Genomic DNA, 41,405 nt, shown 5'->3' on the forward strand with positions numbered 1-41,405 from the left:
TCTGGGGCATCAAATATCATTAAGCTTGAGGCTTGGGACTCAGGGTTATGCTCTTTGATAGCCGTTGTCATATCAACATATTGGGTTATATAATCTAAATCATTAAATGATTTGATAGATAATAGCAAAGCCCCAGACTGTTTCCATTCCACTTCTGGAACTCCCCAACGCGCCTCTTCTCTTAATACCCCTCGAAACAGATCATCTCCCCAATCATCACCTTCAGCCTCTCGAATTAATTGTTTATTCCACACGCTACTAAGGACAGACAAACTAATTTCAATCAATACCTGGTTATCAATGTCATCGCCATCAAATGATAAGCGAATAGTCTCAAAAGCAGTGTTTTGGTCGATAAGATCAAAGTCTGTCTGTAAAGCCTCATCAGGAAGAAAATCGTATTTATTGACATCATCTTGTGTAACTGGTTCCAAAGCATAAGCTAGAAAACCCGTTCCCCATACACCTTGGTGTGTTCCTCTTGTTGAGATCAGTAACCCTACATATGCCATCGCGATGGGAATAGCCATTACCATAATAGTTGAGCCTATATCTTTAAGTAGCTGTTTTGCGCCTAACAATTTAAGCTTTTGTGCTTGTAAGTTCGCAAGTTTATTCTGTGCGAGTTGCAGATCATTTACTTTGTTTGTTAAAGCTTTTTCTACCTTTGCATTCCATTTAGCGTCTAATTTCGAAGCTTGTTTTATACTGCTATTTAGATTATCTATTTTTTTACTGTATGTGCTTGCTTCTATCATTGCCTGTTGTTGTTTGATTGCCACTTTACTTACTTCATTATATGCTGCCGTACGTGCTCTTGATAATTTGTGTATTTCCTCTAGGTTATTTGTATTGACAACTTTAGATAGCTTTGCTTTTATCTCATTTAGTTGTGTCACCTTCGCATGCCTCTCAATACCTAGTTTCATTTGCTTAGACAAAGCACTTACATATTTTTTATCCACTATTTGTAACTCTTTTATCAAACTTCTTGCACCAGAATCAAATTGATTAGATAACTTACTGATTTGTTGATTCGCCGCGCTGATTTTTTTTTGTGTATTTTCAATCATTTTACTAATATTGGCACTTTTTCTGAGATGCCTAATTAAGTAATATGAACTAATCACACCTGCAACGCCTCCTGCTCCAGTAACGGCTATCCCCCATATAGAGTTTCCTGTCAAGCTATCACGGTAGTTTTCTAAGTCTTTTTCATGCTCACCAGCTGCTTTATTTCCTGTATAGCCATAAAAACCATAACTTCGATGGTGCGACGCAAGCTTAAAGTATAAACACTTATGATAGTCACTTGGACAGATACGGAAAAAAGCCTGTGCTTCTGGCACATCACGATCTTTAGAATAAAATCTATTCTTAAAAATATCTTCTGGATTCTCCAACATAGGTGTGTTTGGCGCAATATCACCTTCAAATGTTACAATTTCATCAGATGAAGTCCCTAAATATTCAACCGTATAGGGACTATTATTACTCACTGCAAATCCAGCAACTGAAGGTTGGCTGGTTTTGCCGAAATCATTAATCATATTAATATTCCCCCAAACCCCTTTGATCTCTGCAAAGCTCACACTTAAATACATGCTTAAAAACAAATAGCATAGTGCTTTTTTGATATTCATCTGGTTGTCCTCCGATCGAGCAATTTGGATAAGTTCCATACAAATATATTTAATTTAAAGATAGATTAACTTTCTGCGCTGTCAAAATTTCATCCTTTAGCACTTTGATGATAAGGCTTTTGTTGTGCGCTATTGATCTTTTTAACTTGCGAGAATATACATCTCATTTGCGTGATTGGTCATTCCAGTTAAGAGATTGACCATAAGTGCTTTTACATCTTAACCTGCTTCAACCTGTTTATACGGCTTTATCAAAAAATTGAATCCATATCTTTTTAGCATTTATCAGCTAAAGAAAAAATTAAAAATTCATTTTGCTGCACTGCAGAATAAAGAAATGTCTATATTTAACCTAGTTTACCTACACTAAACTATTAAGCGCACCTTAAGCAATAATGCTAAATTCCATGGTGTTTGCATTTAAAATAAACAGCTTCTATTTTTTAATATACTGCAATTGGAAATCCAGGATCAAATGGAGCAATTATCAAATGAGTGTGCTCAGACATAGCCAAACACCCCAGAAAAAGCAACGATACCATTGGCGTAAGGCATTATTTTATAGCTTTTTGTGCATTTTAACAGGATTTATCGAAACCGCCTTAGCTAAACAAAAACCACTAACCGTAGAAGTAATACCAACCACAGGACTGCTGCAAACTAGAATCCCTATCCAACCCTATCCAGTATTTTCTCTGATATCAAATGGTGCTGAGTTTTCATTTCTTGCCGGTAGTTATATCTATATGCCCAGTAATGATCCAGGCGGTTATAACTTTATTTCATTAGGTGGTACTAAAACACCTTTCCAAATTGATGATAAATACAATGTTACTTTTACCAACCTGCCGCAGGATGATGAAAGCCAATCACTTTCATTTTATCTAGATGATCCTCAGTTTTTAGAGCAGCATACCGCATTACAGATTGATAAAGACAAGCTTACCCTTTTTAGCACGCGTTATAAAATCAAATACACAGCCGGTATCACACCACTTACCCCCAAAGGTATTTATTCTTTTTACTTTGATGATTATGCCTATCCAACAGGCCAGCCACTTGTATCTGATACAATGGACAACACAGGCAACCAATATAATTTAATTGCCATTGAACATCACCAGACACATAACATCACTTTGCTTAAACATCACTATGAAGACCAAGATGGTATGGGTATTGGTCAGATTTATGCCCTTGGCAACAATGGTTTCTTATATGCGCTAAAATATGACCCAAGCACCGGTGGCCCAATCATTATCGGTGGGGTTGATGAGGATTTGAATTTTATTGGGAAGCGCTATATTATCAGCACGCAAGGCGATCAAAAATATAAGCTGAATACCCCAGTAAGTTTTATTCGGAAAGAAAAGACAGGATTTGACCCAGACCAAGATGGTTTTAAATATCATTTCTACGACGCAGGGATTTACCCAACACAAATCGATATTGCTAATGAGAGTGAGCGATATAAAGCCTATGAAATTCAAGCGGATATCGATGGAAAATGGCGAAATATTACACAGATAAAACAGTTTACCCCTGATGGTAATGAAAAAACCGCCTATCAAATCAGTTATCAAACTGAAAGCTTTGCTGCACCTGAAGATGTAAATCGAGTACAAAACCTTCAAAAATCAATCGATAATATTGACATCGTGACACAAATAAAAAAATACACGTATGGGCAATTACAATCCGTAAAAAACTATGGGATGACCGGTCGCTTGAATCGCCTTGTTCAAAAAGATGGTCACTACGATGATGATGCACCACCAAATAATACATCAAAGCCCATTGATGCTGATCCTGTATTAAATCAAGACTTACAAAGTTTCCCTGATACGATTGACAGTATGCTAGGACAATCAACACAAGGGATAAATGCCTTAATACGTGAGAATATTCAACATGAATATGCAGTAGCTTATTATCCAGGATTATTCCCTGATGATGCCTTTGATATTACAGGTAATATGGGGGCACAGCAGGCAGTGACTTTGTACTGCACTGGACCCCAACAGATTACTATGATAAAGATTATCAGATGCCAGGCCAAGTTACTGACTTTGAGTCTAAGCATCGTTATTTAGCCTTTAGTATGGTTGAATATCTGGATCAGGATAATAGTCTATCAGATGACACATCACATAAACCACGCAAAGTCACTCGATATAATCATTATGGTTTGCCTGTATTTATTTACCAATATAGCCCAACCACTGGGAAACTTATTTCTAAAAAAATTATTCAATATGGTAATGGCAGTGATATTACTGATGAAGCATTTCAAGAAAACCCTTTTGCCTATGACCTATCTATTAAAGATGTCAGTAAACTCTATAATAAGCCACGTAATATCTATACGGTCAGTATTCACTACCAAGGTGATCAAATGCAAACGAAAGCCACTTGGCGCCATTTAGAATATACAAGTTCAGGTTTGCCACTGTTAGAGCAGCGATATCAGCAAATATCCACAAACGACCATCCTGGCCAATATGAATATGAAGATCTGTCTCATGGTTTGGATGCGCTTGATACAAAAAAATATTTCCTTTTCTATGAAAAAGCTTATCAGTATCCAGATAAAACGGCAGATGTTCCTCTGCCTGGTGCGCTCTTTAAGCAGGAGACTGATCAAAAAGCGAAAATGAAAGCAAGAATTGTTGAAATTACCACATTAAAAGACCCGACGATACCGACTTTACAAGACAATCAAATTAAAAAGCAACAGGTTCTTTTGTATGATAACCAATATAACAAGGTATACTATCAACTAAAGCGGTTTGACGATCAACCCTATTTACTCATTGCCAAAGATTATTATAACCTGAATGACAGCTCTCCAACCCTTCCTGTAACCCACAAGCATTTTGGCATCACCCAGTTTCCAATACTGCCTTATCAAAAGTATGTTATCACACAATCCAGTGATATCGTCCAAAATCAAGGCCAAGGTGTTATGGGGAATCTTACACAATATGATTATGCCTTTTATTTCCATGATGACATTCAAGCGAATATAGAAAACCATCCAGAGGCATTTGAATATGCAAAAGATTTCTACAGTGGGGAGATGGCAACAACTCAAAAACACCAAGGCACACGTTATGTTAAAGAAGTGGATATGCCATGGGATAAGCTTGGTGTAGATATTATCAATCTTAGCCCCATGTACTTTTTTGATCAAACCCAAATTGACCCCATCTTTTCAGCTCAGCAAAAAATTCATGATTTAATTTATCATTTACCGCTACAGCAACGCAGTGTCAATGCCGATGGTAATGATTTAGGAAAGGTATATCGCTATCAAATTCCACTTATCAATGCTTCAGTGAGTTCGCCTTTAAAAGTATCAAAAGAACGACGATTGTTCCCCAAAGCAGATACCATGGAGAACAGTCAGAAAGTTGGCCGCAGTAAAGTGAAAAACGATGCCAATACTGCGACCACTTACCAAACAGTTCCTAATAGTGATCAAGGGGGATTAGGACCAGGAAATATTGACCTAGGTAGTGGTATGTCACTTAGCCAGTATATTCATGACAAACAATGCACATATCATGGAGCTGGACAATTAAGCGCGCCAGGCAATGTCAGCCGTGATATCTATCGTTGCCAGGTAAATATTTATGACAGACAAGGCCGTTTACTGGCTAAAGCAGATAATCATCACAATGTTAACCATGGTGGTTATTACATAACAGAGTCAAATGAATACTTTGATACCATGGTGGCCACACAACAAGATGATGTTGATACCCTGCCTGAAGTAATAAAAGGTCATACTTTCTATCAGATCCCCAACAAGGTAAAAATAAAGCACTATTATACCATTGACCCAAAAACACACAAACAAACGGAAAAAGGATTTATCCGTTACTATTATGATCAAACAGGAAAAGCTGTCTATCAACAATACTATTTGTTTATCGATGGTTCAGCACAGCAGGTTGCAGAAAAAGGATTTTTCCACCAGATTCCTCGCCAACAAGCGAACTTATTGCAAGGTAATATGCAAACGCAAGACTGGTCAGGTGTAATGTATTTTAATTTCTTAGGCCATAAGCAAGATCTGTTCCACCAGAATGTTGAATCTGACCAGGGCGACTTACCACAGCGCTTTCGTATCCACCAACAATGGTTGAGTAATGGGCTGACAAAATCCGTTAAGCTTTCAAGAAAACGCAAGCCCAATGATCCATTTACACCACACCAGGATGTTGTTATTGATCACGACCCATTAGGCTATGTAAAACAGATTCAGAAAAACTTATATGATGCTTCAAGTACCCTGTCAGCAACGAAAACAACAAGACAAGATTATGATCTTCATGGGCATGTACTGCACAGCACTAAAACCGTTTCACGAGATAAAGAAAAAACTGGATCTCAAGCAAATGGTTTATATTACTATTTTGATGGACTTGCAAGGCCTATTAAGGTGTGTAAATCTGCAGAAAAACAGGCAAAATGCCAGATAACTCAATATGATGCCCATGGTAATTTCATTCAAACAACGGATTGGGCAGGAAACAAAACGACCTATCGGTATGATTATGACAATACAGACTTACCAGGTGCTTTAACCCAGATAACCGTAACGCCAAATACAAATACTGCCGAAGGTGATTCAAAACAGTCCATACAGATTATTTATCATTATGAACAAGACCCCAATAGTGTCGATTACGGCAAAATACTTGAAGAAACACAACAGCAAGGCGAGAAAATAGTACGCCAAACCTATCATAGAGAATATTATCATGAAGTTAATACCACACAGCTTTTAAGAGAAACCGTTGGACTTATTGTCCAAAATAATTTAAATACTGATAAAGCACCAGAATATCTTATTCTAACACAGTATGACCCCTACGGGCGGATACAGTCAAAACGGGTCATACCGCAAGGCTGGCGCCAAGGTGCAGACAATGTTGCTATGAAACCTGGATTTAGTGAAACATTTACTTATCGTGATGATGTGGGCCATATGAATCAATTAGTAAAAAGCAGCTTATATCGCACAGGCATAGAAGGAGAAAATTATTTTATTGCTGCGTTTAACTATCAATATATTCCATATATAACAGCTGCTGATAACCTCACAAATATAGGGAAAGTTTCAACGGTTAGCTTGCAAACTAAAAAGCAAAGTACACAAGCTGATTTACAAAAAAATATTCGTTACTACAAACAAGGCCAAATACAAACACAAGGCCAGTATGAAGGCCACTATGCGCCAGCAGGCGAAATAGCATCGATTGCTTATGAGCGTTTAGATGATGCATTTCTGCCAACAACGATAGATCAGACTATCGAGTATTATTATAATGACTCAGCCAAAATATCCGAGCAGATATTCCAACAAACCACGGCAGATCTTGATAGTGCACAAAGCAGTATCCTTGCAAAACAATCTTATACTTATGATATATTGGGTAACTTAATTAAGGCGCAAACGCAAACAGCCGATAGTGATCTGGTTGAAAAGTTTTATTACAACAATCAAGACGACCCTGCCGCCGAAGTTATTGGTCTAGTGACTCGCTATGACAGAAATTCTGAGGCAACACGATATAAATATGGTGATGATCACCGTTTAACACATGTTAATAATGTGCTGATTGAATATGATCATAATGGCAACATGATCAAAGATATTCATGGTAATCAATATCAGTATAATGCGAACAACCAACTGGTTGGCTTTGATCGTAATATCCCTAATATGCCAGATTTAAAAGCAGATTATCTTTATAATCCAAAAGGCAAACGTGTGCAAAAAGCAATCCACTCAAATAATCAAAATCGTACAGTTAATTATGCATATGCGAAAGATAAATTAATTGCAGAACTTAACAATGACGATAATAAAGTCAATTACTACACTCCTAGATTACATATTCTACAAGATGATAGCGACAGATATACAATACACAACCGTTTTTTGTCAAAGCAAGGTGTTAGTCGATATATCATACAACAATTCACACTCTCTAAAAATAAATGGCAATATCAAAGCACACAGGATATGCTATATCGTGCTTTTGGGCAATACGGTACAACAAGCAGCGCCAATGAGCATAACCAGGCAACTGATGCAATAATACAACAAACAGCAAAAAAACCCACAGGCTATATGCTTTATCGAAATACTTATCAAGATCCAGAAACACAAGATTTGGTCATGGGTAATGGTTAGCGTTACTTTAAAAACAGCTATGGTATTGGGGTGTTTAACCAACCTGATCAAAATCTAAAGCAAGGATTTAACCTTTATACCTGGGGTGGTACAAAGCCAACCGATCCGATTAATTATACTGATCCATCAGGTAATGTATCTCTTTCACATTTAATGCTTAGTGGATTATTTTTCCTCAGTGGCTTACTGGAATTTGCAGCAGGCAATCTCCCTGGCGGTATCGCCGATGAAGTAGCTGCCGGGTTTGAACTGGATCAAGGTTTAACACAAAAAGGAGATAGTAAAAATGATTGGGCAAATTTTGGCTTGACTACATCTTTCATGATCTTTAGCGCAGTTCTTGACTATATGTTGATACAATCTATCGATGAGTCTTTTGTTAAGTTTCAACAAAATGAGTTCTTTGATGGTTATAAAGTAGGTAACCATGGTGGGCCAACAACCCACCCAATTAACTTTGATCAATTACCAGAAGATTTTCATAATGAAGGATGTCCAGTTTGTTTTGAAGAACTTAATAATGAGCAAAAACTAATCAAAGGAAATTCCAACCATTATTACCATAATAACTGTTATGGAAATGCCATCCGGTATACAGGAAAGGATCCACAGACAAATATGCAAATTCGACCAATTTTTCGTTTAAACAAAGGCTCCTACTTATCAAAGCTTAAACAGGTAATCATTGGTAAAGTTGAACCGGATTACGCTTTGTACGATAATAGCCTGCTTCAAAATTATTTTCGTCGCTATAAAAGAATACTGCTATTGCGTGCAATATCAGCAAGTATTATGGATGTGCCACATATGTTGATTAAACCACTACCTGACAACGATCAAGGCGATGAAAACTTTACAAACATTGCTGTAATAAACTCAATGGATGCATCCATTGTGTTGATCAAAATGTTTGTGTGGATGCTGCCATAATTTTTATGAATACCACAAAAAGCTTAAGCTGGTTCTTTTTGTGATATGAGCGCATCAATAATATGGTTTAATGTCATACTTGGACGCATCACTTTTGCTATTTCATCTGCACTTGGATGAAAATACCCGCCAACATCAACTGACTTACCCTGTACTTTATTTAGCTCTGCAACAATCTTATCTTCGTTGTCGATAAGATCTTTTGCCACTTGGCTAAATTTTTGCTTTAACTGCTGATCTTCATCTTGCTCAGCCAATGCCTTTGCCCAGTAAAGTGCCAGATAAAAGTGACTACCTCGGTTATCAAGCTCACCGACTTTGCGTGATGGTGATTTGTTATTATTTAAAAATTCACTATTGGCCTGATCGAGCGTCTTTGCCAATATAGCAATTTTTTTATCACCTGTTTTATTGGCCAGATCTTCAAGTGAAGCAGCTAATGCCAAAAACTCACCTAAAGAATCCCAGCGAAGGTGATTTTCTTTTAACAATTGCTGAACATGCTTTGGTGCAGAGCCACCGGCACCTGTTTCATATAAACCACCACCTGCTAAAAGTGGAACAATAGATAACATCTTCGCACTGGTACCCAACTCTAAAATCGGGAATAAATCAGTTAAATAATCACGTAACACGTTCCCTGTTACCGCAATCACATCTTTGCCTTCTTTAATTGCTTTTAAGCTAAAGCGTGTGGCATCAACCGGTGATAGAATCTGGATATCAAGGCCTGATGTATCATGATCCTGTAAATATGCTTTGACCTTTTGAATCAAGTTTCTATCATGCGCACGTTTGTCATCCAGCCAGAAAATTGTTGGTGATTTGGTTAATCGCGCACGTGTTACGGCAAGCTTTACCCAATCGCAAATGGCAACATCTTTTGTCTGACACATCCGCCAGATATCACCTTTTTCAACAACATGCTGTAATAACACATTACCTTCATTATCAACAACCTGTACTTGACCATTTTGTGTTATTTCAAATGTCTTATCATGTGAGCCATATTCTTCGGCCTTTTTCGCCATCAAACCGACATTGGCAACGCTACCCATTGTGGTTGGATCAAATGCACCATGTTCTTTACAAAAGTTGATGGTTTCCTGATAAACACCCGCATAGCTTCGATCTGGGATCATTGCTTTGGTATCATGTAATTTATTATCCGCACCCCACATTTTACCTGATGCGCGAATTGCCGCAGGCATTGAGGCATCAATAATCACATCATTAGGGACATGCAAGTTTGTGATGCCTTTATCTGAGTCAACCATTGCCAAAGATGCATTTGTTTGGTAAACCGCTTGAATATCATTTTCAATGGCCTTTTTCTGCGCTTCAGGTAAATCCTTAATCTTCGCATACACATCGCCAATACCGTTATTTGGATTGACACCAAGCTTTTCAAAAATATCAGCATATTTATCAAAAACCGCTTTGTAGTAAATACGCACGGCATGACCAAAAATAATAGGGTCAGAGACTTTCATCATTGTGGCCTTTAAATGTAGTGACAATAAAACACCTTGTTTTGTCGCATCGATGATTTGTGATTCAAAAAATGCATTAAGTGCTTTTGCAGACATTCTTGAGGCATCAATAACCTCATCTTTTTGCAAGGCTAAATCTTTTTTTAATACTTCTTTTTGTCCATTATCGGCAATAAATTCGATATTTACCTTACAATCACGTGAAACAATCACAGATTGTTCACTGCCATAAAAATCGCCTTCATCCATATGCGCAACATGTGACTGAGAGTCAGCTGACCATGAGCCCATTGAATGTGGGTGTTTTTTTGCATATTCTTTCACTGCTTTTGCCACACGACGGTCAGAATTACCCTCACGCAACACTGGATTTACTGCACTACCAAGCACTTTGGCATAACGTGATTGGATCTCTTTTTCTTTGTCATTTTGTGGTTTAACCGGATAATCAGGAATACGATAACCTTGTTCCTGCAACTCTTTAATCGCATTTTGTAATTGCGGAATTGATGCACTGATATTTGGCAATTTAATAATATTGGCTTTTGGTGTTTTTGCCAGCTCACCCAATAACGCTAAATCATCGCTTTGCTTTTGCACTAAATATTCTGGGAATTGTGCTAAAATCCGTGCAGCCAAAGAGATATCTTTTGTTTCTACTTCAATACCTGCAGGCTTGGTAAATGCTTCAATAATCGGTAATAAAGAATAGGTTGCCAGCATTGGGGCTTCATCTGTGTGTGTATAAATCAGCTTTGTGGTGCTCATAAACGCATGTTCCTTCTAAAAAATTTATTGAATTTTGGCAATATCATAACAAAAGATGCGCTTGTAGTATAACGAATGTTTGACTGAAAAGAATATCTTGTTATAATTTTCTGCAAATTCAAATTTCACAACCAACTTAATCTCAAAGTGTGCTACATTTTACAACAAATATATGCACAATGCTGTGATCAGCTCTGTAAAGATAAAGTAACCAAACGTGAGGAAACAATACATCATGGCACGTCCAGGTCTTTCTTATGAAGAAGTCGTCAAGGCAATTGACAAAATTATGGCGCAAGGTGAAAAGCCAACGATCAATAATGTCCGTGAGACAATTGGTCGCGGCAGCCCAACCACCATTAGTAAATTTTTAAAGCAATGGAAATCTGAAGCACAAGATAATAATACCCCTTTAGAACCTAAACAGACTGAGCTTGCTGTCGATGTGCAAATGGCGTCACCCAGCTCAGCCGCCACACAACAGACAACAAAAAATGAAAACATAAAGGACAATAACGGCATGCCAACAATCAATGATCCAATTATTCAAGCCTTGCTTGATAGCTCTGCCAATGCAAGTCATGACATCTTAAACACGATGTCTGATGAGTGGGGTGTGATCTTAAATGAGCAGAACATGGAAGTGAAAATCAAAAAATTATACGCAGCACTTGTCAAAGAACAAACACGCCGTGAGACAGCAGAAAAAGTCGCCAAAGAAGCAAAAAATTACGCGGATATCATCAAAGAGCAAACAAGCCAGCGTATTGCTGATTTACGTGATACCTTAGAAAGCCAAATCGCTTTTTTAAATGGGCAGATTCGCCAGTTAAAACGCGAATCTCAGGCCGATCTTGAGCATTACCGCAGTCAGCTTGAAAAGGCAAACTTAGCGCTAGCGGCACTTAAAAACAAATAATTTAATCTTGACTTCAATGATGCACTTTCTATTTGTGCGCATGCTTTTTAATAACGCCTCTTTAATTCTGTCATTTGTGAATCGGCAACAGAAAATAAACGCTTTTATTTCATGTGAGTTTTGTCTAACTTTATATTAGGACAAATCAGTGGAAGATTAACTTGATCAAGCTTGAGCGCTTTATCCAGCCAATTAAAGCAATGCGAAAACGCTACATCCCCTTATTAATGATTTATTTTGCCTATGGCTGTAGCATCTTCTCTGGAATTGGTGAGAGTTTCTTTGTGAAAGAACATTTAAACCTGTCAGCTGAAAGTTTATTAATGATTGGTGTCTGGTTAAGCCTACCTTGGAATATTAAAATGGTGTTTGGCCAATTTGTCGACAGCCTTCCTTTGTTTGGCTCACAGCGAAAGGCTTATGTTTACCTGGCAGCGCTTTTCATGATAACAGGTTCCTTATTAATGGCAGGCTTAGCCGGACGCTGGCCCATTGTTATAGGCCTTGGCAGTGATAACGCTTTATTTTTTGTTTCATCTTTATTCACCGTTTTAGGCGTTGTCTTACAAGATGTTGTGGCTGATGCTATGAGTGTCGAAGTGGTGAACAAAAAAGGCAAAACACAAGAACAAATCAATCAAGATCTTGGTATGGTACAATTGCTTGGGCGATTATCATTAACACTTGGTATGTTTTTGGTTGCAGGGCTAGGTGGCTGGCTTGCCGAGGTATTAAGCTATCAAAACCTTTTTCTATTAACCCTTATTATTCCAGCAATCAGTGTTACTGGCTGTTTATTTGTTCGATTAAATAAAGTCCCAATAAAACCGATCAATAAAACGATTTTCTTTGGGGGCATTATCTATGCAGGAATCGCGACAAGTATTGGCTTGATGCAAGTCCCATTCGCCCAGGAAATTATTTTTCTCATCTCACTGATTATCATTATCTATTTATTACATGTTATTATCAAAGAATTGCCACGCGATCTACTGGTGACGATGATCGCGGCCGCTTTATTAATTTTCCTTTTTCGTGCCGCACCTGCAGCAGGGCCTGCAGCACAATGGTTTATGATTGATATCCTTGGCTTTAACAAAGCTTTTTTTGGTAATCTTGCACAAATTGGTGCCTTTATGGCAATTCTTGGTATGTGGTTTTTTGCGCGTATTATTACTGAAAAGCCAATATGGGTTGTATTGTTTTGGATTACGGTAATCGGGTTTATCTTAGAGATGCCACTTATTGGTTTATACTATGGTTTACATGAGTGGACACTTGAACATTTTGGCTTTGGTGCACAGACAATTGCAATTATTGACAGTGCGGTATCTTCACCCTTTGCACAGCTTGCAATGATCCCGATGTTAGCACTTATTGCCCGTTATGCACCAAAGGGAAATGCTGCGACCTGGTTTGCTTTGATGGCAAGTTTTATGAATATTGCCCTAACCGCTGGCACCTTAATAAGCAAATATTTAAACAAAATCTTTATCGTTACCCGACAAATAAATGATATTAATGGTGATATTTTAGTACATGCTGATTACACACAACTTGGCTGGCTTTTGATTAGCGCTGCAGCTATTGGCCTTATCATGCCTTTATCGGCAATCTTTATCTATTACTATTGCCATAAGGAAAAATCAAAGCGTCTGCCGATAGCGCTTAATACAGACAACCCCAATAATCAAACCAAACAATAAAATCGGCCAGATACTTGACCATAGAATCATAAAATCATTGCCCTTTAACACAATCCCACGAATAATACGTAAATAGTGGGTTAAGGGTAAAAAATTACCGATGACCTGCGCCCAGTTTGGCATGCCATAAAATGGAAACATAAATCCTGATAATAGGATTGATGGCAAGAAAAAGAAAAATGTCATCTGCATGGCCTGAAGCTGGGTCTTGGCAATCGTTGAAAAGGTAATCCCAACCAGCAAGTTTGCAATAATAAAGGGTAAAGTCATCAGCATCAATAAAACGATACTGCCATAAATTGGCACATTGAAAAGCCAGAATGCCGCCAATAAAATCAATAATAACTGCGTATAGCCCACAAGAATATAAGGCGTGATTTTCCCTAAGATTACCTCTAAGGGTCGTAAAGGTGTTGCCAGTAATGACTCCATGGTGCCTTGCTCATATTCACGTGTAATGGCAAGCCCTGTGACCATGACAAGTGTCATTGTAAGAATAACCCCTGCTAAACCTGGGACAATATTGTATTGTGTCACTTTTTCAGGATTATATTTATTGTGAACGATCACATTAAATGCCGCGGGTTTTGTTTGCAGGTAAAAAAGGCCATGGCCTTGAAAATAACGCGTAAATACATGTAAAGAGAGATAGTTTAAAGCCTCAATTGCACCACCTGCTGCAGAGGGGTCGGTACCATCTGTCGTTAACAAAATACTTGGGTGCTGATTTTTAATCATTCTTCTTGTAAAATCAGCTGGAATCTGAATAATAAACTGCACCTTTGACTGTTTCATCAATTGATTTGCCTGCGATAAAGATATGTCTTTGTATTGAATATCAAAGTATCTGGTATTCTGCACGGCGCTGATAAGGGTTCTTATTTCTGGCGAGTTATCCTGGTTTATTAATACGGTAGGTAAGTGCTTTGGATTGGTATTAATCGCAAAGCCAAATAAAATCAACTGAATCAGTGGAATGCCTATAACCATACCAATGGTTAAACGATCGCGCATCATATGAAGAAATTCCTTGATGACAATTGAGATATAGCGAGAAATACTAAAATAGCGATTCATGCAAAATTATCCTGATTTTGTTGCATCAAATGAATAAATACATCCTCTAGTGATGGATTTATTTTCTTCCACTCATAGCCTGATTGAAAACGCGCAACAACCGCTTGTATATCATCTTTTATCAAAGCACTGACATGAAGATCCAAACCAAAAGATGAGATTTGTGTAATCTTTGGATCATCCAATAATGCTTCAGAGAGTTTTGATAATTGGCGTCCACGTACCTGCCAGGTTTGAATACCTGCCTTATCAATAATCTCTTGACAGCTTCCCTTGGCTAACAAGTTACCATAAGCAATATAAGCAAGCTTACTGCAACGCTCAGCCTCATCCATATAATGCGTACTTACCAACGTTGTCACACCTTTTGAGGCCAGATGAAATATCTCATCCCAAAAATCACGCCTTGCTTTAGGATCAACACCGGCAGTCGGCTCATCCAACAAAAGCAATTGCGGGTCATGAATGGTAGCAACCCCCAATGCCAAACGTTGCTTCCAACCACCTGATAAGGTCCCGGCTAATTGACTTTTTCGCGCCTGGCCCATTTCTAACTGATCAATCATTTCCAATGCTTTTTGTTTAGGGTTTTTGACCCCAAAAAGCCTGGCAAAAAAACGCAGATTTTCCTCCACCGATAAATCACCATAAAGGCTAAATTTCTGTGTCATATAGCCGACTTTTTGTTTAATTTTCCAGGCCTCAGTCATAATATCATATCCAAGGCAAGACCCTTGACCTGCATCAATCGGCAGTAATCCACAGATCATTCGAATCGTCGTTGTTTTCCCTGAACCATTTGGCCCTAAAAAGCCATAGATATCCCCTTTATTTACCTGAAGATCAACCCCATTGACGACTTTTTTATCATAGAAGCTTTTGGTTAATCCTTTTACATTAATTACAAATTCACTCACCATGATCTCCAGATAAATAAACGCTCACAGGTTGTCCTGGGTGCCAATTGTTTTGGCTTTGATTTGTGGGTATTGCCTCAATTTTAAAGCTTAAATCACGACGCGTGGATTTACTATAAACCACCGGAGGTGTATATTCTGCAGAAGGTGAAATATAATCGATTTTTGCTTTATATGGATGATCAACACCATCAACAGAGAAATAGATCACATCTCCTAGTTTGAATTGCGAAAGTATCGGCTGTGGAACATAAAAAACAAGCTTTATCTGGTCAGGAACCAATAAGGCGACAACGGGTTGAAATTCCTGCACTTGCTCACCTGGCCAATAAAAGGTATCAAACACCATCGCATCAACAGGAGATGTAACCGTTGTTTGCTCGAGCATCCATTTTGCATTTTCCTCGTTTTTTTGTGCGGATTTTACTCGCTCAAGGGCTGCATTAATCTGTTTATCACGCGCGGCCAACTGATACGCCTTTAAATTTGCCTCTAGGTTTAAAAGCTGCTGCTTGGATTGTTTATATTGACTGTCATATAAATCATACTCCTGTTGTGAAATATCGTTGCTTTGTAACAGTTTTGCCGCACGTTGATATTGTTTCTCTAAATAGACCAAATTGGCTTTTTCTTTTTTAATCTGCGCCTGAACCTGCTCAATATAAGGCTCGCGTTTACCTGTTAGCAAATCCTCATAATTACTCTGATTGGATTTTGTTTGAAATACAGAAGCTTCATATTGAAGCTTATAAGCAGTTGGATCAATCACAAATAAAGTTTGTCCTTTTTTGACTTTTTGCCCCTTGCTCACGACAAGATCGATTAATCTTCCTGAAACCCGTTGTGGTGAAATATAACTAAGGTTTGCTTCAATATAGCCAGGAATCTCAACTGTTTTTGTCCGGTTTTGATACCAGAAAAACACGCAAACTAGCAATAACACAATAAGTATGGCAATCCCGATAAAAACTTTTTTAAATCCCTTGGCCAACTTTATCTCCTTATTTTTACGCTATACCACCTGTAAATTACAAAGCATCTTCATGCATCATTAACAACGATTACCACTGGATATATCCATCACACCTGCTATGATAAAAAGCACACTGTGATTTATCTATAATTATGGACTATTGATTATGTATATAACAAGGACAATTATTCGATATGTTTTCCAGGTATATCTCTTTTATCAAAAGTTTCGCTGATACAAACAATATGCTACACAGATTCCCTTAAAAGCGATCATACGGCATAATAAGTTACCACATACAAGTAAGTAAAACACAACACAGCAAGGAGAATTAATAATGAAAAATAAATCACTGGTATTAGCAACTGCTTTGTCACTTGGTTTATCAGTCAGCGCAATGGCTGATCAATCGAACTTTCAAAGCCAGGATATGCAAAATGGTTATAATAATGATCACACATCCATGAAAGCTGACAGTGGCCGATGTGGTGCTAAAGATGCCAATGGCAGCTGTGGCGCTAAAGACGCAAATGGCAGCTGTGGTGCACAATCTATGGATGATCAAGACAATGACCATCAATCAAAAGACACCCATAAAAACAACCTGGACAAATCAGCATCTGATAGTCAACAAGCAAAAGATGGCAGTGGAAAGTGTGGCACCGGGGAATGCGGTGCTGGCAAGTGTGGCGCTGGTGTATGCGCAGGCAGTGACGATACATCAGATTAATGTTTAACATGTTAAATAAAACGGATAAAGGCTTAGGGCTTCGCCCTGAATTTATCCATGCGCTTCTTGAGATACAAAACTCAGGTGTTGATTTTGTTGAAATTGCGCCTGAGAACTGGATAAAAGTTGGCGGCAAAAGACAGATGCTGCTGCAACAATATACAGAAGTATTTCCTGTTGTCCTGCACGGGCTTTGCCTGTCAATTGGCGGGCCTATGCCAATCGATATTTCATTTGTGCAAGAAATTAAACAGTTTATGGATCGCTACCATATAGACGTTTATAGCGAACACTTAAGCTATTGTAATGATGCACAGGGATATTTATACGATTTACTACCTATTCCTTTTACCAAGGAGGCAGTAGACTACGTCAGCCAGCGCATAAAACAGGTACAGGACATTCTTGAGCGCCCGCTTATTCTTGAGAATGCCTCCTATTATGCTGCACCTGAACAGCAGATGTCTGAGATTGAATTTATTAATGCCATTGTTACAGAAACCAAATGTCAGATACTGCTTGATGTTAACAATGTCTATGTCAATAGCATCAACCACAATTATGATGCCAAGCATTTTCTTGATCAATTGCCAAGTAGCCATATTCATTATATTCATATCGCAGGACATAAACGCCAATCACATGATTTAATTATCGACACCCATGGTGATAAAGTGATTGATGATGTCTGGCAGCTTTTGCAATACACCTACCAGCGACATGGCTTATTTCCGACACTCTTAGAGCGTGATTTCAATATCCCGCCATTAACAGCGCTATTTGATGAATTGCAAGAAATCAGCAGAATTCAACAAACAGTAAAAATAAGCGAGTATGCCTGAATGCCTTCTTCAAAAACGCTTCTTCAAGCCCAACATAAATTCACGCAAAACATCCGCAAGCAATGTATAAAACATCCTATCCAAGGTGTAACAGAAGAAAGAATGCAACTTTATCAAAAGCTTGTTTATAACAATATTGAAGGGGTTATTCGCCGCACTTTCCCAATAACCATAAGCATTTTATCCCAACCTCAATGGCATGATTTAATAAAATCATTTTTAGCCAAATATCCCGCCAAAAGCCCATTTTTCTGTGAATTGTCAAAACAGTTTGTCGAGTATATTACTGGAGTTGAAAACTCGATGCTCGCCTACCCCTTTTTACAAGAGCTTATCCATTATGAATGGCTTGAGCTTGCCGTTGAGATCAGTCAAAATGTACAGCAAAAAACTGCATCGTTAACACTTAATGATAGATTAACGTTAGCACCAAGTGCTAAGCTTGGGGTTTATCAATACCCTGTCCATCAAATCTCCCCTGATTTTTTGCCAGAAAAACCAGGCGATCAACCTGTTTTTTTGCTTGTTTATCAAGATGCATCATTTGCTGTTCAATTTATACAGCTAAACCTTATTAGTGCTTATCTTGCAGAGATATTACAACAACCACAAACCTTGCAGCAGGCGCTTAACACCATTGCTGATAATCTACAGATTAATTATGATGCCACTTACGTAAAAAACGCACAATCCCTCTGTTTGTCATGGATTAAAAAGAATATACTGATCAAAGTTTAAAATGATTTATGGGCAATACATAAACCTTATTTCTAGCGACAGGTTTGCGTTATATTTTAATCAAATCCTTTAATTCGCACTTTGGGCACTCAATTCTCACAAGTTTTGAACGAGCAGTTTTCCCTTTTACTATGCTCACCTGCGCTTTTGTTACCCCAAACCACTTAGCCAATGCCGCAATTAACGCTTCATTGGCTTTACCATCCACAGGTGCCGCTTTTAATGCGATTTTAACCGCATCACCATGGTAACCCAATAACTGATTTGTTTTTGAATTGGGCTTAATATGCACACTAAAGGTAATTACTTCTTTCTCTGTCGCCACAAATGGTTTCACTTTTTTATGCAGTTTCACCCAGTGCTTTAATATGCTCTGGTAAGCGCGCATTCTCACCATACATAAAATGGTTTTTCATATTTTCAGAATATCGACTGGCCTCGACTGTTAAACCGACACTTTCAGCTACCTGTCTAATTAACATCGGCGAGGCACCACAACAAACGCCCAAATAATTCACCCCCAAATCATAGGCTTTTTTCGCAAAATCACTAATCTCATAGCGGTTACATAACAATGGATCAAGGGCTGTTGGAAATGTACGGCCATGTGGCGATGGGCAAGTGCAGTGCCCATCAGATAGATTAAAGAACGTTGGCTCATTTTGGGTTGTGCGATAAGGTACAGGTAATGCCGCCATATGACATGATACCGCATCACGGATTTTATAAAGCCATGGCAGCATTGTCTCAGGGCCACGAAAACAGTTCAAACCAACGACATCTGCACCTTGTTTTTCCAACTCAACACAAGTCTCAACTATCCCTAATCCATCCATCATCTTATTTTGTGCCATCGGTGCCAGTGTAATCACTACAGGTAAACCAGTTTCTTTTGCAATTTCCAGTGCAGCAAAGGCTTCCCCTGCATAATAAAAGGTCTCACCAATAATCATATCAGCACTTTCTTCTTTCGCCCAGGTTACCATCTCTTTAAACATTCGTCTGACTTCATCTTGTGCTTGCTTATTATTTGGATCCCAAATATTAGAGTTTGAAATATTGCCTGCCATCAAATTACCTGGCTTTGCCAAAGCCACTTTTTTGGCGATTTTAAGTGCTGAGCGATTCAATGGTTCAAGTAAATGTTCCTTGCCAATAACGCGCATTTTCTCACGATGACCATTGTAAGTGAACGCTTCAACGATGTCTGACCCTGCATGCTGGAACTCTTTATGCAAGTTCTCTAAAATCTCTGGATGCTCAAGTGCGACCTCTGGAACAAACTCACCGGCAGTTAAATAGCCACGGCGTTCAAGTTCGAATAAAAAGCCTTCAGCACAGATTAAAGGACCTTTATTTAAGCGATCAACTAGCAAATTCATTTTTCACCTCCTGGGTTATCCATTAGCACAATAAAAAGATGGCATGTCAATCAAGATAAATTTTTTGATTAACACTAATACAATTTACACTGATGATAAAGCTAAATGCAAGGGGATTAGTTCTTGTATGATTTCCAAAGACAAACATCCGACACTTATAGAAGAAGGAATAATAACATTTTTATGAACAAAATTGTCTATATATCCCTACTAAAAGGTCTAACTCTTGTCTTCCACGAGTACTTTTAAACTATATTCGTCTTTTGAAATAAAAGTTAAAGTATACCAAGAAATATAAAAGGCATATCGATGAAAACTTTTTGCTCTCCTTGATATTAACGCTTTCACCCATTTTTCAACTTCCCTTTTATCCATGGCACTATCAATTCTATTAGCCAGCTTGTAAACTTTTTTCCAAACTGATTTTGATTCTCCCGAAATGCTCATATTCCAAATGGCAATGCAAAAATCTAACGTTAGTTTTTCTTGTTGGGCTGTACTGCACTTGCGAAGCTCTGGCATAGCGTATTCCAAAACAATTTGAGAGTATTTTTTATTGTGAGGCGATTGTTGTGAATTTTTCTTGAACACAATGATCAAGTTTTCAACCACGCTAACAGTAAACAAATAGCTTAAAGCAAATAAAGAAGGGATCGTGTAATAGCCTATATAAAAAGCTGGGAAACACACAACAATTACCAAACTAATATTTGCTAAAAGGCTAGCTTTGGAAAAATGGCAAGAAAACTCCTGCCTAAGTGCTTTAAACATTTTAGCCAAAATAACAATTGTTAGTACGATAAAAGCCAACATGCAAGTCAATAAAATATATATCAACCAATGAAACTTCAACGAGAACCATGATAGCGCAATGATAAAAATATAAACTAACACTTTTTTAATCCCTGTTTTCTATTTTTTTGGAAAGACCGACCCCTTAAAAACCTTTGCTACATTACCTTAGTAGCATGAAAACCCAAAGCAGAACCTTTAAAACCGATAAAAATCACCGAGATTTTTAAGCTGACCATTTTGACGGATTTCAAAACCAAGTGCTGATTGACCATTAAACTTGCCTACCTGACCAATTGACTGGTGTTGATTAACATCTTGACCTTCTTTAACATCAAGTTGATTCAAATCGTTATAGGCAGATATATAGCCATTGCCATGATCGATAATCACCATCTTACCATAACCACCCATGCCCACACCGGCATAAAGAATTTTACCTTTTGCAGCAGCAAGTACCGCCTGTCCTTGTGTTGTATTAATGGCTAGTTGTTCGGCTTTATCTGGTTTATCAAACTGACCTTTATCCGCTAAAGGCCAAGCCCAGCTAATTTTATCAACTGTCATACCTGAAGGTATTGAAGCTGTAACAGTCTGTACTGATGTCGGCTGAGCTGACTTGGTTGGGCTTATTTTATGTGTATCGGATTGGACTGGTGTTTTATGCGTATTAGTTACTTTACTATCGAGATTTGCTTTTGTTGTTTCTGTTTTTTGCGTTATTTCGCTTGCCTGTACTTTATTTTGCGCTTTAATTTCTTCTGTATGTTGCTTTGTCGTGCTTTTCACACGCTGTGTTGAGGCTGTGTGTGTTGTTTTTTTCTGGTTAGCAGATGGATATAAATAAATTTTCTCACCAACATAAATCAAACTGGGTTCTTTGATATCATTCCACTGTTGCAAATCTGCCATTGAAACGTTAAATCTTTGTGCAATTGAGCCTAAAGAGTCACCTCTTTGAACGATATAAACCTGCTTACTCAGCGTCGATGAACCACCTTGCAGATCATCATATTGCGCATGCGACAACGCCTCTACCGGCTTTTGGTTTTTCGTTTCTACACTTTTATTGGCTGTTACATGAGATATTGGGGCTGCATTTTCATCAATCACAGGTATGCTATTATCTTGCTCGCCCGTCTTAGTATCAGCTGTGTTTTCAGTTGTCAATGACATATTATCTGGCTGTTTTACCTCTTGTGGTTCCACGGTTACCTTGTCACCTGCACGCCAGACTTTCTCGCCTGGTAAGGGAGCAACACGTATTTTATCACCCGGTGAGAGTAAATAAGGTGACGGTAAATGATTCCAAAGAATTAATGTCCGCTCAGTTACATTAAATTGTTGTGAAACATGATAAAGCGTATCACCTTCTTGAACAACATAATACGTCGTATTCGTTTGAATACTTTTTACAGGCGCAGGGGCTTGTTTTGCATTAAAGAAACGATTGATTGAAGCACAGCTTGATAGCAACCCCACCATGGGTACAATCCATAACAGCTTTTTTTTCATCACACTACCCTTTGTTTAAACTTTTGTTTTCAACATCGTCATTATTTTTTGAACCATCTGCTGGGTATTATAATTTGAAAGCGCTGAAATAAAAAAGTAAGGTTTGCTTTTATCCCAGCCAATGTCATCGATAATCTGCTCGCATTTCGCAGTAACATCATCTTCTTCCAGTTGATCTATTTTATTAAGCACCAACCAGCGCGGTTTATTATACAGCGCCTGACTATAAGCCTTAAGTTCAGCTTCAACCTTATGATAGTTTTCCACCGGATCTGAGCCATCTGGTGGCGCAATATCAATTAAATGTAATATACATTTTGTTCGTGTTAAATGCTTCAAGAACTTCAAACCAAGTCCTGCACCATGTGAAGCACCTTCAATAACACCAGGAATATCTGCAATAACAAAACTATCACTATATCCCACACGAACCACCCCTAAATTTGGATACATCGTCGTAAATGGGTAATCAGCCACTTTTGGCTTTGCTGCTGACACACTGCGGATAAGCGTTGATTTACCCGCATTAGGTAAACCTAAAAGCCCGACATCTGCCAAGAGTTTCAGCTCAAGCCGAACCTCATACATTTGCCCTTCCTCACCATAGGTAAACTGTCTTGGTGCCTGATTCGTGCTGCTTTTAAAATGCGTATTCCCAATGCCTCGACGACCACCTTGCGCAAGTTTTAGCACATCGCCATGGCGTAAAACCTCACCCATTTTTTGGTGTGTTACATTATCATAGGCAACCGTTCCAACAGGGACAATTAAATAAAGATCTTCACCATTTTTTCCGGCACACTTTCGCCCTTGTCCTGGCTGACCATTCTTTGCCTGGTAATTACGTTGGTAACGATAGTCAATCAATGTATTAATACTTTCATCTGCTTGAATAAACACACTGCCACCATGACCACCATCGCCACCATCTGGCCCACCTTTTGGTACATATTTTTCCCGGCGAAAACTCACACAACCATTGCCACCTTTACCGGCTTGAACCGTTATAACGGCCTCATCTACAAACTTCACAACAACCCTTTTTTATTTTTTCTGCTGAAATCATATTTTATGGTCTCTATGATCGAATAATTTTATCTAAATGTACAGAAAAAAGCGTCTATACATACGTGGATTGATAACAACCTAAATTTTTTAAAAATGATGTGCGCTTTAAAATCATCAACAGTGCTGTTTGAATGTGTTCCTCACTATCGTGTCCTTCAAAGTCAACAAAAAAAATGCACTCCCATGCACGTGATCGAGAGGGTCTTGACTCAATTTTTGTCATGTTAATTCCATTATCTGACAAACATGATAACACCTGGACAAGCGCATTTGGCTTATCAAGGGTGGCAAAAACAATGGATGTTTTATATCTTTTCTCCGGGTCAAATGCAAGTTCCAAGGCTTGCCTGCCAAGTAAAAAAAAGCGCGTATAATTAAATGATTCATCTTCAAAGTGATAACGAAGAATATCTAAGCCATAGGTTTTTGCCGCTAACTCACTGGCAATTGCACCTTCATTATTTACTTTTTTTTCAGCAATATACTTCGCCGCACCTGCGGTATCACTAAAACGTTTTGGCACAAGAGATAGCTGCTGAATAGATTTTTGGCACTGCGATAAAGCCTGCTCATGAGATCGCACCTCACAAATATCTTCAAGCTTGACTCCCTTATTAGCAAGAAGACAATGTTGTACTTTTAAAACAATTTCCTGATGGATACAAAGGTTATATTTTAATAATGCATCATAGGCACTAATAACACTACCGGCAACTGAATTTTCAACCGGCAACATGACCAAATCACTTTTATGCTCACTCACATAACTTAAAGCATGCTCAAAACTAGAACAAGGTTGTGTGTTTATTTTTTCATTTATAAAATAACGTTGAATCGCCTGTTCTGAGTAAGCACCATGCTCGCCTTGAAAGGCAATATGAAGGCTCATAAATACTCCTTAAAAAAACGCGCCAGCATTCGCTGACAATGTGCATATAAATTTGGATAACCTTGCGCATTTTGTTTTAATGGGTTTTGCCATGGGGTATAAAAAATCGAAGCAGTAAAGGCATATACCGTATGATCTAATAATGTAGGCTCATTATTAAAAAAATAATCCTGATCACCTAATGCATCAGATAAAGCCTTAAGATCCTGGTCTGCCAACTGATAAATTTGTACACTTGTATGGCGCCCTATCCCGTGGCCATCTAGTTGTTTAATGACATTTTTTGTCATCACTTTTAGAATCATCTTAAATAAAAAACCAGGCATATTGCTTTGTGATGAGAGATCTTTTTTCCAGGTATTGCCTGTATTGTTATCTACCCAGCGGCTATAAACAAGCGCCCAGTATAAATGCTCTTCACAAAGTCTGCCAAAGGCTTGTGTTTGTGCTTTTTGTATATCGCTAAGCGCTTTTTGCATGGGCGTATGGCTGTCTTTTTCAAGCATTGTGATAATAAAGCCACTATCTGAATAATAACGATTATTATAATAAACATAAGGCATCTTTGATGTCGGCGATTTACGCATATCAATCGTTCCATGCTTTTGATACGTAAGTGATTGTGCTTTTAAATAACTCTCAAGCTTCATACAAAAGGGGCTGACGTTTGGCAAGCCATACATAGCTGGAAACTGGTATAAATCAATCATCAATCATCCTTATTCTTATCATCTTTGGATTGCCTGAAATGATTTAACTCAATAACATTATTATGAGATTTGCGTCCTGTGACATGATTAGCATCTAGAGGACTAACGGCACTATCATCAGAAATCACGCGATTAAAGCACTTGCCTGTAAATTGTAAAACGGCTTTAAAACGATCAGCACCATTAATCGTGTAATCAAAACTGTACTCCCGGAAAAAGCAAACAGCACCAACGGCACCATGGCTTCTGATTAATTTTATTTTCGTCAAACAAACCGTATCATCCAGCAACAATACATCCCACTGTTTGCATATCTTAACCGCTCTGGCAATTGCAATCTCACGTGCATGCATCATATTTTTCCATGTTAAAATAATGATGATTAACACAATAATAATAACAAGCGCTATACTTAAACTCATTCTTGTACTTTGATCAATTAGCATTTTTCCATTATACTCCGAAGCCATTGCTTTAAAAGCGCTAACCTGACTATTTTGAAAATTAATACAGGATTATTGGTCAATGTTAAAACACAATCGCATTATTATTGGGATCTCAGGTGCTACAGGTATTGAATATGCCGTGCGCATGCTAAAGGTGCTAAAGGCGCAAAATATTGAAACACATCTTATTGTTTCAAAGCCTGGCGAGTTAACTCGTGCCTATGAGACACAATACAGCTCACAAGAAATAAAGGCATTAGCAAGTACATGTTACAGTAACGCCGATATCAGCGCGCCTATTGCCAGTGGCTCTTATCCAACTGATGGCATGATAATTATTCCATCATCGGTGAAAATACTTGCTGAGATCGCCAATGGCATCGGTGAAAGCCTTATTACACGTGCTGCCGATGTTGTCTTAAAAGAAAGACGTAAACTTATTTTATGTGTTCGTGAAACACCACTGAACCTTATCCACATTGAAAATATGAAAAAAGCCACCTTAGCCGGTGCGATCATTATGCCGCCAACTCCTGCCTTTTATCATCGACCACAAAGTTTGTCAGATATTATCGATGATTTTGTTTATCGCACACTTGATGTCTTTGGGCTTCAACTTTCTGAACAAAAACAATGGACAGGAAAAGAATAACCATGCAGAAAATCAAATATTTTTATAGTGCTTTCGCGGTTACACTAGTTGGTATTATCGCAGCAGTATTACTTGAACCAACACATAAAGCATATGCACTTTATCTGGTCTTAATCCTTGCACTTTTAGAAATCTCTCTAAGCTTTGATAATGCCGTTGTCAATGCCAAAGTTTTGGAAAAAATGCCTAAGAAATGGCAAAAGCTATTTATCTGGATTGGCCTGCCCATCGCCGTTTTTGGTATGCGACTCATCTTTCCTATCTTACTTGTCAGTATGACAACAAGCTTATCTTTTTCGGGTGTTTTTCATTTAGCAATCAATGACCCTAAAGCCTATCAGCACGCCCTTGAGCTTGGGTTTCCGACAATCTGCGCTTTTGGTGGCGGATTTTTAATCATGGTCTTTTTGAAATTTTTCGTTGCAGAAATCCATGAGCGTCACTGGATCAGCTGGTTGGAGGAAAATCGATTCGTCTCACTTTTACGTGGTTATCCAGGTGGTTATATTATTATTGCTTTGGTGATTGGTTATATTGTTATTGAAAATGCAACAACTAACCAAGGTGGTACGTTAGCTTTAGCGTTTTTAATGGGATTAATGATTCATGAAGCACTAGGCATTTTAAACTATGCCTTTAGCAGCAACATGACAGGCAAAGTCATGCAAAATGGATTAATGGGGTTTTTATACCTGGAAGTCTTAGATGCTTCATTTAGTTTTGATGGTGTTATCGGTGCATTTGCGATCTCGACCAATATTTTCATCATCATGATTGGCCTTGGGATTGGTGCCATGTATGTACGCTCTTTAACCATTTTTTTTGTTAAACACAAAACCCTGGCAAAATTTCGCTATCTTGAACATGGCGCCCACTATGCCATTGGCTTTTTAGCCATTGTGATGTTTATTAAGATATTTATCCATGTTCCTGAGTGGTTAACCGGCACCGTTGGTATTGGGCTCATTATTATCGCTTTTATTCATTCAATACGGGCAAATCAAAAAGACGGTATAAATCAGTAACAGATGATGCGACATGTGGTGCTAATGCGATAACCTCATCACGTTTCACATGCTCAGCATAAGCAACAAAATCGCCTACCAATCGCTTATGATATAATTGATAATCAGTCATACCATCACCAACAATAACACTTCTACCTTGAAGTTGACCACCTAGTTTTTCCATGCCTTTAACTTTTGAGTCAGCAAAACCATTTGTCTCATCAACTCCAACAAGCTTGCAATTATCATCCCATAAAAGCACAAGCGCATGGACATTCTCATCAGGAATGTTTAGATAACGGGTAAAAGGTAATATGACCTCTTTAAAACCACCACTTATCACATGTACCATACCCCCTTGCTGATGAAGTCTCTGGATAAGACCTTTCATTCCCAAAGTTAAAGCACCTGGGCAGTATTGATTGATAAAAGCATTTATCGCTTTTTTTGTTGGTTTTGCTATTTCAAGACGCTTATATAACGCTTCTTTAAACGGCATTTGCCCATTCATACCCTTGGTTGTTAAATCCGCAATCTTTTTTATTTTATCAGGATACGCTTCAAGCGCTTTGGCTAAAATCATCTCCAAAGATTCAAATTGAATCAAGGTTGAATCAAAATCAAAAATAATGTGACCGTAATGCATTTATTGAGAAACTCATCTTTTCAACGTAAAAATACACTAGCATGATTGGCTGGAAAACGCACGTATTGTTTGTGCGTATAGACTATTATATATACTCATCACAAACCATTTTACAGTATTTCTGTCATCGAACTTCTTGCATTTTTGAGCGATATGATTTTGCTAATAATCCCTGCTATTACCTGCAGTCCAATCGCTTAAAACGATTGAAAACTTCTTCAACACTGAACATCGCAAAATGATTTACGATGAATATATCACCTTCATGAACGACTAGTGTCATTTGAAAATGACATGCGTGACAAAAATAATAAAGACGTTGTGTCTATAAAGTCATCAAACTATAGCCAAAGGACAAAATTCACATAGAATAACCAAGTAAATAAATAAAAGTAAAAAAACATATGAACACCACGACCCAATATATTCTTGACTCACTACATCATTATGCTCCTTTTGTGCTTTCAATTGCTGGAATTATGTGGTGTATACAAGTTATTAACCAACTGTGTTTTTATAAGCTTAATAATTTTGGTATTGTGCCTAGAAACCTGGTTGGTCTACGTGGTATTCTATTATCACCAGTGCTTCATGCTGATTACACTCACTTATTTTCAAACTCATTTTTCTTTATTGCCTTGAGTTTACTTATGTGTACCTATGGTTTACCTTACTATCTTATTTGCTCGCTAAGCATCACCCTATTAAGCGGTATATTAACATGGTTATTTGGTCGTAAAGCTATTCACATAGGCGCTTCTAGCCTTATAATGGGTTACTGGGGTTGTTTATTGTTTAACGCTTATTTTTATCAATCCCTATTATCTATTGTAATGGCTGTAATTTGCATGATTCAACTTGGTCAACTGTTTTATAGCCTATTTCCAGGGGAGAAAAAAGTCTCATGGGAGGGACACATTTTTGGCTTTGCTAGTGGTATTTGCACCAGTTTTTTTTATCCAACTTTACTAAAAATAATTAATGAAACGTTTCGGAGAATCTATTTATGAGTAATTTATCCATATCTAAACGACAGCAGTTTTCTAAGCTATTAGATAAATTAAAAAGTAATGAAAAACTAAATGAAAAAGAAAATAAAGCCTTCCTGGACTTTATTAAAGATGCGTCAAATCCACAATACTTTCTTGATTTCAAGGCAATGTGTGAAACTGTTATGCATAACCATAGCGCACCAAACCTTGGAGCACAACACTGGCCACCAGAAATTGCTTTTGAAGCCTCAAAAGCAATGAAAAAAGATCCAGAAAACAGTTATGACAATAGCATAACCCCTACACCTAGGCCTTTTTGAACTGGTTAGAAACCTTATTATAAAACATTATCTTATACATACTATAATGTTTGTATATTACACGTGAGCTTTGCTGCACCGCGGCATTTATTGCTTATTTCATTATTATTTTAATTCCCATTTATATTATTCGCCCTATAATATAAGCCCTTACCCAATGCCTTATAATGCCCCATCGTTTTAAAACAGGCATAACTTTCAATAATGATTATCATTTTTATTGACTAGCTTAATAAAAACTATCTACACTGGTTGCTTATTAATAAGGCGAGATGCTATTTGCCGCCTTATTGTTAAGTGAAATAAATAAAGGAGCTATTGTTATGTTGAAAAAGTATTTTTGCCTTTTCATTTTATTCTGTTTTTATATTGTGCAAGCCTTTGCTGGGGCTGGAACAAATTTAGGCTTTTGTGTATATAAAGATAACATCCCAAACTCAAAGCCATTACATTATCAAATGAGAGCGATGAATAAGTGGTGTATGTACCCGCCTGATAATGGTAGTGAAAAAAAATTAACTTATAAAGATGTTATTTATCATATAATGCTTCCTGAATATGCACCAGCAGGACTTTACTGTGCAAAGGAAAAATATTATATCGAAACAAAAAGCAGCAGCTCTGGTGGCGATTTTTGTGCAACAGATGACTCTTTTGTTGATTATGTTTTAGATGAAAATGAGAGCCACACACAAGATAGTATGCGACTTGACATGTCCTATAGAAGTATTTTTTCTTCTAACCAAGCAACTATTCTGAATCAAACCAACAGCTTTTTTATCTCGCCTTTTCAAGGCCGTTCTTTTAAAACAACAACCGAATGGAAAGGGTGTGGAAACGCATATTTGATATTTGATTTGTCTCGCTACCGCAATACTTAACTTGTATTTACACTATTCATTATCAAAACAGGATATCAGAATTATAAAATCATCATGGGGACAAAAATGTTAAATTTCCTGCAATATATTAGCAAAAAGGGGCTTGTTTACTTTTTGATTTTTTTAACGGCAACACATAATTTAGCCTTTGCACAATACCTAGGTAGTCGTACTGAAAAGAAAGTGAAGATAATCAACCAATTAAAAGCGTCATCATTGGATAGTTACCCAACCAGTCAATTGTCACTTAACATACCAATAGATAACACACAGCAAATGCCATTTAGCCAAATCAACAACCGACTATCAACAGTAACACAAGAAAGCGTTGACCCAGCCTCTGGCAACTTCAACTTTTTAATTAAATTATTAGAAAACACCGCAAGCAACCACCCTATTAATTTAAATATTTATTTTGATGTCAATAGCTATGGAATTTTAGGGTTGCCAGACAAATGGAAATTTAATATCGATTATATCACGAATAACTCATTAATTTTGAATGGAAAATCATACCTTATCGATACCAACTGGGTTAATACAAATGCTTACCACTCTGGTTTAAAGTATGTAAATAATAAAGGAATAAAGTTTGAACGCATCTTCCCTGAAAAAATACTGATAACACCATTAAAATCAATTAAGACATACGCCTATAAACTACGTATGCCAAATGGTGAAACTGAGTACTTTGACCATTATGGTAAACTCATATGCAAGTCTGACCGCTTTCATAACAGTATTTTTTATGACTACACATCTACTCATCAAAATATTCTTAATAATAATATAAGAAGTATTACTGACAGTTTGGGCCAAATTTTTCACTTCACCTACTCACCCGGAAAAATCAATATTCACTATACAGACAGTTTAGAGCAAAGTCATATCCAGTCTATTTTCTTTGATCAAAATGGTGTTCGAGCATATCAAGATGAAATGGGTTACAGTACGTTTATTGATTACGGTGCAGATACACAACATGGCCTTATTCGAAATATTCGTTATCCAAGCGGTAAGATAACATACCTGCAATATACACAACTGCCAGCATCATTTACATCTACAGCAAAAAAGGTTTATGCCGTAAGCCAGTATACCGTTTACGATGAAATAAGCCGCAAGATTGCGCATAGCAGCACTTACTTTTATGGCAGAGACAGTGGACGTTTTTATACAGGTTACCCTTTATACTCAATGACCAACGATAAAGACAGCTTATATGAAAGCAAAAATAAGGCTTTTATTTATGATGTTATTATCTATAAAGACCAAAAGCATGGCAAAGGCCAAAAATCACGCATTTTGTATAATTATGCTGGAAGGCCTATAGAAGTTGATAACTATTTACCGGAAACAACAACTCAACCTATGCTAAAAACCACCTATCAATACTCAAGCTCCCCTAATAATAAACATCAATCAACGTATGATAATGGACCAACTACAGTCACACGTTATGCTTACAGTCTTGACAAACATTGCTATATAAAAATTGCTCAGGACCAATTTAAGTATGATGAGTGTGGCAATACCACTTCATACAAACACGCAATTTATAACCCGGTTAACAAAAGTTTGCGTATTGTGCTAAAAAAGAAAGCCTTTTATGACAACACATTTAACCTTAATACAATGACCAAAACCTTTAGCTGGGACCCACGTAAAAGTAGCTACAGCATTACAACAAATCAAAATACACTAGATAGTGATAAAAAGCTAATATTAACAACCACCATTTACTATGAAAATGACAAACCATGGAAAGCTTATCAATTCCGTTATAACGAACAAGGTCAAGTTATTCAGCAAAGCCTAAAATGGATTAAAAATAAATCGTTCTTTGGCATTCACTCAACTACACAGTATAAAGCTTATTATTATAACCCCTCCAAAAAATTAAAAGTTATTGAAACAACGACAGCAACTGGTAAGAAATCATCATTAATTATTGATAGCATGACAGGTCTTGTTTTAAAAAAAATCGTTGCAGGCAAGGTGGCGCGTACTTACCAATATAACTTAACAGGGCAGCTTATAAAAATAACGCTACCAAACCATGTTTCATATAAAACGTATTACCGTCTTTATCAAAGCCATGGCGAAAATGCTGTGATTAAAACGACACCAATGGGCGCTAAAGTTAAGATTAATTATGATGCTTTGGCACGCATCACTGCAAAATACCAAAACACTGATCCAGAAAATAACGAAAAACTGGTTTTTCAAAGTGGACAACACTATAACCAGCTTGGTTTAATTGATGAAAAAATTGATAAATTCGGCAACAAATTAACCTTTAACTATAATAGCTTAGGCATGCCGATTCAGTCACTTGACCATGATGGCAATCAAGGAGAAATCTTATATGACTTTGCTACATTAAGCCAAACCGTCATGGTTAATGGCATTAAAGCCAGCCAATCTTTTACTGATGCTGATGGTAAGGAAATTGCAAAGGTTTTTTATCCCAACAGCCATAACCCTCAAAAGCTTGATTATCAATTAGCTTATCATAAAGTTTATGATGGTTTAGGTAATGTACTAACCTTAACAACAGCAAAACATCTCAAACAATCAAGCAAAAAACTCAGCCAAACAAATTATATGTATAACCCTGATAACAAAGTTATTGCAGTCACATTCGCCCCGAACGTGCAAGATAAAAAAACAGTAGAGACCTACTATGATCTAAACAACAACGTTGTTTTTCAAAAGAAAATACAGACAGTAGATAGAAAAACCACACAGCGAAAAAGCAGCATATACACTTATGATGCGGATGCCAATTTAGTACAAGTCACCGACGCAAAAGGCTATCATGTAATGTATCGTTATAACCAAGTAGGTAAACTATCTAACGTTCAGCATGATGATGGTACAAAAATACAATTATTTTACGACGATAATGGTAATTTAATATGCTCCATTTTACAAAAAAAACAACAACATATCTATGAAAATACATATGACCAAGATGGAAAATTAATCTTAGCAAACTTGGATGGGCAAAAGCTTACATTTACATACACAGTTAATGGGCAACTTACCCAGGTTATCTATCCCAATGGGCGTATGCTACAAAAAACCTATAATCAATATGGACAAAGAACATCAATAACCGATGTGTATGGCAATAGCACATATTACACATTTCAAAAAGAAAAATTGGTGCGTGCACAGCTAAAAGATCAAGTAATCAAATACCAGTACAGCACAAAAGAGCACCCAGACCAAAATAAACAATTGGGTGTTATCATTGGCAAAAAGATCGGCAACGTTTATCAAGAAAGCTACCAAATTGATCCTTTTAATCAAGTTATTGGTCTTATACGAAAAGATCAGAAAAATAGAAATATACTTTCGATTAAGAAAATTTTTTCTGCAAATGGCTTATTAACAGGTATTACAAGCAGCTCTGATATCAACACCAAGAATGCAGATATTAACTACCATACAACCTATGAATATGATGACTTTAAGCGCTTAACAAAAGAAACCACGACTTCTATTGAAGGACAATTAATCACTAATAAAAGCTATAAATACGACGTCAATGACAATATTATTGAAGAACAAAATAATCATGACAAAATAGTCTATGTATATAACAATGACGACCAATTACTTAGTTATACAAAAAACGAACAAAAATATAACCTTACTTATGATCAAAGTGGCAACTTACTAAGTGATGGGCAAGGCACATACTATCAATATAATGATTTTAATCAACTTATATCACTGAGCAACCAAAATGGCGTGTTTAACTATCGTTACACGCCTGATGGCCTACTCGCATCTACAACGCACCAGGCAAGTCCATCTTATGACATTTATTATGATGAAATGCAAATACTCAGCACAAAAAGTAATAATCAAGAAAAAAGTTATTTACTAGATACTGACAAAATTTATCGTGCGGTGATGAACAGCGTAACAAACAGCAATCTAATGAATTGGGACTATTATCTTTCTGATGGTAAAAATAATAAAATTCTTTTTACAAAAAAAGATAATGATATTGAAATTAAGTCAACACAGAACTTTTCTGCCTATGGCGAAAGCAAAGGTACTCTAACCGATACAGGCTATAACTTTGCATATCAAGCACAAGGCACAGGGCTTGTATATATGCAACATCGTTTTTACAACCCAACGCTAAAACGATTTATTACAAAAGACAGCTATCCAACCTGGAACAAATATGGTTTTGCTGATGGCAACCCAGTTATGAAGGTAGACCCAACAGGCAATTTAGCTGTCACAGCAACATGTGCTATCGTTGCTACTGTATTTACAGCACTGTCAGTATCTGCAGGCATGGCAAGTATTTTAACCAAAGATCAACAGGTATCTCGTGCGCTATCTTATATCTCGGATGGTTTTGCGATTGGTGCCATCATCTCCTCTCTTGGCGAAAATGTTTTTGAAGCCATTGCTAAATCTGCCGAAAAAGCGATTAAATCCTCTATCAGGCCCGCTATACAAGGGCTTACCAACGCGCAAAAAAGCGCTTTAGTTTTTGCAGGTATGACTGCTGCAACCGACGCTGCTTTAATTGTTAGTGATCAAAGATATCAAACCTGGCGTGGTATTTCTTCATTATTGCTTTCAAACATATCATTATTTTTTCACAACTTAAGTTTAATTCATAAAGGCAGCCTATCTATACTGTTCTCTTCTGTTGATGATACAATACAAGGTATTGCTATTCCCATTCTTGAAAGTGATAAAACAGGGTATAATTTAATGCATGAAATCATTAGCGGTGCTCACTCTGGAACTATATCTGGAAGCTGGGGTGGGAAATTCTATGCAAAATATGTTAAAAGTGACAATAATCATTGGGAAAAACAGTTAACAGGTAAAGCAAAAGTATCTCAAATGGCCAAAGGCGCTGGCTATATGGCATTAAATGGGATGGTGATGGAGTTTACACGCACATCTATACTGGAAGGCAGCCTAAATTTTAATGTAAATAGTATCAGCAATCTGGCCTATAATACAGTCTTAGGCGGAAGTCTCAGCGCGCTGCAGTTTGATGTTCCTCTTCTTGTAAAAAAAGACTCACCTGTCACTGATCAAGGTAAATTACTCGCAATGGAAGAGCTTTTTCAACTCGGTATTCCTTTTTCTGTCATGTAGACATGTATTTATAAAAATATCTACAGCACTTTATACAGTTAGGTGGATGGGCTCGACTCGCTAATGCACTTTAGATCTGCTTTATATGTTTTTACAAACTGTTTGTATGTATATATTAGTGGTGGTGCCGAGGAGTTTTTTAAGTTTTGTTCTGGGTTTTTTAAAAATAATAACTCTCTGATCCTATCGATGTGTTCTTTTGTGTGAATATAACTTTTTGGCATAGAAGTCTCATTATATTTGCTTAATTTAAAATTATCTTTTAGAGCTTGTTGATAACTAAGCTTTCTAAATCGAAAACGGCTGGTATGATGACTGAGAATTCGCTCTACCTGGAGAGCTTTTTTTTGTATTTCAGTGATTAAAGTATTGTTTGGTAATGCTTGTGTCTGTTGTTTGAGAAGTAATAAAGCTTTTGACTTCATATCAAGCCTGTTATGTCTATTTTTACGGTTTTCAAGCGCTATATCTATAGCTTCAATAATGAGTCTTTTTAACCACTCCTTAATAATTGCTTCATTATTTTTTAGAGTGCTAATTTGAGAAGGAAAAAATGACTTTTCTATTATTTTAGTGCTGTATCGACTAGTTTTATGTTCTACGTCTGACCGAATTTTTTGTAATTTTTTCTTAGAATTATTCATACGTAGTGGAAACCCAAATTCTGATCGATAGCTTAGTGATAATTTTAAACTATTTAATTCATCATAAAAAAAATTATTTATCAAAGAATCATTTCCTTTTTTTGTTATTATATCAACAAACATCTTATTATCCTGAGTGAATCTGTTTAATAGTTGATTAATTAATTTTAGGTCTCCCTTGTCCTTTAGTATGTCAATAACATTTTTTTTATTTGAATTTGTTTTTGTAATTAAAGTGGTATGTTTTTTGTTTATTCTTTCTAATAATGGTGTGATAATTTCCGGGTTAAAAGCAGCTAGATCATGTAATAATGTGTTCCCATTGCTAAATGTCGTTGTGAATAAATTATTATAGGCATTATCAGGTAAAGCATACATAAGCTTCATCAAAAGCGTTGAATGCTCAGGCTTTTCTGCCATATACTGCAATAACGAATAACCTTTTGGATTAGGTGAGTATAAAAAGTCAGTCTGACTATTTTTTAGCAAATTATTTGCAATCATTTCAAACATATTAATTTGCCCTTTTTCTAGACAAAATTGTAAAAGAGAATAGTTAGCAACAGGAAGCTGGGCGATTTTACCCAAGGTTTCTATAGAAATATTGTTTACCAGACATAGCAATTTATTATTTCTTATTAAACTCCTCAATAAGTTTTTATTACGGCGCATAGCATTATATAATTTATCTTGATTACACGTCATAAATAGTTCATTCAGCAAGTCTATTTTATTGCTATGTATTAATAACGTTTCCAATAACGCATCATCATCCAGTAATCTATTGAAACGATTTGCTTTTTCGTGACCAGTTAGGTTTGTAAATAATCGCTCAATTGATTCTGCAGTAGTTTGCTCTTTTTCTAGATAAGATTGTAAAGAAGAAAATTTAGCAACAGGAAGCCGGGCTATTTTACCCAAGGTTTCTATAGAAATATTGTTTATCAGGCATGGCAGTTTATTATTTTTGATTACACTATTCAATAAGTTTTTATTACGGCGCATAGCATCATATAATTTATCTTGATTACACGTCATAAATAGCTCATTCAACAAATCGGTTTTGTCGCTATATATTAGCGCTGTCAATAACTTATCATGATCCAGTAATATATTGAAGCGATGTGCTTTTCCTTTATCAGTTAGGTTTTTAAGTGATCGCTCAATTGATTCTGCAGTGGTTTTAAAAATCTTTATTGGATGTCTCATTTTACTTCTCTTAATTCATAAATTATTTTACTTTTATAGTCAATTTTAAATATTTCCATTTCGTCATATAAGTTGATGATGTTTTGATCCACTTTACCAAATTTAATTTTGTTTTAACATGCAGCCTATATTTTAAAGACAGTTTGTCCAGGCTTGCTTTGTAGCTAAGCTTTAGACATAATGTCTTAGTTTTTCTGATCACATTAAATCCCAATAAAAAAACTGGTACTCTATTTTCAAAATAAATTTTTAGAGATTTGGAAGAATGAAATTACATTGGGATTCACCAGAAAAAAGAACTGAAGAATTTGAAAAAGCAGCTGAACTTTGCGCCCAATACCCTACAGGAGCACATCTAAAAAAGGGGTTATATTATAAATTGAATGATGGTTCTAACTATAAGTTCACGCATTCCTTTTTAAAGACTCATAATGGAATGCTTGCGTTACCAGATATGAAGCAGAATGAGCAATATGCCAAATTAGGACAAGGTGGTTTTGGTAAAGTGAAGCTATGTGAAATGAAAGACGGAACTAAGGTAGCACTTAAAGTGAATAATTTGTCATTATTAGCAGCAACTAATGAGATTGCTGCTCTGCAAAACCTGGGCTTGGCAGGAGAAAAGGTAGATCATATGAAGTTTGGGTATGAATATATACCAATGACTTATCTTGGTAAACAGAACCTAGCATCAGTTATACATAACAACACACTTACTAAAGCGCAGAAAGCGGATTTATCCTTGCTTGCTATTGATGCATTATACAAACTACACCAGGGAAAAGCTGATGTTCGTTATAGCCAAAAGTTAGCTCACATGGATATAAAACCGGAGAATATAATGGTGAGCAAAGATCTTTCAAAAGTAACTTTGATTGATTTTGGCCTTTCTACTTTGCTAGATGATGGATATCCACAAGGGGTTGGTGGGACGCCTCATTATATGCATGCTGGTCTACTATCGGTTATGCAGGGTAATCATCAAGCAGTTGATGTGCCAACGAGAGAATCTGCAGATCATTTTGCGCTTTGTAGAGTGTTGTTCATGCCAGACTTAGGTAATGCCCTTGATATTTCAAACTATCAACTTCAGTACTGTGATTTAAGTGGTTATCCCGGGATTTATAAAAAAGATGAGCTACCTCAACATTTGTATGATCTTTTAAATACTTCTTCAGGTTATTTATCTCAGAATTTTAGTATGAATTTATTATTCTCGGCCTTTATTTTACATAAACTAGATTTTGCAAACGAGCAACAAGAATACCAAGAATTATTGAGTAAACCCCATTTGCAGCAAGCGCTAATCAATATCTATCAGATAGGAGTTGTTGATCGCGAACTGTACAAAACATTAAAAAACAGCTACCAATTGCAAATGGCTATTAATCATATTGCTCAAAACGGTAAGCTTAACCAAGAGTTGCTATATGCACTTGTTGGTGTCAGTAAATCAAATGTTAAACTCTATAATGTCAGACAAGGTAGCTTAGAAGAGTATGGTGCTTATCTTCAAGATAATAGAGAATTACAACAGGCTATTAATAGTGCAGTTACCCAAAAAAACCTACAGTTGCTTCCAGCTCTGGCTCAAGCATTAAAGTATGCTTGCCAAATGGGTGTTGAAGTCTATGATAACCAAACAAATCAATTAACAGAAATAGGTGAGCGCATTTGTGGTAATTTTAAGTTACAGTTCAAAATCAATAGAGCATATAATGCAGCCTCTGACAATGAGGGAAAACGAAAGGAAATTTACAGCACCTTCTACAAAGATTTCAACAGCTTAATATTAGAAATAAACAAAGAAGTAGCCTTCATCATACAATCTAGTGATATGGATCAAATCAAAAAGGCGAGTTTACTTAAAACTTGGGAAAGCTTAACTGCATACGGTAAGTATCAACTAAAAGACACTATAGACAAAGTTAGAAGTAGTGGGGATAGCCACGAACTAATAGAAGCTTTACAGCAAAAAGCCAATGCTGCCCAATTGATGAATACAGGTGAAGGTATAGATATGGCACAAGTCCCACAAGCCGATAAAAAGCTTGTGGTTTTGATTGGTTGCTTAAATACGATGAACAAAGGTGATGCGGAGAACTATTACCACGAGTTGCTTCAGCAGGCTAATGATAAAGATACAACTGTGATTATAGCGGAGCCTAGGTTTTTTGGAAAATATGAGGTTAATCAAAAAGGCTTTAATTATCTGCAAACACTAGGTGAAAGAGAACAAGGTATTAAAAATTGCTTAGGTAATTGCCAAAATGTTGTTTTCTGTGATGATATGGAGCATACAATAGTATTAAATGCTATAGAAAATCAAGCTTTCAAAAATGTCTATGTTTATAACGATGCTATTTTTGCTAGCCAGGAAACGGAGGAACGCCTTCGACAAGTCCCAGATAACTTAATGCAGGCATTGTCTCATAAAGCCGGGCAGGAAGGCTGTCATGTTAGCTTAACACTGGCACAAGAGCAGCTAAGGACACATATAATAACAGACGAAGAAATTTTACTACCAGGTATCCATATTGATGCTTCTTCGAGCGATAGTTTTAATCAACAATTATTTGATGCAAAAAAATTAATGGAAGTGGAAAAAAATGGTGGGAACCGGGGACAAGATGAAGAACGTATAGCGACCATTAACTCGCTGAGTAAAGGTGAAATTATATTTTATCATTCACTCTTGCATAACAATGCAATGCCAAATTCCCCCCCAACGCCGAAGTTAGTGACACAACCTATTGAAAATCATCAAAAACTTAGCGATGGTGCGAGCGTTAGCCAGGCTAGTATTTCAGTGCAACAAGATAAGCAAAATCAAATAAGAAGAGAGGAAAATATGACTTTAGACGATTTTTTAACACAACATAATATACCCCAACAAGGTTTCACAGAGGCTGATAAGGAAAATTTTCAGCTGTTTACTGAAGATGATATGTCTCTGTTCAGCACTTTGGAGGCAAATGAAAAGCAAGGGCAGCTGAGGATTTTTCTTGATTCTAAGCATAAAGAACTTGAAAACATAAATGGTTTGATAGCTGCATTGCAGAAGGATGAAGGCGATGATGCACTTAATCAGCACTGTAATGCTCTGAGCGGCAGCATAAGAGCAAAAAATGGATTGCTATTGGATACCAGTGGCGATCCTCTCTATCAGCAAAGATTACTAACAAGAGGTGACGGCACCTGTGGTATACGTGCGTTATTAGCTGGGTTTTTTGCTCATGTTGTTAACTATGACAACAACGGTGAGGGCTTAGACAAGTTATTACAGGCATGTGAAGGATTAAGCAATTCAACGGATGAGAAATACCTAGAGCTACGAAATATCTTACAAGGCCAAAAAGGACAAGTTGAGCAATATATTAGTGAAATTAAACATGGGCAAAAATCGCTTAAAGATATTTTACGACAAGCAAGTATAGATGGAAATAAAAGCCTTCTTCCAGAAAGTCCATTAAATAGCGCTTTAGTTGCCGTTTCGCTTTATGCGATGGAAGAGAGCAAAACTAGCTCCGGTGTCATAAGCTTATTTAGCGAAATAGCTGTTCATGATGGATATGGTTCAAGCTTCTTAAGTCCATCTACGAGAAACGACTATAGTGCTTATGAGATAATGTTATTAGCGGAATTTTTAAATATTAATGTTAAGTTTATTGATCAGGAGGTGAATTTGGCAAACCTTCTCGGGAAAGATCAAACGCACCAAGACCTGGAGGTATCAATAGCTGGCAAGGATAGGCATTATACTTTGGAGATTAGTGATTTGATTGAACAAGATTTGGATAAAGTGTACCAGCAAAATCGTCAAGCGCACACTGAAGCTCAGGAATACCCTCCAGTAGAAAAACCAGCTATCAATCCTGTTCAAACAACGCTTGAACAAACAAGCTATGAGCGCATCAAAAAGCCAGCTGTTTCTTCTGCTATAGTAGATGAGAGATCTGAAACTACGAGTTTTGAAGCAAAAACAAAACCAATAATTGACCCTAAAGAAGTTCAAGAATCAACCGATAGCATAGAACAGCCTGAAGATAATCTCAGCAGCCATGCAAAGATCCAAAAACCACAAGAACCATTACAAATACAGAAAAATAAGGGCGCATTCGGAATTTGTGGGTAAATAGTTCTTTACCGTTGAATTAATC

At 37.0% G+C, this 41,405-nt stretch carries 30 protein-coding genes; 15 read left to right on the forward strand and 15 right to left on the reverse strand.

All coding sequences use genetic code 11. The annotated features are described in order from the left end of the window. A partial coding sequence (locus DNK84_RS06460; RefSeq protein ID WP_162902273.1) for a hypothetical protein occupies positions 1–1,643 on the reverse strand: 1,643 nt, incomplete at its 3' end. Positions 1,644–2,134: 491 nt separating this feature from the next. On the opposite strand from DNK84_RS06460, the gene DNK84_RS06465 reads away from it, so the two are divergent. From DNK84_RS06465 to DNK84_RS06475, 3 genes are read left to right on the forward strand one after another with little or no spacing between them, the layout of a single operon-like run. Then, entirely contained in the window at positions 2,135–3,736 is a 1,602-nt protein-coding gene (locus tag DNK84_RS06465; protein WP_119343732.1) for a hypothetical protein, read from the forward strand. Continuing rightward, the gene (locus DNK84_RS06470) at positions 3,691–7,851 is read left to right on the forward strand and encodes an RHS repeat domain-containing protein (RefSeq protein WP_119343733.1); all 4,161 of its coding nucleotides are present in this window, start codon (positions 3,691–3,693) and stop codon (positions 7,849–7,851) included. Before DNK84_RS06465 ends, DNK84_RS06470 begins: the two co-directional genes overlap by 46 nt. 30 nt (positions 7,852–7,881) lie before the next feature. After that, complete coding sequence (locus DNK84_RS06475) at positions 7,882–8,781, forward strand: RING finger protein (RefSeq protein ID WP_119343734.1); 900 nt, start codon at positions 7,882–7,884, stop codon at positions 8,779–8,781. Positions 8,782–8,804: 23 nt separating this feature from the next. On the opposite strand, the gene DNK84_RS06480 is transcribed toward DNK84_RS06475, so the two are convergent. Further along, positions 8,805–11,042 carry an NADP-dependent isocitrate dehydrogenase gene (locus DNK84_RS06480; protein WP_119343735.1) on the reverse strand — a complete coding sequence of 746 codons (2,238 nt, stop codon included), beginning with the start codon at positions 11,040–11,042 and terminating at the stop codon, positions 8,805–8,807. Between the two features lie 235 nt (positions 11,043–11,277). On the opposite strand from DNK84_RS06480, the gene DNK84_RS06485 reads away from it, so the two are divergent. Together DNK84_RS06485 and DNK84_RS06490 are read left to right on the forward strand one after the other, a co-directional pair. Next, a complete protein-coding gene (locus DNK84_RS06485) occupies positions 11,278–11,961 on the forward strand; it encodes a DNA-binding protein (RefSeq protein ID WP_119343736.1) in 684 nt (227 codons plus the stop codon). A 161-nt stretch (positions 11,962–12,122) separates the two neighbouring features. Continuing rightward, positions 12,123–13,667 (forward strand): MFS transporter, encoded by a 1,545-nt coding sequence (locus DNK84_RS06490; protein WP_119343737.1) that lies wholly within the window; start codon positions 12,123–12,125, stop codon positions 13,665–13,667. Here the strand turns inward: DNK84_RS06490 and DNK84_RS06495 are convergent. From DNK84_RS06495 to DNK84_RS06505, 3 genes are read right to left on the reverse strand one after another with little or no spacing between them, the layout of a single operon-like run. Then, entirely contained in the window at positions 13,608–14,744 is a 1,137-nt protein-coding gene (locus tag DNK84_RS06495; protein WP_119343738.1) for an ABC transporter permease, read from the reverse strand. The genes DNK84_RS06490 and DNK84_RS06495 overlap by 60 nt on opposite strands. After that, positions 14,741–15,661 (reverse strand): ABC transporter ATP-binding protein, encoded by a 921-nt coding sequence (locus DNK84_RS06500; protein ID WP_407920610.1) that lies wholly within the window; start codon positions 15,659–15,661, stop codon positions 14,741–14,743. Before DNK84_RS06500 ends, DNK84_RS06495 begins: the two co-directional genes overlap by 4 nt. Beyond that, positions 15,654–16,652, reverse strand: coding sequence for an HlyD family secretion protein (locus DNK84_RS06505; protein WP_119343740.1), 999 nt, complete (start codon positions 16,650–16,652; stop codon positions 15,654–15,656). The genes DNK84_RS06500 and DNK84_RS06505 overlap by 8 nt, the downstream gene beginning before the upstream one ends. Before the next feature lie 319 nt (positions 16,653–16,971). On the opposite strand from DNK84_RS06505, the gene DNK84_RS06510 reads away from it, so the two are divergent. From DNK84_RS06510 to DNK84_RS06520, 3 genes are read left to right on the forward strand one after another with little or no spacing between them, the layout of a single operon-like run. Further along, positions 16,972–17,364: a hypothetical protein gene (locus tag DNK84_RS06510; RefSeq protein WP_119343741.1), complete on the forward strand. Its 393-nt coding sequence runs from the start codon at positions 16,972–16,974 to the stop codon at positions 17,362–17,364. Between the two features lie 8 nt (positions 17,365–17,372). Further along, positions 17,373–18,206, forward strand: a complete 834-nt coding sequence (locus DNK84_RS06515) for an HvfB family MNIO-type RiPP peptide maturase (protein ID WP_235826844.1) — start codon at positions 17,373–17,375, stop codon at positions 18,204–18,206. Next, positions 18,207–18,944, forward strand: a complete 738-nt coding sequence (locus DNK84_RS06520; RefSeq protein WP_119343743.1) for an HvfC family RiPP maturation protein — start codon at positions 18,207–18,209, stop codon at positions 18,942–18,944. Between the two features lie 49 nt (positions 18,945–18,993). Here DNK84_RS06520 and DNK84_RS06525 read toward each other — a convergent pair whose 3' ends face one another. The 8 genes from DNK84_RS06525 to DNK84_RS06560 form a co-directional block, all read right to left on the reverse strand. Beyond that, positions 18,994–19,269: a DUF167 domain-containing protein gene (locus DNK84_RS06525; protein ID WP_208123268.1), complete on the reverse strand. Its 276-nt coding sequence runs from the start codon at positions 19,267–19,269 to the stop codon at positions 18,994–18,996. A 16-nt stretch (positions 19,270–19,285) separates the two neighbouring features. Further along, a complete protein-coding gene (locus tag DNK84_RS06530) occupies positions 19,286–20,326 on the reverse strand; it encodes a homocysteine S-methyltransferase family protein (protein WP_119343745.1) in 1,041 nt (346 codons plus the stop codon). 219 nt (positions 20,327–20,545) lie between these two features. Next, entirely contained in the window at positions 20,546–21,220 is a 675-nt protein-coding gene (locus DNK84_RS06535) for a hypothetical protein (RefSeq protein ID WP_162902274.1), read from the reverse strand. Between the two features lie 96 nt (positions 21,221–21,316). After that, positions 21,317–22,633: a LysM peptidoglycan-binding domain-containing protein gene (locus tag DNK84_RS06540; protein WP_119343747.1), complete on the reverse strand. Its 1,317-nt coding sequence runs from the start codon at positions 22,631–22,633 to the stop codon at positions 21,317–21,319. Between the two features lie 15 nt (positions 22,634–22,648). Further along, positions 22,649–23,665 carry an Obg family GTPase CgtA gene (gene cgtA, locus DNK84_RS06545; RefSeq protein WP_119343748.1) on the reverse strand — a complete coding sequence of 339 codons (1,017 nt, stop codon included), beginning with the start codon at positions 23,663–23,665 and terminating at the stop codon, positions 22,649–22,651. Between the two features lie 88 nt (positions 23,666–23,753). After that, positions 23,754–24,590, reverse strand: a complete 837-nt coding sequence (locus DNK84_RS06550) for a prephenate dehydratase (protein WP_119343749.1) — start codon at positions 24,588–24,590, stop codon at positions 23,754–23,756. Continuing rightward, a complete protein-coding gene (locus DNK84_RS06555; RefSeq protein WP_119343750.1) occupies positions 24,587–25,300 on the reverse strand; it encodes a glutathione S-transferase family protein in 714 nt (237 codons plus the stop codon). The genes DNK84_RS06550 and DNK84_RS06555 overlap by 4 nt, the downstream gene beginning before the upstream one ends. Continuing rightward, positions 25,300–25,722 carry a DUF3301 domain-containing protein gene (locus DNK84_RS06560; protein WP_162902275.1) on the reverse strand — a complete coding sequence of 141 codons (423 nt, stop codon included), beginning with the start codon at positions 25,720–25,722 and terminating at the stop codon, positions 25,300–25,302. Before DNK84_RS06560 ends, DNK84_RS06555 begins: the two co-directional genes overlap by 1 nt. 103 nt (positions 25,723–25,825) lie before the next feature. Here DNK84_RS06560 and DNK84_RS06565 point away from each other — a divergent pair, with 103 nt between their 5' ends. Both DNK84_RS06565 and DNK84_RS06570 read left to right on the forward strand, forming a co-directional pair. Continuing rightward, positions 25,826–26,398 (forward strand): UbiX family flavin prenyltransferase, encoded by a 573-nt coding sequence (locus DNK84_RS06565; RefSeq protein ID WP_119343752.1) that lies wholly within the window; start codon positions 25,826–25,828, stop codon positions 26,396–26,398. 2 nt (positions 26,399–26,400) lie between these two features. Then, positions 26,401–27,423 carry a DUF475 domain-containing protein gene (locus DNK84_RS06570; RefSeq protein WP_119343753.1) on the forward strand — a complete coding sequence of 341 codons (1,023 nt, stop codon included), beginning with the start codon at positions 26,401–26,403 and terminating at the stop codon, positions 27,421–27,423. On the opposite strand, the gene DNK84_RS06575 is transcribed toward DNK84_RS06570, so the two are convergent. Continuing rightward, positions 27,377–28,051 carry an HAD-IB family phosphatase gene (locus DNK84_RS06575; protein ID WP_119343754.1) on the reverse strand — a complete coding sequence of 225 codons (675 nt, stop codon included), beginning with the start codon at positions 28,049–28,051 and terminating at the stop codon, positions 27,377–27,379. The genes DNK84_RS06570 and DNK84_RS06575 overlap by 47 nt on opposite strands. Before the next feature lie 404 nt (positions 28,052–28,455). Here DNK84_RS06575 and DNK84_RS06580 point away from each other — a divergent pair, with 404 nt between their 5' ends. From DNK84_RS06580 to DNK84_RS06595, 4 genes are all read left to right on the forward strand, one after another. Further along, positions 28,456–29,061, forward strand: a complete 606-nt coding sequence (locus tag DNK84_RS06580; RefSeq protein ID WP_119343755.1) for a rhomboid family intramembrane serine protease — start codon at positions 28,456–28,458, stop codon at positions 29,059–29,061. Then, the gene (locus DNK84_RS06585; RefSeq protein ID WP_119343756.1) at positions 29,058–29,363 is read left to right on the forward strand and encodes a hypothetical protein; all 306 of its coding nucleotides are present in this window, start codon (positions 29,058–29,060) and stop codon (positions 29,361–29,363) included. Before DNK84_RS06580 ends, DNK84_RS06585 begins: the two co-directional genes overlap by 4 nt. 323 nt (positions 29,364–29,686) lie before the next feature. Next, the gene (locus tag DNK84_RS06590) at positions 29,687–30,244 is read left to right on the forward strand and encodes a hypothetical protein (protein WP_162902276.1); all 558 of its coding nucleotides are present in this window, start codon (positions 29,687–29,689) and stop codon (positions 30,242–30,244) included. Between the two features lie 66 nt (positions 30,245–30,310). Beyond that, complete coding sequence (locus DNK84_RS06595) at positions 30,311–35,392, forward strand: RHS repeat domain-containing protein (RefSeq protein WP_162902277.1); 5,082 nt, start codon at positions 30,311–30,313, stop codon at positions 35,390–35,392. A 38-nt stretch (positions 35,393–35,430) separates the two neighbouring features. On the opposite strand, the gene DNK84_RS06600 is transcribed toward DNK84_RS06595, so the two are convergent. Beyond that, positions 35,431–37,245, reverse strand: a complete 1,815-nt coding sequence (locus DNK84_RS06600; protein WP_119343759.1) for a hypothetical protein — start codon at positions 37,243–37,245, stop codon at positions 35,431–35,433. A gap of 265 nt (positions 37,246–37,510) precedes the next feature. Between DNK84_RS06600 and DNK84_RS06605 the strand changes: the two genes are divergently transcribed. After that, entirely contained in the window at positions 37,511–41,380 is a 3,870-nt protein-coding gene (locus DNK84_RS06605; protein ID WP_119343760.1) for a protein kinase domain-containing protein, read from the forward strand. Positions 41,381–41,405 lie beyond the last annotated feature (25 nt).

Source organism: Facilibium subflavum (assembly GCF_003574485.1).
Taxonomy (GTDB): Bacteria; Pseudomonadota; Gammaproteobacteria; order Francisellales; family Francisellaceae; genus Facilibium; species Facilibium subflavum.

Bases quoted from the DNA above. Each gene is read 5' to 3' on its own strand.
- DNK84_RS06465 (WP_119343732.1), top strand. From the start codon at position 2,135: ATGAGTGTGCTCAGACATAGCCAAACACCCCAGAAAAAGCAACGATAC.
- DNK84_RS06470 (WP_119343733.1), top strand. From the start codon at position 3,691: ATGCCAGGCCAAGTTACTGACTTTGAGTCTAAGCATCGTTATTTAGCC.
- DNK84_RS06480 (WP_119343735.1), bottom strand. From the start codon at position 11,042: ATGAGCACCACAAAGCTGATTTATACACACACAGATGAAGCCCCAATG.
- DNK84_RS06485 (WP_119343736.1), top strand. From the start codon at position 11,278: ATGGCACGTCCAGGTCTTTCTTATGAAGAAGTCGTCAAGGCAATTGAC.
- DNK84_RS06495 (WP_119343738.1), bottom strand. From the start codon at position 14,744: ATGAATCGCTATTTTAGTATTTCTCGCTATATCTCAATTGTCATCAAG.
- DNK84_RS06510 (WP_119343741.1), top strand. From the start codon at position 16,972: ATGAAAAATAAATCACTGGTATTAGCAACTGCTTTGTCACTTGGTTTA.
- DNK84_RS06515 (WP_235826844.1), top strand. From the start codon at position 17,373: ATGTTAAATAAAACGGATAAAGGCTTAGGGCTTCGCCCTGAATTTATC.
- DNK84_RS06520 (WP_119343743.1), top strand. From the start codon at position 18,207: ATGCCTTCTTCAAAAACGCTTCTTCAAGCCCAACATAAATTCACGCAA.
- DNK84_RS06530 (WP_119343745.1), bottom strand. From the start codon at position 20,326: ATGAATTTGCTAGTTGATCGCTTAAATAAAGGTCCTTTAATCTGTGCT.
- DNK84_RS06540 (WP_119343747.1), bottom strand. From the start codon at position 22,633: ATGAAAAAAAAGCTGTTATGGATTGTACCCATGGTGGGGTTGCTATCA.
- DNK84_RS06550 (WP_119343749.1), bottom strand. From the start codon at position 24,590: ATGAGCCTTCATATTGCCTTTCAAGGCGAGCATGGTGCTTACTCAGAA.
- DNK84_RS06555 (WP_119343750.1), bottom strand. From the start codon at position 25,300: ATGATTGATTTATACCAGTTTCCAGCTATGTATGGCTTGCCAAACGTC.
- DNK84_RS06560 (WP_162902275.1), bottom strand. From the start codon at position 25,722: ATGAGTTTAAGTATAGCGCTTGTTATTATTATTGTGTTAATCATCATT.
- DNK84_RS06565 (WP_119343752.1), top strand. From the start codon at position 25,826: ATGTTAAAACACAATCGCATTATTATTGGGATCTCAGGTGCTACAGGT.
- DNK84_RS06570 (WP_119343753.1), top strand. From the start codon at position 26,401: ATGCAGAAAATCAAATATTTTTATAGTGCTTTCGCGGTTACACTAGTT.
- DNK84_RS06575 (WP_119343754.1), bottom strand. From the start codon at position 28,051: ATGCATTACGGTCACATTATTTTTGATTTTGATTCAACCTTGATTCAA.
- DNK84_RS06580 (WP_119343755.1), top strand. From the start codon at position 28,456: ATGAACACCACGACCCAATATATTCTTGACTCACTACATCATTATGCT.
- DNK84_RS06585 (WP_119343756.1), top strand. From the start codon at position 29,058: ATGAGTAATTTATCCATATCTAAACGACAGCAGTTTTCTAAGCTATTA.
- DNK84_RS06590 (WP_162902276.1), top strand. From the start codon at position 29,687: ATGTTGAAAAAGTATTTTTGCCTTTTCATTTTATTCTGTTTTTATATT.
- DNK84_RS06595 (WP_162902277.1), top strand. From the start codon at position 30,311: ATGTTAAATTTCCTGCAATATATTAGCAAAAAGGGGCTTGTTTACTTT.
- DNK84_RS06600 (WP_119343759.1), bottom strand. From the start codon at position 37,245: ATGAGACATCCAATAAAGATTTTTAAAACCACTGCAGAATCAATTGAG.
- DNK84_RS06605 (WP_119343760.1), top strand. From the start codon at position 37,511: ATGAAATTACATTGGGATTCACCAGAAAAAAGAACTGAAGAATTTGAA.